Annotated in this window: 43 protein-coding genes and 1 pseudogene (2 of these 44 cut by a window edge); 34 read left to right on the top strand and 10 right to left on the bottom strand. The window is 47.6% G+C overall.

The features are described 5' to 3' along the window. Positions 1-257 carry the start of a DEAD/DEAH box helicase gene (locus tag SATMO3_RS24730; RefSeq protein WP_371372682.1) on the bottom strand. It extends 1,168 nt beyond the left edge of the window, so the window shows 257 of its 1,425 coding nt (coding positions 1-257); the start codon lies at positions 255-257; its stop codon lies beyond the left edge, outside the window. Positions 258-373: 116 nt separating this feature from the next. Here SATMO3_RS24730 and SATMO3_RS24725 point away from each other — a divergent pair, with 116 nt between their 5' ends. The 15 genes from SATMO3_RS24725 (at position 374) to SATMO3_RS24655 (ending at position 17,299) form a co-directional block, all read left to right on the top strand. Further along, a complete protein-coding gene (locus SATMO3_RS24725; RefSeq protein WP_371372680.1) occupies positions 374-1,378 on the top strand; it encodes a GNAT family N-acetyltransferase in 1,005 nt (334 codons plus the stop codon). 50 nt (positions 1,379-1,428) lie between these two features. Then, the gene (locus SATMO3_RS24720) at positions 1,429-2,844 is read left to right on the top strand and encodes a sigma-54 interaction domain-containing protein (RefSeq protein ID WP_371372678.1); all 1,416 of its coding nucleotides are present in this window, start codon (positions 1,429-1,431) and stop codon (positions 2,842-2,844) included. A gap of 278 nt (positions 2,845-3,122) precedes the next feature. Beyond that, positions 3,123-4,535: a hypothetical protein gene (locus tag SATMO3_RS24715; protein ID WP_371372676.1), complete on the top strand. Its 1,413-nt coding sequence runs from the start codon at positions 3,123-3,125 to the stop codon at positions 4,533-4,535. 59 nt (positions 4,536-4,594) lie between these two features. Then, entirely contained in the window at positions 4,595-6,049 is a 1,455-nt protein-coding gene (locus tag SATMO3_RS24710; protein ID WP_371381790.1) for a 4-hydroxyphenylacetate 3-hydroxylase family protein, read from the top strand. 24 nt (positions 6,050-6,073) lie between these two features. After that, on the top strand, positions 6,074-6,355 hold the full coding sequence (locus SATMO3_RS24705) for a NifU family protein (RefSeq protein WP_371372674.1): 282 nt from the start codon (positions 6,074-6,076) through the stop codon (positions 6,353-6,355). Positions 6,356-6,357: 2 nt separating this feature from the next. After that, positions 6,358-6,660: a hypothetical protein gene (locus tag SATMO3_RS24700; RefSeq protein ID WP_371372672.1), complete on the top strand. Its 303-nt coding sequence runs from the start codon at positions 6,358-6,360 to the stop codon at positions 6,658-6,660. Further along, the gene (locus tag SATMO3_RS24695) at positions 6,653-7,948 is read left to right on the top strand and encodes an acetyl-CoA hydrolase/transferase family protein (RefSeq protein ID WP_371372670.1); all 1,296 of its coding nucleotides are present in this window, start codon (positions 6,653-6,655) and stop codon (positions 7,946-7,948) included. The genes SATMO3_RS24700 and SATMO3_RS24695 overlap by 8 nt, the downstream gene beginning before the upstream one ends. 20 nt (positions 7,949-7,968) lie before the next feature. Further along, entirely contained in the window at positions 7,969-8,562 is a 594-nt protein-coding gene (locus tag SATMO3_RS24690) for a hypothetical protein (protein ID WP_371372668.1), read from the top strand. Positions 8,563-8,928: 366 nt separating this feature from the next. Next, positions 8,929-10,110, top strand: a complete 1,182-nt coding sequence (locus SATMO3_RS24685) for an acetyl-CoA C-acetyltransferase (protein WP_371372666.1) — start codon at positions 8,929-8,931, stop codon at positions 10,108-10,110. Between the two features lie 42 nt (positions 10,111-10,152). Then, positions 10,153-11,292: an acyl-CoA dehydrogenase gene (locus tag SATMO3_RS24680; protein ID WP_371372664.1), complete on the top strand. Its 1,140-nt coding sequence runs from the start codon at positions 10,153-10,155 to the stop codon at positions 11,290-11,292. A 41-nt stretch (positions 11,293-11,333) separates the two neighbouring features. Beyond that, positions 11,334-12,119: an electron transfer flavoprotein subunit beta gene (locus tag SATMO3_RS24675; protein ID WP_371372662.1), complete on the top strand. Its 786-nt coding sequence runs from the start codon at positions 11,334-11,336 to the stop codon at positions 12,117-12,119. 14 nt (positions 12,120-12,133) lie between these two features. After that, positions 12,134-13,330, top strand: coding sequence for an FAD-binding protein (locus SATMO3_RS24670; RefSeq protein WP_371372660.1), 1,197 nt, complete (start codon positions 12,134-12,136; stop codon positions 13,328-13,330). 80 nt (positions 13,331-13,410) lie between these two features. Beyond that, a complete protein-coding gene (locus tag SATMO3_RS24665; protein ID WP_371372658.1) occupies positions 13,411-14,268 on the top strand; it encodes a 3-hydroxybutyryl-CoA dehydrogenase in 858 nt (285 codons plus the stop codon). A 51-nt stretch (positions 14,269-14,319) separates the two neighbouring features. After that, positions 14,320-15,105, top strand: a complete 786-nt coding sequence (locus SATMO3_RS24660; RefSeq protein WP_371372656.1) for a short-chain-enoyl-CoA hydratase — start codon at positions 14,320-14,322, stop codon at positions 15,103-15,105. Between the two features lie 169 nt (positions 15,106-15,274). Further along, positions 15,275-17,299 carry a methyl-accepting chemotaxis protein gene (locus tag SATMO3_RS24655; protein ID WP_371372654.1) on the top strand — a complete coding sequence of 675 codons (2,025 nt, stop codon included), beginning with the start codon at positions 15,275-15,277 and terminating at the stop codon, positions 17,297-17,299. Positions 17,300-17,567: 268 nt separating this feature from the next. Here the strand turns inward: SATMO3_RS24655 and SATMO3_RS24650 are convergent, their stop codons facing one another. After that, positions 17,568-18,263, bottom strand: a complete 696-nt coding sequence (locus SATMO3_RS24650) for a response regulator transcription factor (protein WP_371372652.1) — start codon at positions 18,261-18,263, stop codon at positions 17,568-17,570. Between the two features lie 46 nt (positions 18,264-18,309). Continuing rightward, positions 18,310-19,974, bottom strand: a complete 1,665-nt coding sequence (locus tag SATMO3_RS24645) for an ATP-binding protein (protein ID WP_371372650.1) — start codon at positions 19,972-19,974, stop codon at positions 18,310-18,312. A 695-nt stretch (positions 19,975-20,669) separates the two neighbouring features. Between SATMO3_RS24645 and SATMO3_RS24640 the strand changes: the two genes are divergently transcribed. The 13 genes and pseudogenes from SATMO3_RS24640 to allD all read left to right on the top strand — a co-directional run bounded on the left by SATMO3_RS24640 (position 20,670) and on the right by allD (position 37,115). After that, complete coding sequence (locus SATMO3_RS24640; RefSeq protein WP_371372648.1) at positions 20,670-20,855, top strand: hypothetical protein; 186 nt, start codon at positions 20,670-20,672, stop codon at positions 20,853-20,855. 57 nt (positions 20,856-20,912) lie between these two features. Continuing rightward, positions 20,913-22,859, top strand: a complete 1,947-nt coding sequence (gene cooS / locus SATMO3_RS24635; RefSeq protein WP_371372646.1) for an anaerobic carbon-monoxide dehydrogenase catalytic subunit — start codon at positions 20,913-20,915, stop codon at positions 22,857-22,859. 183 nt (positions 22,860-23,042) lie between these two features. Beyond that, positions 23,043-23,753 (top strand): 2-phosphosulfolactate phosphatase, encoded by a 711-nt coding sequence (locus SATMO3_RS24630; RefSeq protein ID WP_371372644.1) that lies wholly within the window; start codon positions 23,043-23,045, stop codon positions 23,751-23,753. A 39-nt stretch (positions 23,754-23,792) separates the two neighbouring features. Continuing rightward, positions 23,793-24,539: a class I SAM-dependent methyltransferase gene (locus SATMO3_RS24625; RefSeq protein ID WP_371372642.1), complete on the top strand. Its 747-nt coding sequence runs from the start codon at positions 23,793-23,795 to the stop codon at positions 24,537-24,539. 129 nt (positions 24,540-24,668) lie between these two features. After that, positions 24,669-25,898, top strand: a complete 1,230-nt coding sequence (locus SATMO3_RS24620; RefSeq protein ID WP_371372640.1) for a pyridoxal phosphate-dependent aminotransferase — start codon at positions 24,669-24,671, stop codon at positions 25,896-25,898. 780 nt (positions 25,899-26,678) lie between these two features. Further along, entirely contained in the window at positions 26,679-27,914 is a 1,236-nt protein-coding gene (gene allC, locus SATMO3_RS24615; RefSeq protein WP_371372638.1) for an allantoate deiminase, read from the top strand. Between the two features lie 74 nt (positions 27,915-27,988). Continuing rightward, the gene (allB, locus tag SATMO3_RS24610) at positions 27,989-29,347 is read left to right on the top strand and encodes an allantoinase AllB (RefSeq protein ID WP_371372636.1); all 1,359 of its coding nucleotides are present in this window, start codon (positions 27,989-27,991) and stop codon (positions 29,345-29,347) included. Between the two features lie 19 nt (positions 29,348-29,366). After that, positions 29,367-30,719 (top strand): allantoinase AllB, encoded by a 1,353-nt coding sequence (gene allB, locus SATMO3_RS24605; protein ID WP_371372634.1) that lies wholly within the window; start codon positions 29,367-29,369, stop codon positions 30,717-30,719. Between the two features lie 56 nt (positions 30,720-30,775). Then, a pseudogene (locus tag SATMO3_RS24600) lies at positions 30,776-32,206 on the top strand (NCS1 family transporter). A gap of 162 nt (positions 32,207-32,368) precedes the next feature. Continuing rightward, positions 32,369-33,961, top strand: coding sequence for an L-lactate permease (locus SATMO3_RS24595; protein WP_371372632.1), 1,593 nt, complete (start codon positions 32,369-32,371; stop codon positions 33,959-33,961). Positions 33,962-33,966: 5 nt separating this feature from the next. Continuing rightward, positions 33,967-34,125: a hypothetical protein gene (locus SATMO3_RS24590; protein WP_371372630.1), complete on the top strand. Its 159-nt coding sequence runs from the start codon at positions 33,967-33,969 to the stop codon at positions 34,123-34,125. A 378-nt stretch (positions 34,126-34,503) separates the two neighbouring features. Beyond that, positions 34,504-35,736: an alanine--glyoxylate aminotransferase family protein gene (locus tag SATMO3_RS24585; RefSeq protein WP_371372628.1), complete on the top strand. Its 1,233-nt coding sequence runs from the start codon at positions 34,504-34,506 to the stop codon at positions 35,734-35,736. Positions 35,737-36,035: 299 nt separating this feature from the next. Next, positions 36,036-37,115, top strand: coding sequence for an ureidoglycolate dehydrogenase (allD, locus tag SATMO3_RS24580; RefSeq protein WP_371372626.1), 1,080 nt, complete (start codon positions 36,036-36,038; stop codon positions 37,113-37,115). A gap of 133 nt (positions 37,116-37,248) precedes the next feature. On the opposite strand, the gene SATMO3_RS24575 is transcribed toward allD, so the two are convergent. The 3 genes from SATMO3_RS24575 to SATMO3_RS24565 are packed head-to-tail and all read right to left on the bottom strand — an operon-like array spanning position 37,249 to position 41,343. Continuing rightward, a complete protein-coding gene (locus SATMO3_RS24575; protein ID WP_371372624.1) occupies positions 37,249-38,865 on the bottom strand; it encodes a PucR family transcriptional regulator in 1,617 nt (538 codons plus the stop codon). After that, positions 38,862-39,722, bottom strand: coding sequence for an alpha/beta hydrolase (locus SATMO3_RS24570; protein WP_371372622.1), 861 nt, complete (start codon positions 39,720-39,722; stop codon positions 38,862-38,864). The genes SATMO3_RS24575 and SATMO3_RS24570 overlap by 4 nt, the downstream gene beginning before the upstream one ends. Beyond that, positions 39,715-41,343, bottom strand: a complete 1,629-nt coding sequence (locus tag SATMO3_RS24565; RefSeq protein WP_371372620.1) for a PucR family transcriptional regulator — start codon at positions 41,341-41,343, stop codon at positions 39,715-39,717. The genes SATMO3_RS24570 and SATMO3_RS24565 overlap by 8 nt, the downstream gene beginning before the upstream one ends. A gap of 138 nt (positions 41,344-41,481) precedes the next feature. Here SATMO3_RS24565 and fdrA point away from each other — a divergent pair, with 138 nt between their 5' ends. From fdrA to arcC, 4 genes are all read left to right on the top strand, one after another. Next, positions 41,482-44,481: an acyl-CoA synthetase FdrA gene (fdrA, locus tag SATMO3_RS24560; RefSeq protein WP_371372618.1), complete on the top strand. Its 3,000-nt coding sequence runs from the start codon at positions 41,482-41,484 to the stop codon at positions 44,479-44,481. Beyond that, positions 44,474-45,346, top strand: coding sequence for a DUF2877 domain-containing protein (locus SATMO3_RS24555; RefSeq protein WP_371372616.1), 873 nt, complete (start codon positions 44,474-44,476; stop codon positions 45,344-45,346). Before fdrA ends, SATMO3_RS24555 begins: the two co-directional genes overlap by 8 nt. An 80-nt stretch (positions 45,347-45,426) precedes the next feature. Continuing rightward, positions 45,427-46,212, top strand: a complete 786-nt coding sequence (allE, locus tag SATMO3_RS24550; protein WP_371372614.1) for a (S)-ureidoglycine aminohydrolase — start codon at positions 45,427-45,429, stop codon at positions 46,210-46,212. Positions 46,213-46,341: 129 nt separating this feature from the next. Next, the gene (gene arcC / locus SATMO3_RS24545) at positions 46,342-47,277 is read left to right on the top strand and encodes a carbamate kinase (RefSeq protein ID WP_371372612.1); all 936 of its coding nucleotides are present in this window, start codon (positions 46,342-46,344) and stop codon (positions 47,275-47,277) included. Positions 47,278-47,494: 217 nt separating this feature from the next. Here arcC and SATMO3_RS24540 read toward each other — a convergent pair whose 3' ends face one another. Next, on the bottom strand, positions 47,495-49,153 hold the full coding sequence (locus SATMO3_RS24540) for a PucR family transcriptional regulator (RefSeq protein ID WP_371372610.1): 1,659 nt from the start codon (positions 49,151-49,153) through the stop codon (positions 47,495-47,497). 424 nt (positions 49,154-49,577) lie between these two features. On the opposite strand from SATMO3_RS24540, the gene SATMO3_RS24535 reads away from it, so the two are divergent. Further along, positions 49,578-51,734 (top strand): PAS domain S-box protein, encoded by a 2,157-nt coding sequence (locus tag SATMO3_RS24535; RefSeq protein WP_371372608.1) that lies wholly within the window; start codon positions 49,578-49,580, stop codon positions 51,732-51,734. A 161-nt stretch (positions 51,735-51,895) separates the two neighbouring features. Here SATMO3_RS24535 and SATMO3_RS24530 read toward each other — a convergent pair whose 3' ends face one another. The 3 genes from SATMO3_RS24530 to SATMO3_RS24520 form a co-directional block, all read right to left on the bottom strand. Continuing rightward, complete coding sequence (locus tag SATMO3_RS24530) at positions 51,896-52,090, bottom strand: hypothetical protein (protein ID WP_371372606.1); 195 nt, start codon at positions 52,088-52,090, stop codon at positions 51,896-51,898. Between the two features lie 179 nt (positions 52,091-52,269). Next, positions 52,270-53,724, bottom strand: coding sequence for a sigma-54-dependent transcriptional regulator (locus tag SATMO3_RS24525; RefSeq protein ID WP_371372604.1), 1,455 nt, complete (start codon positions 53,722-53,724; stop codon positions 52,270-52,272). Continuing rightward, positions 53,721-57,047 (bottom strand): PAS domain S-box protein, encoded by a 3,327-nt coding sequence (locus SATMO3_RS24520; protein WP_371372602.1) that lies wholly within the window; start codon positions 57,045-57,047, stop codon positions 53,721-53,723. The genes SATMO3_RS24525 and SATMO3_RS24520 overlap by 4 nt, the downstream gene beginning before the upstream one ends. A gap of 256 nt (positions 57,048-57,303) precedes the next feature. Between SATMO3_RS24520 and SATMO3_RS24515 the strand changes: the two genes are divergently transcribed. After that, a protein-coding gene (locus SATMO3_RS24515; protein WP_371372600.1) for a [Fe-Fe] hydrogenase large subunit C-terminal domain-containing protein crosses the window boundary here: on the top strand, positions 57,304-57,671 show its 5' end (the start). It continues 1,540 nt past the right edge of the window; the window shows 368 of its 1,908 coding nt (coding positions 1-368); the start codon lies at positions 57,304-57,306; the stop codon falls past the right edge of the window.

The following is a 57,671-nucleotide window of genomic DNA, read 5'->3' as shown; positions in this document are numbered from 1 at the left end:
ACCTGGATGGCCAGCTCGCGGGTGGGCGTCAGAACAATCCCCTGAATGACGCCGGTGTCTGTCTTGATATTTTCCAGTAAGGGAATGCCGAAGGCGGCTGTTTTGCCTGTACCGGTCTGGGCCTGGCCAACCAGATCTTTCCCTGATAAGAGTGAGGGGATGGCTTGCGCTTGTATGGGAGTCGGTTCCTCGAAGCCCATATCGCTAAGAGAGCGAATTATGCTGTCGCTAATTCCCAGCTCTTTGAATTTTTCCAATGAAAATGCCTCCTTTACCTTGCGGTATGCTTTTAATAGTATCGGCAGGTTGTAACAGGTTGTATACGTTAGGTGGCAATGCTAAAATGAAAGGCAGAAGGGAATGAGAGAATTTTATGGAAATAAAAATGATTAACGCCGCAGATACCTGGGAGTTGCGGCAAAAAATCCTGCGGCCTGATAAACCACTTCAATATATACAGTTGCCTGACGATGCTGCGGGTACACATTACGGTCTCTATGAGGGCGACCGTCTTCTCGCCGTGATTTCAACTTTTATGGACCGGGGTGAAATTCAGTTTCGCAAATTTGCCACTGTCCAGGATAAACAGGGGCAAGGCTACGGCACCAAGCTTCTCCGGCATGTTATGGCGGCGGCGCAGATGAGCGGCGCGACCGCTATCTGGTGTAACGCCAGAAAAGATAAGGTATCCTTTTACGAAAAATTTGGGTTAGAGACAACCCCGGTGGAAAATGAGCGAGATGGAATCAAGTATATCATAATGCGGAAACAATTGGTAGGAAAAACAATTAATAACCGGCTGGAACAACAGATCTGCTTCCTTGTGGAAGTGGACAAGCTGAAAACCATCTACCGCAAAAACTACGTGATTGGCACAGACCGCCGGGAAACCGATGCCGAGCATTCCTGGCATCTTGCCGTTATGGCCATGCTGCTGGCGGAATATGTTGACGATTACCCAATCGATGTGTTTAAGGTCGTAAAAATGCTGCTCATTCATGATATTGTCGAAATCGATGCCGGCGATACCTATTGTTTTGACCAGCAGGCCGGAGTGGACAAAGACGTACGGGAGCAAGCCGCCGCCGGCCGGCTGTTTGGGCTCTTGCCTGCCGATCAGTCACAGGAACTGCGGGATTTATGGGAGGAGTTTGAGCAGAAGCAAAGTCCTGAGGCCCGGCTGGCCGATGCCCTCGACCGGTTGCAGCCGCTGCTGCTGCATTATCATACCGGCGGTAAGTCCTGGCAGGAAAACGGCATTACCAGTGACAAAGTAAGGGAGCGCAACAAACGGACAAAAGATATAGCCATTGAGCTGGGGCAACTTGTTGAACAAGTCATTCAGGATTCGATTGCCAGGGGATATCTGAGAAAATAGGTCTTCGGAAAAGCGTAAGTAAATAGCTTATCGGCAAGGGGGGCCGGACGATGTCTAAGGATAGTTCAAGTACCGACAAGACAGCCGCTACATTAACTTCTGTGCGGGAATTGCTGCATGAGCTGGAGGCGATTATTAGGTCTTCCTATGACGGCATGTTTATTACTGACGGTGAAGGTGTTGTTTTGCGCCTGAATGAGGCTTATGAGCGGATTACCGGCTTAAAAGCTGGCGATTTATTAGGCAAAAATATGAAGAGCTTAGTTGCCGCAGGCTATTATGACGAGTCGGTTACTTTGCTGGTAATGGAGAAGCGCGAACGGCTGACCATTAACCAAACAGTAAAAAATGACCGTAAGATATTGGTTACCGGGAGTCCGATATTTGATGATCAAGGCAATTTGTTCCGGGTGGTGACCAATGTCCGGGATATCACTGAATTGGCTCACTTGCAAAATCAACTGATACAGACTCAGGAAAAAACCCTGAAGTATAAAACCGAGTTATCACATTTGCGGGCTATGCATATTCAACATAACGAGATGATCTTCCGCAGCTCGAAGATGACGAGGGTAATTGAGCTGGCTATGAAAGTTGCCGATGTGGACTCTACTGTTTTAATTCACGGCGATTCCGGCACCGGCAAAGAATTGATCGCCAAGCTCATTCACAAACAAGGTAAAAGCGCCGCCAAGCCTTTCATTAAAATTAACTGTGCCGCCATCCCCGAGCAGCTCTTGGAATCAGAACTATTCGGCTATGAAGGCGGGGCCTTTACCGGCGCCAAAAAAGAAGGCAAGCCCGGTTTGTTCGAACTGTCCCACAATGGTACCCTGTTTCTGGATGAGGTGGGCGATCTGCCGCTTCTACTGCAGGTCAAGCTGCTTAGGGCCATACAGGAAAAAGAAATTATGCGGGTTGGCGGTACAAAGGCGATTACCGTCAATACGCGAATTATTGCCGCTACTCACCGTGATATTGCCAGAATGGTGAGGGAAGGCGATTTCCGCGAAGATTTATACTACCGGCTGATGGTAGTCCCGATCGACCTGCCGCCTTTACGGGAACGGAAAGAAGATATTCCTTTGCTGACAATGCATTTTATTTATAAGTTTAACCATCATTTTGGTTTCTACAAGAGAATATCGCCGCAAGTAATTGAAAAGCTAGTGGACTATTCCTGGCCGGGAAACGTGCGGGAACTGGAGAATGTAATCGAACGAATGATGGTTATTGCCCCTGGTGAAGAGCTTACGGTCAAGCTTTTGCCGGAAAGCATCGGCAATAAAAAGTTTCTGCCCAAACGCGGGACAAGACTCAAAGAAGCCGTGGAACAAACAGAAGCCTATCTGCTTGCCGAAAGCTACAAAGAGCACAGATCCTGGCCCAAAGTCGCCGAATTGTTGGGTGTTGACAGGACAACGGTTTTCCGCAAAGTGGTAAAATACGGCCTGGAGGGCAAATGATGTTGCAATAATGCATTGGTTGCATTATTGCACAAGATAAGAAATAAAAAGACTAACCGCATATTTTCTTAAAGGGCGTTGCGCTAATGCAACGCCCTTGTGAATTATCGGAACAGTCCTATATATAGGAAAATAAGGACAAATCACACTTTTTTGATTTGGCACGCTTATTGCATTATATAGAAGCTGTATGCATAAACAGGAGGGGAGGCAGTGGCAGGCAGCATATTGTTGTTTCATGGCGCATTAATGCCGGTAAAAATAGGGAGGGAATTACTATGAGTTGGTTGGGTCCTACTTACAAACGTAACTTCGGTGAAGTTCAGCCGCATATTCCGCTTGGTCCGTTTCAGTTAAGACTGCCGTTCATTCATTATCGCTTTGAGTTGCCGGATTATATTCAGGGGTTATTGATGTGCGCCGTGTGCCTGGGGATTATTCCGGTGCTGCAGGAATACCTGGGGATGCCCTTTGAAGTCGCAATTACTGTTGTTATTCTGAATGGCTTTTTTTATTTATGGCATGCCCATTTGGGTGATCCGGTCATACCCGGCTGGATTACACCGGCCATACCTCTGCTGCTCTTATGGCTGAAGACTTTCCCGGAAGGTGTGGCCAGAATGCATGCGTTGATCGCCTTCGAGATGGAACTGGGGATCTTCGCACTCCTGTTAGGCGCAACCGGTTTGGCGAAAAGATTTGTTGACATTGTGCCTGATGCGCTTAAATCAGGAATTTTGATTGGGGCCGGTGTGGCGGCTGTACGGCTGGTATTTGAAGCAGGCGGCCGTTTTGACTCCTACCCCTGGACAATCACCATTGCCATTGGTTTTGCTTTCTATATTTTGTTTTCCAACCATTTTAAAACACTGAGAAACAAGCATGTCGTCTTCAAATACCTGTCTGACTTAGGCCTCATGCCTGCACTTGTTTTGGCCATCATCATTGCCCCGCTGCTGGGGGAACTGCCCTGGCCGACAATCACCTGGGGCATTACTGTTCCCCAGTTTTATACCCTGTTTACCGAGTGGACTCCTTTTTCCGCAAGAATCGGCTGGCCGCCGCTCAGCCTGTACATGGCCGCCTTTCCTTTGGTGGCAGCCACCTATGTAGTGTTGTTTGGCGAGCTCATTCAGGCGGAAGCGCTTATTGATGAAGCGCGTGAATTCCGTCATGGCGATGAAAACGTGCATTATGACGCCAACCGGAATAATATTATCTGCGGTATCCGGAATATCAGCATGTCGATGTTAGGACCGGATTTATCCATGTGCGGTCCGCTGTGGGCAGCTATGCAGGTGGTAACCTGTGAACGCTACAAGCATGGCCGGGAAGCCATGGACAGCTTGTTTGGCGGCGTGGCTTCCTTCCGTCTGGGGACATTCACCAGCTATTTCCTTATGCCGATTGTTACCCTGGTAAAGCCTATTCTGCCCATATCCCTGTCGCTGACCATGCTGGTGCAAGGTTATGTAGCCATCCGTGTCGGCGTTCTTAAAGCCCGCACCTTCAACGATTTGGGCGTAGCCGGTATCGTCGGCTCGGTCCTTATATCCCGTGGCGCCGGTTATGCGTTTGCGGTAGGCGTTGTTCTTTGTCTGTTAATCTACGGCAAAGATTTTATCCGGAATTGGTCCACTTATGATACAACAAAAGATCCGGTGTTTAACAGCCGGATTGGCGCTGAATAATTGGCTGTTGTCTTTGACGGCAGGCCAGTTTAAAAATTTAAGACAACTTTGAGGAGGTCATTACTATGAAAACGGCTCAGCAATATGAAGAAAGCTTGCGTAAACTCAATTTGAAAGTGTACCTGCAGGGGGAACTGGTCAAAAGCCCGGTGGATAACCCGATTATCCGGCCATCCATGAATTCGGTGAAAATGACCTATGAGCTGGCGCAGGATCCGCAATATGAAGAGCTGATGACAGCGACTTCGCATCTGACCGGAAAAAAAATAAACCGTTTCTGCCATTTGCATCAAAGCGCCGATGATCTTGTCAAAAAGGTAAAAATGCAGCGGCTGCTCGGCCAAAAAACTGCAGCCTGCTTCCAGCGCTGTGTAGGTATGGACGCCATCAATGCCGTTGACAGCACCACCTTTGAGATGGATCAGAAGCTGGGTACCGATTATCATGCCAGATTTACCAAATTCCTGCTTAAGATGCAGGAAGAGGACTGGACGGTAGACGGGGCCATGACAGACCCGAAAGGGGACAGGGGTTTGTCGCCCAGTAAGCAGGTGGATCCTGACCTGTTTGTACATGTTGTGGAAAAGAGAGCAGACGGTATTGTGGTCAGCGGCGCCAAGGCCCACCAGACAGGGGCTATCAACTCTCACTGGATTCTGGTTATGCCGACTATCTCCATGGCGAAGGAAGACGCCGACTATGCTGTGTCGTTCTCTGCCCCGGCTGATGCTGAAGGTATCTTCTATATCTACGGACGCCAGTCCTGTGATACCCGCAAACTTGAGGGCGGCGATATTGATGTCGGCAATAAACAGTTCGGCGGGCATGAAGCGCTGATGGTGTTTGATAATGTGTTTATCCCCTGGGAGAACGTCTTCATGTGCGGTGAATATGAATTCAGCGGCATGCTGGTAGAACGGTTTGCCGGCTACCACCGTCAGAGCTACGGCGGCTGCAAGGTTGGCGTGGGTGATGTGCTGATCGGTGCCACTGCCCTGGCTGCCGACTACAACGGTGCCGCCAAGGCCTCCCATGTCAAAGACAAACTGATTGAAATGATGCATCTTAACGAAACCCTCTACGCCTGCGGCATTGCCTGCTCGGCCGAGGGCCACAAAACTGCTTCCGGCAATTATATCATCGACCTGCTCTTAGCCAATGTCTGCAAACAAAACGTAACCCGTTTCCCTTATGAAATTGCCCGCCTGGCGGAAGATATCGCCGGCGGTCTGATGGTAACCATGCCTTCAGAGAAAGACCTGCGTCATCCCGAAATCGGTAAAGTGGTAGAAAAGTACTTTCGGGGCGTGGCCGCGGTATCTACGGAAAACCGGATGCGGATTCTGCGCTTAATAGAAAACATCACGCTGGGTACCGCCGCCGTCGGTTACCGCACAGAATCCATGCATGGCGCCGGCTCGCCGCAAGCCCAGCGGATCATGATCGCCCGTCAGGGCAATCTGGAGAACAAGAAAGCGCTGGCCAAAGCCATCGCCGGCATTGAGCAAAAATAAGTATGGCAAATTGAGGATGTTCAGATGGAAAAAATGCAGCAAGTAATTGAGCAGAAAGTCCGTCCGGCGCTCAAGGCGCATAACGGCGACATTGAGCTGGTTGAAGTAACATCCGACGGGTTGGTTAAAGTACGGTTCACCGGGGCATGCGCAGCCTGCCCCGGTGCCCAACAAACCCTGGCGGAACTAGTGGAAACAGCAATCAAAGAGGCGTGTCCGGAAGTGAAGGGTGTTGTGCTTTTGCAGCAGGTCAGTGAGCAGTTGATTGAGCAGGCGTTAAAGATCCTGCGTAAGGAAAAAACCTAACCATGAATAACCGAAAGATCAGCATTACCTTTTGCGGGGGATGCAATCCGCGGATTGACAGAGGAAAAGTGGCCGCTGAGGTACGGGCTATGTTGCAGGCCGGCGGCTGTCAGATCGGGTATAATTCGCTGGATGCTGATTTTGTTATATATATCAGCGGCTGTACGGCTAATTGCGCGTTTAAATACAACCACGTCAGCGGCCCTTTTGTCCAGGTAGCGGCAGCGACGGTGGATGCGGCCGCTGTGCGGGAAGAAGAGCTTGCCGCGGAAATTGTAACGAAGGTGAGGCATTACTTTGCATAATTGGAGAAATGTTTATCAGGATAAAATTGTTACCGCTCAAGCCGCAGTTAAAAAAATTAAAGCCGGTGACCGGGTAGTAACCGGCCATGCCTGCGGCGAGCCGACGGCGCTGGTCAATGCTTTAGTGGACCGGGCCGCAGAACTTAGCAATGTGGAAATTGTTCATATGGTCGCTATGGGACCGGCCAAGTATGCTCAGCCGGATATGAAAGACAGTTTTCGTCATAATGCCCTGTTTGTAGGCGGTTCAACCAGAAAAGCAGTGGAAGAAAAACGGGCCGACTTTACTCCCTGTTTTTTTTCGGAAATTCCCAGACTGTTTACAGAGAACCTCTTGCCGGTCGATGTCGCACTTATTCAGGTTACGCCGCCGGATGAAGCGGGATTTTGCAGTTATGGCGTATCGGCCGATTACACCAAGCCGGCGGCTGAATGCGCCAGGCTGGTGATTGCGCAAATCAATAACGCGGTTCCCCGTACCGGCGGGGCAAAGATTCACCTGGATGCCATTCACTATCTTGTGGAACAGGATGAACCGCTAATCGAATTACCGCCGCCCAAAATCGGCGATATCGAAAAAGCCATCGGTGAAAACGTTGCCAGGCTCATTCCGGACGGGGCTACCTTGCAACTGGGGATCGGCGCTATTCCTGATGCGGTATTGTTATTTTTAAAAGATAAAAAGGATCTGGGCATTCATTCGGAAATGTTTTCCGACGGCGTGGTGGTTTTAGCCGAGGCCGGTGTGATTACCAACCGGAAGAAGACTATTAACACCGGCAAGTTTATGGCAACTTTTCTGATGGGGACCAGGAAACTGTATGACTTTGTCAATAATAACCCGGCTGTGGAAATGCAGTCGGTGGACTATATCAATGATCCCTGCATCATCGGCCAGCATGAAAATATGATCTCGATTAATTCTGCCTTGCAGGTGGATCTTATGGGACAGGTCAATGCCGAAATGATTGGCAGCAAACAGTTCAGCGGCGTCGGCGGGCAGGTCGACTTTATCCGCGGCGCCAGCCGGTCGAAAAACGGCAGGTCCATTATTGCCCTGCCAGCCACTGCCGCCGGCGGCAAGATCTCAAGGATTGCCTGTGAACTGGATAAAGGGGCGGCCGTAACCACCACGCGCAACGACGTGCATTATGTAGTTACGGAATACGGTATTGCCGAACTGAGGGGCAAGAGCCTGCGTGAGCGGGCTAAAGCGCTGATTGCCGTAAGTCATCCGGATTTCCGCGCCGGCCTTACGGCCGAGGCGCAAGCCAAAGGCCTGATGTAGAAAACTAGCGGGGGTGGGCCATGCCGGTAATTACATTTTTACAAGACATATTTGCCGCGGCCAAGGGCCGCTACTTCCGCAGCGTAGGCCGGCATACCCAGAAATTCTGCTCTCAGGCTGCCAAGTTCGCCGGTAATGACGTGCAGAAAAAGATACTGTTAATTACGGCAATATCGGCGGATGAACTGGTTGCCGCCTTGATCGGGGTGGATAATAAGCGGCCGGCTGGGGCTTTCGGGGGGCGGACTGGGAAACATAGGCTGACAAGGCAGCAGATTACTGCTGCTTTGCGGGTTTATCTATCCGGGCTGCTGACCCTGACCAGCGCGCATAAAAAAGCGCTGCTGACGCAGGCCGGGCTGGAAGAACAGGAACTGCTACAGCTTTGGTGCCGGGTCTTTGATTATGCCGCAGCCGATATGCAGTTGTTTGATGAATGCCTGCTGCCGGCGTACCGGCAGGAAGGGAGCCTTGGCGTAAGCCGGTTGGTCGGCAAACGAATCCTGGACTGTTTATTTCAACCGGCCGGAGAAATGAGCCCGGCGGAAACAGAACTGCTGCATAATGCCATGCTGGAAGATGCAGCGGCGGTAATCCGGGTTATTCAAAAATGACAGCAGGGGGCGAAGAAATGCCGCTGATTTCTATTGACAGGGATGCCACTCAATATATCATTGCGCGCTCGGCAGCCATTGTGATTGAACTTAAGCTCGAACCGGCCATTGGCGGCTGAGCCTGCACAGGCAAAAACGTAACAGGTAGTTACGTACCGTCAGTAGCGGTTACCGGCCCGGCGGTTTCCCAAGCGGAGGGATACTGCGTCACGAAAATAGATTCTGTGCTGGTGTATTATCCGCAGGCTCTCAAAGTAAAAGAAGGCTTTTCTCATATAAGAATTAAGTTACGAAGGCTTTTATTCTGGCGCTGGCTGGAAGTAGAAGGCGCAATGGCGATTGCAGATTATAACTAGGGGTGTTGCTATGAAAGAAGTTGTTATTACCAGTGCCGTCAGGACGGCAATCGGTTCGTTTAACGGTTCGCTGGCTTCATTCGCCGCGGCGGATTTAGGCAGTATTGTTGTCCAGGAAGCCATTAACCGGTCAGGTATTCAACACAGTATGATCGATGAAGTTATCCTGGGTAATGTTTTGCAGGCCGGACAGGGGCAAAACCCCGCCCGGCAGGCGGCGGTTAAAGCCGGCGTGCCTGTCGAGGTGCCGTCATATACAATTAACAAAGTATGCGGTTCCGGTATCAAGGCTGTCACGCTGGCGGCGCAGTCGATCATCGCCGGTGACGCCGATATTGTTATTGCCGGCGGCATGGAGAGCATGACCAACGCCGCCTATGTGCTGGACAGCAAAGCCCGCTGGGGTTACCGGATGGGGGATGCCAAACTTACCGATAGCATGGTAAAAGACGGTTTGTGGTGCGCTTTTAACGACTATCATATGGGTATTACCGCCGAGAACGTCGCGGCCCGGTATGGCATTAGCAGAGAGGCGCAGGATCAGCTGGCCGCTGAGTCCCAGCAAAAGGCGCTGACCGCCATTTCCCGGGGTGTGTTCAAAAAAGAAATTGTGCCTGTTACCATCAAGGGAAAAAAGGGCGATACCGTATTTGCCACCGACGAGTACCCGAAAGCAGGCACAACGCTGGAAAAGCTGGCGGCGCTTAAGACCGCTTTTAAGAAAGACGGGACCGTTACCGCCGGCAACGCCTCAGGCATCAATGACGGTGCGGCGGCGTTGGTGGTGATGTCAGCCGAAAAAGCGTGTAAATTGGGGATTAAACCCTTGGCCCGTATCGTAAGCTTCGCCGCCGCCGGCGTCGATCCCGGCATGATGGGCATAGGGCCGGTGCCTGCTACCCGCAAGGCCTTGGACAAAGCCGGCCTGACAATAGCCGATATCGATCTGATCGAAGCCAATGAAGCGTTTGCCGCTCAATTTTTAGCGGTAGGACAAGAATTGAATTTTTCGCAAGACAGGGTCAACGTGCATGGCGGCGCAATCGCGCTGGGACATCCTATCGGCGCCAGCGGCGCCCGGATACTGGTAACACTGCTCCATGCCCTGGAACAAAAAGAGGCCAAACGCGGGCTGGCTACGCTGTGTATTGGCGGCGGCCAGGGGATAGCCATAATTGTTGAACGTATGTAATGGAATTTTAATAGCCACAGCAGTTGGCAGGAGGATTGAGCTATGCAATTTCAGCTTACGGAAGAGCAAAAGATGATGCAAAAGCTGGTGCGTGATTTTGCGGAAAAACAGGTAGCGCCAGGCGCGGCCGAGCGGGACGAAAAGGAAGAGTTTTCCCGCGAAATTGCCGATGCCATGGGGGAAATGGGTTTTACCGGTATCTGCTTTCCTGAAAAATACGGCGGCGCTGAGGCCGATGTCTTAAGTTACATTCTAGCGGTTGAGGAACTGTCCCGGGTGGATGCCGGTGTGGGCATCACGCTGTCGGCCACCGTGTCCTTATGTGCCTGGCCGATTTATGCCTACGGCACCGAAGAGCAAAAACAGCGGTTTCTGGTACCGCTGGCCGAAGGCACAAAACTGGGGGCCTTTGGCCTGACCGAACCGAACGCCGGCACAGATGCCGCTTCCCAGCAAACGGTTGCCGTGGCGGACGGCGATCACTATATCCTTAACGGCAGTAAAATATTCATTACCAATGCCGGTGAAGCGGAAATTTATGTGGTGTTTGCCATGACCGACCGGACCAAAGGCGTAAAAGGCATTACCGCTTTTATTGTGGAAAAAGGCATGCCCGGTTTTACCTTTGGCAAAAAGGAACACAAATTGGGCATTCATTCTTCCATCACGAATGAGCTCATTTTCCAGGATGTGAAGGTTCCCAGGGAAAATATGCTGGGCAAAGAGGGCGACGGCTTTAAAATCGCCATGAGCACTTTAGACGGCGGGCGAATCGGTGTTGCCGCTCAGGCTCTCGGCATAGCCCAGGCCGCCCTTGAACACGCGGTGAAATACGCCAAAGAACGGGTGCAATTCGGCAAACCCATTGCCAGTAACCAGGCAATTGCCTTTATGCTGGCCGATATGGCCACCAAAATCGACGCCGCCCGCCTGCTGGTGTACCGCGCCGCCTATCTGAAGGATCAGGGCCTTGCCTACGCCAAGGAAGCCGCTATGGCCAAAATGTTTGCCGCCGATATTGCCATGGAAGTGACCACCGATGCCGTCCAGATTTTTGGCGGTTATGGCTACAGCCGGGAATATCCGGTGGAACGGCTCATGCGGGATGCAAAAATCACCCAGATTTATGAAGGAACAAATCAAGTACAGCGTATCGTGGTTGCCGCAAGCTTATTGCGGTAGATCTTCCGCTGCTGTATAAAGCATATAGGGGGATGCATGTGATGGAAATAGTAGTTTGTGTCAAACAGGTGCCTGACACTACCGAGGTTAAGATCGATCCGGCGACCAATACCCTGATTCGCCAGGGAGTGCCCAGTATTGTCAACCCCTTTGATAAAAATGCCGTTGAGGCCGCCCTCAGGCTGAAGGAAGCCCAGGGCGGCAGGGTTACCGTTATCACCATGGGGCCGCCGCAAGCTAAGGAAGCGCTGAAAGAATGCCTGGCCATGGGGGCCGATGAGGCGCTGCTTATTAGTGACCGGGCCTTTGGCGGCGCCGACACGTTGGCTACCAGCTATACGCTGGCGGCGGCGGTCAGGAAGATCGGCAACGTGGATATGATTATCTGCGGCAAACAGGCCATTGACGGCGACACCGCCCAGGTTGGACCGGAAATCGCCGAGCACCTGGGCTGGGCTCAGGTTACCTGTGTATCGGAAATTGATGTGGATGATCAAACGGTAAAATTGGAGCGGGAGCAGGAAGAAGGGTATGAGCTTATTGAGACCCGGCTGCCGGTGCTGCTCACTGTTCTGAAATCCATTAACGAGCCGCGCCTGCCTACCGTTAAGGGGACCATGAAAGCCAACCGCAAGGAAATCCCGGTATGGACAGCCGCGGATCTGGCTGTCGATCCCCAACGGCTGGGACTAAAAGGCTCACCGACGCAGGTAAGGCGTATCTTTACGCCGCCGCAGCGGGTACAGGGAGAACTTATTCAGGCCGGGAGCGCCCGGGAAGCAGCTGGCTTGCTGGCCAAAAAACTGACAGAAGCCAAATTGGTGTAGGGGAGGGCAATAACATGGCAGTAAAGGTAAATAAAGCCGAATGCATAGGCTGCGGCGCGTGTGTAAGTTCGTGCCCTTTCGGCGCACTGGTTATCGAGGAGGATAAGGCCTGTATTACCGAAGCGTGTACCGCCTGTGGCGCCTGTGTGGATATATGTCCGGTCAGCGCTATCGCCAGGGAAAAAGAAGAAAAAACGGTATCGATAGATAAGAACGAGTATAAGGATGTATGGGTGTATATCGAACTGGCCGAGGGGCAAGCTAAAAATGTGGCGCATGAATTACTGGGAGAGGGGCGTAAACTGGCCGAGGCCATGGGCCAGAAACTGGCAGGCGTTCTGATTGGCGACAAAGTGGAACCGCTGGCGAAAGATATATTTGCCAGTGGCGCCGATACTGTCTATATCGTGGAAGGCCCGGAATTTAAACACTATTCCACCGACGGTTTTACCGCCGTATTCTCAGACCTGATTCATACTTATAAACCTGCGGTTATCCTCATGGGAGCCACCAATGACGGCCGCGATCTGGGGCCGAGGGTGGCCTGCCGGGTAGGCACCGGTCTGACGGCAGACTGTACCAGTCTGGGGATTGACGGAGAAACCGGCTTGGTGGCCTGGACCCGTCCCGCCTTCGGCGGCAACATTATGGCGACCATTCTGTGTCCGGACCACCGTCCGCAGATGGGAACGGTGCGCCCCAAAGTCTTTAAACGGCCTGAACAGGATTTTTCCCGCACAGGTGAAATGATTCGCGTTAAGAGTACTGTCGAGGAAAAAGATATTCGCACCAAGCTCATTGATGTTGTCAAAGTGTGTACCGCCGCCTGCAATCTGGAAGAGGCCGAGATTATTGTGTCCGGCGGCCGGGGCATGGGGAAACCGGAGAATTTTACGCTGATTGAGGAATTAGCCGGTGTGCTCGGCGGGGCGGTTGGCGCATCCCGGGCGGCGGTGGATGCAGGCTGGAAACCGCACATGCACCAGGTAGGCCAGACCGGCAAAACGGTAGGCCCGAAAGTCTACTTCGCCTGCGGTATTTCCGGGGCGATCCAGCACATGGCCGGCATGTCGTCCTCCGATATTGTGATCGCCATTAATAAGGATGCCGATGCACCCATATTCAAGGCGGCTGACTATGGTATTGTCGGTGATTGCCTGGAAGTAATACCGGCACTAATTGAAGAGTTTAAAAAAATCAAAGAGAACTAGTACCGTGGCAGCTATCCCGTCATTAGCCACAGGATTAGGGTTGATACGGTACTGGGTAAAATACCGGGAGGTTAGCAAACGTGGAGTTTAACAAGGTATTAATCATTGGTGCGGGACAGATGGGCAGCGGCATTGCGCAGGTAATGGCCCAAAGCGGGCTGACGGTAATACTGCGTGACGTCAAGCCCGAGTTTGTCGAGAAGGGAATAGCCGGCATCGCCAGAAACCTGAGCAGGGCCGTGGAAAAAGGCAAACTATCGGCAGCAGACCAAGACGCCATCCTGTCCCGGATTTCCGGCACGGTTGAACTGGATGCCGCGGCTTGCAATGTAGACTTAGTAGTAGAAGCGGCGATTGAAAATGCCGATATTAAACGGCAAATCTTTCAGGCTCTTGACCAAGAGTGCCCTAAACATACTATTTTGGCAACAAATACCTCGTCCCTGCCGATAACTGCAATCGGCGCCTTTACCAAGCGCCCCGACAAAGTCATCGGCATGCATTTCTTTAATCCTGCTCCGGTCATGAAGCTGATCGAAATTATTACCGGTTTGGCCACCAGCGAGGAGACGTTTGCCGATATAAAGGCGCTGGCTGAAAAACTGGCTAAAGCACCGGTACGGGTTGCCGATTATCCCGGCTTTGTCGGCAACCGGATTATGATGCTGATGATTAATGAAGCTGTGTGCACCCTGATGGAAGGGGTTGCCAGCGCGGAAGATATAGATCAGGTTGCCAAACTGGGCTTTAACCACCCGCTGGGGCCGCTGGCTTTGGCTGACCTTATCGGCAATGATACCGTACTGTACATTATGGAAGTCCTCTATGAGGGCTATGGGGACCCCAAATACCGCCCCTGCCCATTGCTCAGAAAAATGGTGCAGGCAGGTTATCTGGGGCGGAAAACCGGCAAGGGATTTTACGACTATAGCAAATAAGCATAACCGGCTGGCGTTGTCAGATCGTTCACTATCGTGAGGAGGAGTAACATGAAAGAGTATACTAACCTCTTGTTTAAAGACGATGCGGGGATCGGGGTCTTAACCTTGCACCGGCCGCAAGCGCTAAACGCCCTTAATTATGACCTGTTAAAAGAGCTGGACGAAGTACTGGCTCATATAGCGCAAGACGCGGCAATAAAAGTTGTTATCATAACCGGCAGCGGTGATAAAGCCTTTGCGGCAGGCGCCGACATCGCCGAAATGCAGCCCTTGTCTGCGCTGGGAGGCCGTAGCTGGGGCCGGTTTGGCCAGGCCGTATTCAATAAAATTGAGAATCTGCCTCAGCCGGTTATTGCCGCAGTTAACGGTTTTGCTTTAGGCGGCGGCTGCGAACTGGCTATGGCCTGCGATCTGCGGCTGGCCTCGGAAAAAGCCAAGTTCGGCCAGCCGGAAGTAACCTTAGGCATTGTGCCAGGCTTTGCCGGTACGCAGCGCCTGCCCCGGCTCGTCGGCAAAGGCCGGGCCAAGGAATTATTATTTACCGGCGATATCATCGATGCTCAGGAGGCGTACCGTATCGGCCTGGTTAACAAAGTGACGGCGCCGGAGGAATTAATGACTACAGCCAGGGCGCTGGCGGAAAAAATCATGTCCCGGGCGGAGGTTGCCGTCCAACTCTGCAAGACGGCAGTCAATAAGGGGCTTGATATGGATTTGGCGTCAGGGGTGGCGTATGAGGCGGAAGTATTTGGGCTATGCTTTGCTACCGCTGACCAAAAGGAAGGAATGACTGCTTTTATTGAGAAGAGAAAAGCGGATTTTTCCGGCAAGTAAACCAAGTACTTAAATAGGAACTCGGAAAAGAGGTTTTTTGACCTCTTTTTTTGGCTTGCCAGCAAGGATAACTTTCGCCTGAAGAGGCAGGGCGGCACCGGCTTGCCCTTTTGCTCCGGGCGAGGTGAAAGCCGTGTTTTTTAATTTGATGAGGGGGAGGTCTTAGCAAATGATGAATGTAGTATCATACCGGACAAAACTCATACTGTTTATTATGCCGGTAGTTGTCGCCGGTTTGGTGGCGATTAGTGCGGCTGCGTACATCGAAATAAACAATTTGATTGAAGATGAATTAAGCAAGAGTATGTTAACAACGACAGAACAAACGGCAGGCACCATTAATACCTGGCTTGAGGCGCATATTTTGGAACCGGAGACCATTGCGGCAACTCCGGCCGCAAAAGCCATCAACACTGACTTTGGCGTAACCGACGCCCAGAACATCAGCCGGTATAAATTCCTGCATGAAAAATATCCGGATGTATTCCAGGATATCTATGCAGCCAACCGTCAGGGGGATTATCATACCGTACAAAAGAACGGCAATGACTTCTCTTTTTTTATTGGCAATGTAAGTACCCGGGACTATTTTAAAACCATTATGTCCGGGGGTCCGGCCCAGATAACACCGCCCATGATTTCCAAGACTACCGGTTTGCCGACCATCTTTATGGTGGCGCCCATTAAAGATGACAGCAATGTTGTGCAGGGAATAATCGGTGCGGGGATATCCCTGCAATATGTGCAGCAGGTTGCCGGCAGCCTGACGTTTGGCCAAACAGGCTATGGCATCATGGTAGCCAAGGATGGCACTTATATTCAGCACCCTGACAAGAGCCTGGTCATGCAAAAGAAAATCACCGAATTAGAGGACCCGACCAGCCGGGAACTGGGGCGGCTGATGCTGGCAGGCAAACCAGGAGTTTTCCGTTATACCTTTGAGGGTGTTAAAAAGATAGCTTTCTACCAGCCTATTGCAGTCACCGGCTGGGCCGTGGCCACTGTCGTCAATGAAAACGAATTTTTTGCGCCTGCCGCCAAGATTGCCAAAGTTCTGGCAGCTGTAAGCATTGTTGTGCTGGCTGTAGTTATGATCGTTATCTGGTTTGCCGCCAAGCGCCTGACGCAGCCGCTGCGGGAACTGGTAACCTACTCCCAGCGGGTTGCGCAAGGTGACCTGACAAAGAGTGCGCTTAAAGCGGCGACTAACGATGAGATTGGCGCGCTGACAACGGCTTTCAACCATATGACGGAAAATCTCCGGAACTTAGTCCGGGATATCGCCCAGATGACTGAACAGGTGGCGGCTGCCTCGGAGGAACTGCTGGCCAGCGCCGATGAATCGGCCCAGGCGACAAATCAGGTTGCTGCTACCATTAGTGAGGTGGCGGACGGTTCCGAGCAACAGGTAAACGCAGTAAATCAGACGGCGGGCATTGTTCAGGAGCTATCCGCGGCTATTGAACAAATAGCGGCCAATGCCGGTTCGATGGCTAATATGGCTGATAAAACGGCCAGGGCGGCTAATACGGGTGGCCAGGCGGCTGAATCCGCCATTACGCAAATGGCCAATGTGGATAAAACAGTGGCTAACTCCGCGCAAGTAGTTGCCAAACTGGGCGAGAGTTCTAAGGAAATTGGCTTGATTGTAGATACTATCGCCGGTATCGCCGGGCAGACCAATCTGTTAGCCTTAAACGCGGCTATCGAGGCTGCAAGGGCCGGTGAACAAGGACGCGGCTTTGCTGTTGTTGCGGAAGAAGTCCGCAAACTGGCGGAGCAGTCCCAGGATGCCGCCAAACAAATTGCCGGCCTGATCAACGAAATACAGGTAGATACCAGTACCGCGGTAGTGGCGATGAATGACGGCACCCGGGAAGTCAAACACGGGACCGAGGTGGTGAATTCGGCCGGGCAAGCTTTCCGGGATATAGTAACACTCATTGACAGTGTGTCAAATCAGGTACGGGAAATCTCTGCGGCCATTCAGTCGATGGCAGGGGGGAGTAAGCAAATAGTAGCCTCGGTGGAAGGAATCGGTATTATCAGCAAAGAAACAGCCGCCCAGGCTCAGTCAGTGTCTGCGGCTACCGAGGAACAGTCTGCGTCTATGGAAGAGATTGCCGCCTCCAGCCAGGGGCTGGCCGAACTGGCGCAGAAACTGCAAAAGGCCGTGAGTAAATTCAGCGTGTAATACAATCAGTCACAACGCTGAGATGTATGGCCTGAAAACGGCGGTATACCGCCGGCAATAAAAAGAGTCCGGAACCTGTCTTAGGTTCCGGACTCTTTTTATGCAGGACCGCTATGCAAAATCAGGCTTCATCCTGTAACTAACCCGCACTAAGACTCCTGCTTCTATAAGCGGGAGATAAGTGCGGCTAAGTTCCTGGATAAGGGCGACTAAACTTCAGGTGGGGTTAAAACTCCATCTAAAGTTTAGTCGCCCTTATTGGTACCTATCACTCATACAGGCAAAATTTATAGCCCACACCCCGCAGGGTCTGAATAAACGAGCCCTGCGCAGCGTCGCTTTTTAGTTTATCGCGCAGCCGGCTGATGAGTACGGTAACGGTGTCCTCATTGCCGACATAGTCGTTCTGCCAGATTTGGTAGAGCAGCTGCTTACGGGTAAAAACTTTGTTGGGATGCTTAACCATAAACCACAGGATGTCAAACTCTTTGGCGGTAAGTTCAACCGGCTGTCCGTCCAGGCAGACCTCCCGGGCGGCGGGATTGATGCTTAAGCCGCTATAGCAGTAGGCCGGGCCGTCGCTCACGGCCGGCTTATGCTCCTTTCTGGTGCGGCGGAGGATGGCCTTGACCCGGAGGCATAGTTCCACCGGGCTGAAAGGTTTGGTCAGGTAATCGTCCACACCCAGGTTGAAGCCCAGAATCTTGTCGACTTCCTGATTTCTTACCGACAGAATGATGATGGGCACAGACGAGGTTTCCCTGATGGTCCGACAGACCTGAAAACCGTCCACACGCGGCAGCGCCAGGTCCAGGATAACCAGGTCATAGTCCTGGCGCTGAAATTGTTCAATGGCCTGCTGCCCGTCGATAGCTGTAGCCACCTCATAGCCTTCGCGCGACAGGCTGTGTTCGATAATCCGCAGAATTTTCGGCTCATCGTCGACAACTAATACCGTAGGCATTCCAATCACCCTCTCTCTCTGAAATACGAGCGGTGTTTTAACTGTATCAGCTTTTTTGCGGGATTTGCTGTACCGGCAGGGTGAAGCGGAAAGTACTTCCCTGCCCCGGGGCACTATCCACCCAAATAGCGCCGCCGTGCAATTCGATCAGCTGCCTGGTGATGGCCAGGCCCAGGCCTGTCCCGCCATATTCCTTGGCTGTGCCGGAATCGGCCTGGTAAAACGTATCAAAAATGAGCGCAAGCTCATGGGGTGCCATACCTTTGCCGGTATCCCGCACCGACACCAGCAAGGTGTCCCCGGCTGCCTGATAGCTGACAGTCAGGTGAATCCTGCCGCCGGCCGATGTAAACTTAATGGCATTGGACAATAAGTTCATTAAAATCTGTTTTACTTTATTTTTATCGGCCTGGATGACCGGCAGTTCCGCCGGCACCTCCATAGTGAGGGTCAGGCCGGCGCGAGCGGTCAGCGGCTGGAAAATCCGCTCCAGCACGGCGGTAATCTCGGCAATCTCAAACACTACCGGGTGCAACTGCAATTTGCCTTTTTCCACCTTGGACAAATCCAGGATATCCCTGATTAAATCCAGCAGGTGATGGGCGCTTTGATAGATATCATAGACATATTCGGTGACTTCGTCATTTTCCGTGCCATATTCCAGAATGATTTCGGCATAAGCCATCATGGCGGTTAGCGGTGTCTGCAGCTCGTGACTCATGGTAGCGATAAACTCGGATTTAACCTCACTGGCCGCAGCCAGCTTTTTATTTATCTTCTGCAATTGACGCTGATGATCCTGCAGGGCCTGGTAAGCCGCCGCCAGTTCTCCGGTGCGCTCTGTTACTTTGGTTTCCAGATTGTCATGCAATTCCTTAAGGTTTTGGGCCATCGCCCGGAAGCTGTCATACAGCGTCTGCATTTCAAGGTTTTCCATGGCGCGCCGGTCACTTACCGCCAGATCGCCCAGGCCGATTTTCCGGACCAGTGCCGTCATGTGTTCCAGCGGCCGCACAAAGCTCTTACGGATCATAAAATAGATAACTGATGTCAGTGTCAGCCAGAGGGTAAAGATGGCCAATAAACGACCGGTAAGCATATTACGGTAATTTTGCTCCATGGGTGCCAGCGGGGCAATGATGCTGATGGCGCCGGCAAAGTCCCCCAATTTATGCCCTTCCCTGGGAAAGCCGGCAATATCCGGTTTTCCCGCCGGCTCGCCATGGCAGGAAAGGCAGCTGTTGTCATAGTATAACGGCCGCATATAGCGAAAAACGTTCTGTTCGTTGACGGTATCCACGGCCCATTCCTCCTCAAGGCTTTTGTTAGCGGCTAACTTTTGCAGCATTTCCCGCTCAAACGGGTCGGGGGCATTCTGGGGATTGCGCACCGTCAGGTTGGTTTGTTTAAAGGTGTACCCCATAGTGCCGTTAAACCGTTCCGATATGCCGCGAATAGCGACAGAAGGGTTGAGGCTTTTGAAATGAATGGAGCCGTCCTGGTCCTTGTTGATGAGATCCTGGTTCTGGGCGATGAAGTCCCGGGTAGACATCAGGGAGGTCGTGAGCACGGCCGTGCTCTTACGCAGATCCTCCAATGCCTGCCGGCGCTGCATGTAGCTGTCCCAGCCCAGATACAGCAGCATTAATAGCGATATCGTTGTCGTCAGCAGCAACATAATCTGGGTATTAAGACGCATGCGGTTGAGCATTTTTCCGGCCACCTTTGAATTCTTCCCTGATTAAAACGAAAGCCTTTTCCGGAATTGCCCGGAAAAAGCTTTTTGCCGTCTGAATACATATGAAATCCAATAAAGATTTTTCCGGGCAGGGCGTTACTTACCAATATGTATCATAATGCCCATATCTTAGCAAAGGCCTGGTAAATAGTCAATAGTAATTTCATGGCCGGCGCTGCTTGCCGGCTGGTGTGAACGCGCTGTAATCTTTCTGTAAGCTTTCGTTTATTTTACTGTAAGTTTTGGTAAGGGTAGGTTAAGCAGACTGTTAGTAAAATTTAAGCATTGCTGCAGTGTTTGTTACAGTTGGGGAAATTTGCCTGCAAGATAGTTTGTGTATAATTTAACTAACTCCAATATACCTCCTATCCCGGGTGTGATGGTATAGGCGAGTAATATCTAAAGGGAGGAATAACTACAGCGCTTTTTCACAGCATGCCGCTTGTTCATTCCTATGTTCATTATTAAGGCTCACTTGCTGCCCGATATGTGTACGAGCCGCCACTTACAGCGTGCTGTTTGCTTTACAGGGGGCAATCAGCATAAACAGGGTCATTATGAGGATTTTAATATTCCAGACTGAAGAAACCGTCAAATATGTTTTTACAATTTTGGTAAATCAAATATGCGAAGGTGTGTGCCGATCGGAGTCGGCAGGCGGCCAGCATATGGGGTTGTACCGTATTTTACCAGTTGGTAACAGCGTCATAGCTGGCAAGGTACTGCCGATCGGAGCCGGCAGTACCTTGCTGTATAGCGCTGTATGCCAGGCAGTAATTATTGCAGCACAGTACATAGATTTGGTACGCCCAGGGTTTAAAACTGTCTTTGGATGGTGCTTGGAAGATAGATAACTAACGGCTAGCCAGGGAATATGGCTGGTCAATGATGAATATACGGGGGTATAGAAAATGTCCGACTTTGAAAAATATACAATCGACATTGCCGCTCATCCCATGCTGGAAAGAGCAAAAGAGCTGGGGTTCCTGACTACATTTGACCGGGCCAAAGCACAAGAGCCGCGTTGTAACTTCGGTAACACGGGTATTTGCTGCCGGATATGCATACAGGGACCCTGCCGCATACTGCCCAAAAAACCGGGCGCCAATAAGGGCATCTGCGGCGCCGCCGATTACACTATCGTTGCCAGGAATACCGTCCGGCTTATTGCCGGCGGGGCAGCCGCCCATTCCGATCATGGGCGCCACATTGCCGAAACCCTGCTGCATGTAGCCGAAGGCAAGCTGAAAGACTACCGGGTTACCGATGTTGACAAACTGATGACTGTGGCCCAAAAAATCGGCGTAGCTACGGAAGGACGGGACGTCAATGCGATTGCCAGGGATGTGGCCCAGGCCGCCCTGGATGAGTTCGGACGGGTATCGGAATACCCGAAGCTGACCTGGATTACCAACACGGTCACCGAAGGCCGGCTGAAAAAGTTTAATGAAACCACCATTATGCCAAGCGGCATTAATCTCAGCCTGGCCGGTTTATTGCATCAAACCCATGTCGGTAACGACGCCGATCCCATCAATCTGATCTTTACCGGCTTGAAAGCGGCCTTGTGTGATTATGACGGCATGCACCTGGCCACCGATCTGTCCGATATCCTGTTTGGTACCGGCGTACCGGTTGTTACCGAAGCCAATCTGGGGTCAATTAAAGCCGATAAAGTCAACATTGCCCTGCATGGCCATAATCCTTTGCTGAGCCAGATGGTGGTGGCGGCAGCCAAAGAAATGCAGGCGGAAGCCAAAGCCGCCGGTGCGGCGGGTATCAATCTGGTCGGCATCTGCTGCACCGGTAATGAAGTGCTAATGCGGGAAGGCGTAGCCATTGCCACTAACTTTGCCACCCAGGAGCTGGCCATCCTGACCGGCGCCATGGATGCCATGGTTGTCGATGTTCAGTGCATTATGCCGAGTCTGCGTTCGCTGGCCGAATGCTTCCACACCAAAATTGTCACCACCATGCCGATCATGAAAATCCCCGGTTCCTATCACTATGCCTTTGACGAGTATAACGCGCTGGACAGCGCGAAAAATATAATCCGCCTGGCCATTAATGCCTATAAGGAACGGGACGCCTCCCGGGTCAGCATCCCGCAAATCAAACATACCGTTGTGGCCGGGTTCAGTCTGGAGTCCCTGATGAGCATCTTTAAAAACATTAATCCCGATAACCCGATCCGGGTCATCACCGATGCCATTAAGGCCGGCGAGATTAAAGGGGTGGCTCTCTTTGCCGGGTGCAATAACCTGAAAGGCCAGCATGATAATAACCATACGGAAATTGCCAAAGGACTGGCCCGAAACGACGTGTTCCTGGTCGCTACCGGCTGCGCCGCCCAGGCGTTCGCCAAAGAAGGGTTGCTGAATGGCGAAGGCGTAGCCAAATATGCCGGCGAAGGACTGAAGAAATTTATTGGCCGCCTCAATGAAAAGTCCGGCCTGACAGCCGATCTGCCGCTGATCTTCCACATGGGCTCTTGTGTCGACAACAGCCGGTCCAATGATTTCCAAACCATGATTGCCAATGAAATGGGTGTGGATGTTTCGGATATTCCTTATGTCGCCACGGCGCCGGAAGCCATGAGCGAGAAGTCGGTGGCTATCGGCTCTTACCATGTAGCCATGGGGACACCCACTCATGTTGGCGTTATTCCGCCGCTTACCGGCAGCAGCCTGGTCCATGAGGTTGTTACTAAAATTGCGGAAGATGTGTTTGGCGGCTTCTTTATTTTTGAAGCGGATCCGCACAAAGCCGTTAACCGGCTGGTCGAAGTGCTGGAGGAACGCACCTGGAAACTGGCTATGCGCGCCAAAGCCGCCCAGGCCTTGGCTGAGCAGCAGTAACAGGCATAGCTGATATTGGCGTTGAACAGGCCCTGACTGTATCCCGTCAGTCAGGGCGTGGCTCAACGCCTTTTTCTCTTTGCCGGCAAAGGGATTGCAGACTTTATTGCCGAATGGGAATAATACACACTAATTGCAGGTTGTACATAACAACTATTGCGCAAGGATAGGAAGGTAACAAGCATGAAAATTGACGTCAGATTCCTGCCGGCTGAGGTACAGACACCGGATCTTTCAGATACAGTCTGCATCGTGCTGGACATATTCCGGGCCACAACCAGTATTGTGACGGCCATGAATAATGGCTGCCAAACCATCATCCCCGTGCTTGACATCGAGGAGGCCAGAAGGGTGGCAGCGGAGACAAAAGCGCCGCTCTTGGCCGGAGAGCGGCAGTCAATTAAGATCGAGGGCTTTGATTTTGGCAACTCGCCCCTGGAGTTTACCGCTGGCAAGGTACAGGACCGAACCATAATTATGACTACTACCAATGGCACCATTGCCGTTAAATCGACCGAAGGCGCGTACCGGACACTGATCGGCGCCTTTATCAATGCCCGCGCTGTTTGCCGGCAGGCCGGGGAATATCAGAAAGATATCCTCATTGTTTGCGCCGGCACCGACCGGCTTTTTTCGCTGGAAGATGCGCTGTGCGCCGGACTGCTGGTTGATCGCCTGCAGGGCCTGGCCGGTGTAGAACTGACTGATGCGGCGCTGGGAACCTTGGCGATGTATCAGGGTGCGCAGGCTTCACTTATTGAAGTTGCCGGCGCCGGCAGAAACGGCCGCAGGCTGTATGATCTGGATAGTGCGCATGATGTCAGGTATTGCCTGCAAGTCGACAGTGTGGCTGTTGTCCCGGAGTATTGTGAAGGCAGGATTGCATTATTGTAAATTCTATACACCAAGGGTGTGAACAGGAGGAAAATATCATTGCATATCCATAGGGAACATGATGTAAATATACATAAAGCTTCTGTTTCCTTTGACTCCTATGAACAGATGGCCGGATATTATTCGGACGAAGTGGATACCAAGCCTTTTAACGCCTATTATGAACGGCCGGCCACCTTATCCCTGCTGCCGAATGTCCGCGGCAGGAAGGTGCTGGATGCCGGCTGCGCCGCCGGGTGGTACAGCCAGTGGCTGATCGGGCATGGCGCGGATGTAGTGGCCGTCGACTTTAGTCCCAATATGATCGCCATGGCTAAAAAGCGCCTTGGCGGCAAAGCTGCCGTTATCAGGGCTGATCTGAATGAACCGCTTAGTTTTCTGGCCGGTAAGTCGTTCGACATTGTACTATCCTCGCTGACCCTCCATTATATAAGAGACTGGCAGCCGGTAATGAACGAGTTCGCCAGAATACTGAAACCGGCCGGACACTTGATCTTTTCCGTGCACCACCCGTTTATGGAGTTTACCTATTTTAACTGCGAGAATTACTTTGTAACAGAACTGCTGGACGATGAATGGGAAACCAACCGGGGCAAAGTCAAGGTTCAGTTTTATCGCCGGCCGCTGGCGCAGATCATTGCTCCAGTCATTTCGGCCGGCTTTAGGATTGAAACTTTGCTGGAGCCGACGCCGACTGAAAAATTTAGAGAACTGCATCCGCAAGTATTTGAGAAATTAACCCGCAGGCCGCATTTCCTGGTTTTACGGGCCGGCTTAAGCGAATAAAACAAAAAAATGTCTCTCTATGTCGTACAATTGCCTATTGTCACAAATATAAAATTGATGTACTATGTATACAGGAAGAAATACAGCAATGTTGCCGTTGGTTATTGTCGTCAGGGGGAATAGAGATTTATGCTGAGCTTTGCGGCTTCACATGCCAAAGAAAAAAGTGCTGCGGATAAAATATTTGATACTGTTATTGCTGCCAATAAGGCCATTGCGCAATATGGCCGGGATAAAGTGGTCAATGCTGCGCCGGGAACCTATTTGAATGATAACGGCCAGATCGGTTTTTTACCGACTGTTGAAAAAATCTACCGTAATTTGCCGGCCAGTGAGATTGTAAGCTATGCGTCGATTGCCGGTGTTCCTGAATATCTGGAGGCTGTTACGGAAAGTGTTTTCCGGCAGTTTAAACCGGAAGCCTACACAAAAACAATTGCTACTGTCGGCGGCACCGGTGCTTTACACAATATAGTCAATAACTATTCGGAAGTAGGCGATACGGTTCTAACAACCGATTGGTGCTGGGGGCCTTACCGGTCTGTATGTGAGGATCTGCAGCGCAATTTCGCCACATTTCCTATGTTTGCTGCTAATGGCTTGTTCAATCTAGCTGACCTTAGTACTAAAATTAATGAAATTCTTGCCGGGCAGGACCGGGTGGTGCTTATCTTAAATACGCCGGCCCATAATCCGACAGGTTACAGTTTAACGGAAGACGAATGGGATGCCGTCCTGGCCATGCTAAAGGATTGTACCGCCGGGGGACTGAAAAAGGTTATTTTGGTGATCGATATCGCCTATATTGATTATGCGGGCGAAGCAAGCCGGCAGTTTCTGCAAAAATTGTCGGCGTTGCCTGATCATGTACTGGCTGTCCTTGCTTTCAGCATGTCGAAGGGGTATACGCTGTATGGCCAGCGGGCCGGCGCCATGATTGGCGTCTCCCGCTTTCAGGAAGTCATGCGGGAGTTTGATAATATTAACCAGTATTCCTGCCGGGCAACCTGGTCCAATGTCAACCGGGCTGCTATGCGAGCACTGGCAACTATTTTTAAAGACGCGGCCCTGGTGGAACAAGTAGACCGGGAACGGCAACAATATGTGCAGAAAATCAGTGAACGGGCGGGCATTTTTACGGCTGAGGCCCAGGCAGTTGGACTCAGGATGTATCCTTACAAAGCCGGGTTTTTCCTGACAATACCGTGCGCCAATCCCGAACAGGCATGCCGGAGCCTTACCAATGATCTGATTTTTGCCGTAGCCCTTTCCAAAGGGGTACGCCTGTCGGTTTGCGCCATTCCCACAGTACAGATTCACGGCTTAGCCGGTAAAGTGGCTGCCGCTATTGAAAAATAAAGATTTCTGAAACCAATTGAGGGTGAACGTGAACGGAATTAGCAAATTCAAACAAGAAGTAAACAGAGCAAGACCTGAGTACTACCAGTCACATCAGGTTTTGTTCTTTTTTATATATGTTTACCGGTACGATTTACGTAAAAAGCCCGAGACCTATGAAAGTTTTCTTTTATAGGCTCCCGGGCTTCATTTTTTGGAGTGAAAATATGAGAGTGTTAATTGTATAAATTTTTGTATGAAAGGGATAAAAATACACGATATTTTTACCCGCAACTGCCAACAGATTTACATCCAACATGAGAGTATTCAATAGACAAATATTGTTTTCCGGCTTTATCATACTCCCGAATCATTACTGTAGCACTTGCGAGCAAATAAGTTTAACCCAAAAAATATAAGAGGGAAAATACGAATGATTAGTGCTAACTAAAAATATATGCAATGTGCACAGTTGCTGCATGTTTATTTAAAAATTATGCACTGGTCGAAAAATGAAAAAATTCAGTACAATTAATTTGAGCTAACAAGTTAACGGAGTTGTCTTAGAATAAAAAACACAAAGGTGTAACTAAAATTCATTGGTGGTAAAGAAACAGCCCCGGGAAAAATTCCGAAGATTTTATAAATAGTTGTTCTTATTATAATTTATTAGGAGACAACCCTGAACAATGATGTAGAAGTACAATTGAAGGGGGCGGATATTATACTTTTTCGCCGCAATAGGATACGGTGTAGGTATAGAGTTAGCATTCGCAATTACAGTTATGACGGAGGGACGCTATGAGTACATTTGACTTTGGACAGGAAACCGAGAAACTCTTAAAATGGTTAGGCGAATATGGTAAAGACCCAAACGGTGGAGTCTCTCGTTTTCTTTATAAGCCAGAGTGGGTGGAAGCGCAAAAGGCCTTAGAGAAATACATGCAGCAAGCGGGTTTGCTTGTGCAATATGATGACGTCGGAAATTTGTTTGGACGGTTAGAAGGATCAACATATAAAGATGAGACCATTCTAACAGGTTCACATGTAGATACAGTAAAAAACGGTGGTTTATATGACGGTCAATTTGGCATAATTGCGGGGATTATCGCTCTGGAATTTCTGAAAAAAGAGTTTGGCCAACCGTTGCGTAACGTTGAAGTGGTTTCGATGGCCGAGGAAGAGGGAAGCCGATTTCCGTATGTCTACTGGGGTGTAAAGAACATTCTCGGTATTGCCAAGCGGGAAGATGTAGAAGACATGATTGATTTTGACGGTATACCCTTCACTGAGGCTATGCGTAAGGCGGGCTTTCGCTTCCGGCCGGAGGGCAGTATAGTGCGAAACGATATAAAAGCCTTTCTGGAAATTCATGTTGAGCAAGGGGGCGTGTTGGAGGCTGAGAAAAAATCAGTTGGGGTTGTACAGCATATTGTCGGCCAGCGGCGTTTTACCGTGGAACTTACCGGTGAAGCCAACCATGCCGGTACAACACCAATGGGTTATCGTAAAGACGCACTCAAAGCAGCCAGCCGCATTATCTGCACTATTATGGATTTGGCTGAACACTACGGTGATCCGCTGGTGGCTACGGTTGGCAAATTGGAAACTACGCCTAATATAGTAAACGTTGTTCCGGGTAAGGTTTTATTTACACTTGATATCCGTCATACCCATAAAGATGTTCTGGTTAGCTTTAGTGATGAAGTGACTGCTAAAATGAGCGAAATTGCAACAAAGGCCGGGGTTGGGATTGATATCGATATGTGGATGGATGCTGCCCCGGTTCCTATGGATACAGGCATCGTCGATGTGCTAAAAAGACAATGCGAAAAAAATGGCTTGAGCTATAAAATGATGCATAGTGGGGCGGGACATGATTCCCAGGTTATGGCTCCGAGAATACCGACTGCCATGTTGTTTGTGCCAAGTCATAAAGGACTCAGTCATTCGCCGTTGGAATATACCAATCCCCGCGACTTGGGAGAAGGAGTAAAGGCTCTCATGGGAGCGCTGTATGAATTGGCTTATAAATAAAAGGAGCGGGCAGAGCTAACGTATACCCTCTGTCACGGGACAGATCAAGATATTAGCAAGGGGGAGGTCTTACAGTGTTTAGTCTGGTTATTAAAAACGGCAGGGTTGTAACCTCAGACAGAGTTTTGGCAGCAAGTATTTGTATTAATGAAGGCAGGATTGCAGCAATAGTTGAGCCGGGTGCTATTGTTGAGGCCGAAAAAGTTATTGATGCTAAAGGAAACTACGTTTTCCCAGGTGCAATTGACAGCCACGCCCACCTTAACGATCCCGGCTACAACTGGCGCGAGGATTATGCTCATGGTACGGCTGCGGCCGGAGTTGGGGGCTTTACCACGATTGTTGATATGCCCCTGCAGAACGAACCTGCGTTGACTGACGGAAAAATCTTTGCAAAAAAGTTAGCGCATGTTGCTCCCAATGCTTATGTGGACTATTGCTTCTGGGGAGGGCTGGTTGATTACAACTTAGGTAGTCTCGAGGAACTTGACGAAAAAGGTTGTGTTGCCTTTAAGTCATTTATCGGTCCTGTTTCTCCCGATTATGTGTCTCTTACTATCGGACAAGCCAAAGAAGCTATGGAAATCTTGAGAAGTGTGGGTGCCCGTGCCGGTTTCCACTGCGAAGATTACTCCATAATCAAATGGGAAGAGGCCAGAGCCAAGCGTAAGGAAAAGAACGACTGGCAGGATTTCCTCGATTCCAGACCGGTAATTGCCGAAATTGTGGCAACTAAAAACATTATCGACCTGGCCCGGGAACTTGATGCCAAAGTTCATATCTGTCACGTCAGCCATCCCAAAGTAGCAAAGATCATACGGGATGCCCAGCTTGACGGTGTGGATGTTACCGGTGAAACCTGCGGACATTACCTCGCATTTACCGATCAGGCTGTAATTAAGAACGGCAGTTTATTCAAATGTGCACCGCCATTAAGGGAAGCTCAGGCTGTCGAGGAACTGTGGGAGTACGTAAGCAACGGAACATTAAGCTGCGTTGGTTCAGACCACTCACCCTGCGAGCTCAGTGAAAAAAGTGAAGCAGCTCACGGTGTCTTTGGTGCCTGGGGCGGCATCAGCGGTATCCAGAATACAATGCAGGTAGTCTTCAGCGAAGGGGTCAAAAAGAGAGGCTACTGTCCGACAATCCTGGCAAGATCAATGAGCGAAGGGCCGGCAAAAGCCTTCGGGATATATGGCAAAAAGGGTGCAATTGCAGTAGGCTTTGATGCCGACCTTGTTATTCTCGATCCGGAAAAAGAATGGGAAATTACCCCGGAATCCCTATACTATGTTAATAAAATTTCCGCCTTTGTAGGTTTAAAAGGTGTGGGATTACCTGTTTGCACACTAGTCAGGGGACAGGTTGTAGCAGAAAACGGCAAGCTGGTCGGGCAGCAAGGCTTTGGTGAGTTCGTAGGCAAAATAAAATAAATAAGGAGGGAATTTTATTTTGAGCAAGCGTTATGACGTAATCATTCGCAATGGGATGCTGGTTTGTCCTGATGGCGTAAAGCAGGCAGATATCGCTGTTTGTGACGAAATAATTGTGGAAATTGCCGCTGAAATAACTGGCGAGGCGAAAGAAACAATTGATGCGACAGGCAAGCACGTATTTCCTGGGCTAACAGACGGTCACGTGCATTTTAATGATCCAGGCCGAACAGAATGGGAAACGATCACTACCGGCAGCGCTGCCTTGGCAGCCGGGGGCGGCGTGGCCTACTTTGATATGCCGCTTAACTCCAGTCCATGTACACTTGATGCCAAAAACTTTAAGGCTAAACTGGCGGTGGCGCAAAGGGACTCGTTGGTTGATTACGCTTTTTGGGGCGGCTTTACCCCGAAGAACCTGGATAAACTGGAAGAATTGGCTGAGTGCGGTGTAATCGGGTTTAAAGCGTTTTCCTGCTTCAGCGGCATTGACGAATTTGAAAGAGCGGATGATTACACGGCACTTGTGGGTATGGAAAAGCTAGCCAAGTTGGGATTACCACTGATGGTTCATTGTGAAAATGCTGAAATCACAAGAGATCTGACATCACTGGCCTTGGCAAACAATAAGACGACAGTGCGGGATTATTTTGCAGCCCGGCCGCCGATTACCGAAATCGAAAACGTTTCCCGAATGATAGCCTTCGCTGAGGAGACTGGCTGCCAATTAATCATTGCTCACATCAGTACTGCCATGGCAGTTGAGCTAGTTAGCCAAGCCAGAAGCAGAGGTGTTGATGTTTGCTGCGAAACAATTGGTCATTATTTAATTCTTACCGATGATGATGTTGAACGGCTGGGAACGGTAGCCAAATGCTCGCCGCCTATTCGTGATGCGAACAATCAAACCAGGATGTGGGCCAAACTACTGAATGGCGAAATTGCTTTTGTATCCTCCGACCATTCGCCCTGTGATCCAAAACTGAAGAACGGAGAATTTTTAAAGGTTTGGGGCGGAATATCAGCTTGCCAAACGACATTATCAGGGATGCTGACACATGCCTACCATGACCGCAAAGTTCCGCTTGCCGATATCGCTAGACTGACTGCGCAAAATGTAAACGAAATATTTAAGATTCAAGGCAAGGGTAAAATTGCGGTAGGCTATGATGCCGACTTTGCTCTGGTAGACTTGGATCAAGCCTTTTCCTTAGAAGCTGAAAATCTATTCTATCTGCACAAAGTCAGCCCGTATGTAGGTGACCGCTTCCGTGGTGCGGTAACTCAGACAATTCTCAGGGGCACAACTCTATTTAAGGATGGCAAGATTGTTTCCAAGCCTATAGGCAAGCATTTGAGACCTAGTAGCTAAATCGATTGTTCCCAGTAGCAGCGGGAATAAATGAGAGGGAAGGTGTGACTTTGCAAATGAGGGAAAATTTGGAAAACAACGACACTAAAACGGCGGAGTTTCAACACGGCGCAGGAGTGGATGAATCCCTCATCCCCAAATCTGCCACAGCCAGGACAGTAGGTCCAATTGATTACATGTTTATGTGGTTAGGTGATGGTGTTAACCTAGGCAATATGACGCTGGGATCAAGCTTGGTTGTCGCCGGTGTCGCAACCCTAAACATCTTTCAGACCTTTGTAGCAGCAATTATTGCCATTGGTATCATCTCAGCCGTCTTTTCATTAAATGACAGACTGGGCTATCGAACAGGGATACCCTATGTTGTACAGCTCAGAATGTCCTTCGGTATAAAAGGCTGTGTTGTTTCTTCCTTGTTGCGCGGGATTCCGGCTATCATCTGGTACGGTTTCCAAAGCTGGATTGGTGGCACGGCCTTAAATGAGATTGGCAAAATTGTCACGGGCGGCAGCTTCGATAATATTTTTGCCTGCTTTGTGGTGCTGCAGGTGGTACAGATAATTCTTTCTCTCTATGGTTTTCATGCCATTAAATGGGTTGAATCAGTTATATCCACTGTTATACTGCTGGCCCTTCTGTATGTGTTTGTCGTTCTGCTCAATTCCCACAGTGCAGTTATTGCTGAAAAATGGGTGCATGCCAAAGGTACCTGGGGTCTGCCGTTTTTTGCCTTCATCATGATGTTTATGGGTAACTAAGCAGCAATCTTTTTGAGCGCGGCAGACTATTCAAGAGAATTAAAAACCGGAATTAGTGACGGCAAACGCGGAATGTTATACTTTTTCCCAATAGTATTAGCCTATGGATCCGTACTGTGTATCGGGGCAATGCTTGCTTCAACAACCGGCATATCTAACCCGGTAAAAGCGTTTGCGATAGTCGTTAATAACGATTATATTACCTTATTCGTATCGGCGTTTATTGTTATGGGTGCTGTTGCCGTAAATATGGTTGCTAATATTATTCCGCCAACCTACGTAATAACCTTAATTACAAAATTGAAATATAAAGTAGCTGTTACCATATCGGGCTTACTTGCTTTAGGTGCATGTCCCTGGGTGCTTGTGCAAGATTCCTCGGCCGAGGGGCTCGGCTTGTTCATCCTGATTTACTCAGCCTTTTTAGGACCGATTGTTTCCATCTTGTTACTTGAATATTATGTTTTAAGAAGACAGCAGGTAGATACTGACGATTTGTACAAGGAAGACGGTCAGTTTGCCGGCTATAATCCTTGCGCGATTATCGCCATGTTGATCGGTGCCGGTGCCGCTTTTATGAAAGTAGAGCTGGCCTGGATTATCGGTTTTGTGGTAGCGGGCATCTCCTACTATCTGCTAATGAAGTATACGTATCAGGATTCCAAATTCAAAAAAGGTACAATATTTGAGGCAAAGAATGTAGACCGAGTGACACACGCTAACCTGTAAAACATCATTCGCAATAACGCTTTCCTCAAATAGTAACCAGAATACGAGGCAACATCCCGTTGCCGCAGAATGATCGAGAGTCAGTTGTAAAGGCACCGCAGGTTGCTTGGAAAAAGCATTGGTGGCATTTGCTAAAACGTTAAAAGATTAGGAGGGGGCACTATGTCGATAAATATAGGACAGTGGTTTGCTACCCTGGTGCCGATACTTGTGTTACTAGTACTGTTGCTTCGCTGTAAATGGGGTGGCGATGAGGCGGCATTGGCCGGACTGTTGTTCTCCATACTCATCGCCTATTTCGTTTTTGGCGGCGGGATAGATATGATTGCTTTGGCTGTTGCTAAGGGAATGTGGTACTCGCTATCTATTATTTTGGTGGTATTTCCCGCGTTGATTATCTATGAAGTTTCGCGGGAATCCGGGGCTTTTGCCGTAATTCGTGCGGGGATGCAGCGTTTTACGCCTGACAAGGTCCTGCAAGTTCTGGCTGTTGGCTGGATTTTTGTCGGCTTTCTCCAGGGAATTACTGGTTTCGGCGTTCCGGTAGTTGTAGGCGCACCGCTGTTAATCGGCATGGGTGTGAAGCCGTTAACAGCGGTACTCATTACTTTGCTGGGCCAGGCCTGGGGTAATACATTCGGGACGTTAGGGTTAGCTTGGGATGGGTTAATTAGTCAGGTGGACATTAGTGACTCGTTGACTATGAACAGAGCAATTATCTGGACTACCGCGATGTTAGGTATTGTCAATCTCATAGCCGGACTGCTGATAGCCGGCTTGGCCGGCGGTTCCCGTGGTGTTAGACGTAACGCAGTTACTGTAATCCTGTTAGGAGTATTGCAGGGTGCAGGACAAATGGGGATGGCATTACTAAATCCTATGCTGTGCAACTTCGTTGTTGTCTCATTATCGCTGGGACTGATTTTTGTCATCGGCAGACTGGATTACTATCGCCAGCCGGTGGAACTATTTGATCCGGCTGAAGAAAAGGCGGAAAATACGGCAGTCGGCAGTAAAATGAATATTCAGCAGGCGTTCATGCCGTATTTGTTTTTGATTGTAATTGCCGTTGTTGTGTTACTGAACAACAGTATCAAGGACTATCTCGGACAATGGAAGCTTTCATTAGCCTTTGCCGGCAAAACGACAGCGTTAGGCTTTGAAACCCATAGCTATTCAGCCTATGCACCGCTTGCGCCGCTTATTCATTCCGGAGCATTTCTGTTATTGGCTGCTATCATCGGCTATATATGTTATACGCGGTGGGGCTATATACAAGCAGGCGGTATAACGCGCATTCTGAAAAACTCGCTCAACAAGACAATACCTTCTGCCATTGCTGTAATTGGGTTGACTGCTATGTCTAAGGTTATGGATGAAACAGGACAGACAACGGTGCTGGCTCAGGGAGTCGCCGCAGTGACAGGCGGCATCTATCCGCTGCTTTCTCCGTTTATCGGGCTGTTAGGTACCTTTATGACCAGCAGCAATCTATCGTCTAATATATTATTCGGCGGCTTTCAGCAAAAAGTGGCCCTGATGCTGCAGATCGATAAGGTTCCTTTGTTAGCGGCTCAGACTGTCGGCGGTGCTATTGGCAGTATTATTGCGCCCAGCAAGATATTGTTAGGGACAGCAACTGCCGGGATTTTGGGACAGGAAGGCGTTGTTATCAGTAAGGTCTTAGTGGGAGCACTGCTGCTTTGCGCGATATTTGGCGCAGTCATTTTTGTCTCATATCAATTCGGGTGGTGAGAAAAATGCAACAGCTAGTGGCATTATCGCCGGTATTTATCCTTTTGTCTTTTCCCTTATTATACTTTGGCGGTCATTCAAGCAGTGGTGCCGGATCCGCAATGGGGATACTGGTTTTGCTCCTGGGAATGTCGGGGCCGCTTATTAAACGCATAAGCAAATAAGGAATGCAGGGTAGCAGGCGATAACTCGGTTAAAGAGACCTAATAGTGTAAAAGGTATCAATAGGTATGTAGTATACAAGAAAACAGGATGTGACGCAAAGTTATGTCCTGTTTCTTCGCATTAACTGTCTGTTTATCCTGTAACTAACCCGCACTAAGACTCCGGCTTCTATAAGCGGGAGATAAGTGCGGCTAAGTTCCTGGATAAGGGCGATTAAACTTCAGGTGGGGTTAAAACCCCATCTGAAGCTAAGTCTACTTTATTGACGGACTTGGTGGCATATGGTAAATTGATAATATTTATTAATAGAAGTTATATTTGATAACAGGTTGGCCATAGTGCTGCTAATACCTGAGTAGTAAAAGGAGGCACAGAACATGTATAAAGACTTGAATACCTCACTGCGCACCCTAATGACACCGGGTCCGGTTGAAGCCGAGCCGCGAGTGTTAAGAGCGATGTGCACTCCCATTTTGGGACAGTTTGATCCGGAGTTTACCGCAATTATGAATGAAACTATGGCGATGATCAGGGCTGTGTTTCAGACTGAAAATCACTGGGCTTTTCCGATAGACGGTACTTCCCGGGCCGGAATAGAAGCAGTTCTCGGCAGTATTATCGAGCCTGGGGACAAAGTGCTTGTTCCGATTTATGGCCGCTTTGGCCAACTGCTTACCGAAATAGCCGAACGCTATGGTGCAAATGTAAGCAATATTGAGACCGTTTGGGGACAGGTGTTTAGTCCGCAAACAGTTATCGAAGAAATCAAAAAGGCAAAACCTAAGATTGTAGCAATGGTGCATGGTGAAACATCAACCGGCTGTATGCAGCCACTCCGGGAGATTGGAGAGGCCTGCCGGGAATTGAATATCCTGTTTGTTGTTGATGCAGTTGCCACAATTGGCGGCACGGCGGTCAAGGTGGACGAATGGAAAATTGATGCAGCTATCGGGGGAACGCAAAAGTGTTTGTCTGTGCCTGCCGGCATGGCGCCAATTACCTTTAACTCACGGGTAGAGGCTTTGCTCCTGGAACGTAAAAAAATTGAGCGGGGTCTGGCGGAACCCAATCAGTGCCAGGACAATCAGCCGCGGATAATTCGCAGTAATTATTTCGATCTTAGTCAACTGATGGATTATTGGAGTCCGGCCCGCTTAAATCATCATACGGAAGCTACCTCTATGCTGTACGCCTTGCGGGAGGGACTGCGGATTGTATTGGAAGAAGGTCTGGAGCAGAGGTTCAACCGGCACGCGCTGCACGAACAGGCGCTTATGCAAGGTTTACTGGCAATGGGTCTGAAGATTTACGGTAATCAGGAGTATAAGTTGCCGGTAGTAACCTCTGTTTTGATACCTGAAGGAATTGATGGTGAAGCCGTCCGCACCATGCTGCTGGGTGATTTTGGTATTGAGATTGCCAGTTCTTTCGGTCCTTTAAAGGGAAAAATCTGGCGGATTGGTACCATGGGATACAGCTGCAGGAAAAAGAATATCCTCCATGTGTTGGGGGCTTTGGAGTCGGTTCTTATCCGCCATGGCGCCCAGATTAACATTGGCCGGGCCGTGCAGGCCGCCCTGGATATTTACGACCATCATAAAAGAAACTAAAAAATAAGTCGTATGAATGATAAGAACCACAGGCCTTAGCTTGGCTTGTGGTTCTTATTGTGCATTATGCACATGAAGCGTTGGTTTTATTCGGCGCTATGCACTGGCAGGTAACGAAATATTCAGAGTAAAATGAAAGTGCAGTAGCAGTACTATTTTGTTTAAACCAGACAAATCATACGGAACGAATTAGCCTGTGTGGCTGATGATACAAAGGGATAAGCAAGGTACAATTAAGCTGAAGGCAAGTGAGCGTCCGAATACAGACGCCAGTAGAATAAAAAGGGGTGTACTTTACTATGAGTCAACAGGAAATGGTCTTAGTAAACAAAGAAGAATTGCATCAGTTAATCAAGAATAAGGTCGTGAAGGCCGGTTTGCCTGAGGATCATGCGCAGGAAGTTGCCAACCACTTAACTTATGCAGATAGCAGAGGCGTACATTCCCATGGAGCTGTACGGGTGGAATATTACTCTGAACGGATATCCAAGGGCGGCAGTAATGTTAAGCCTAATTTCTCTTTCAGAAAAACCGGACCATGCACAGGCATTTACGAAGGAGACAACGCAGTAGGTATGGTTGTTGCCAAAAACGGTATGACTGAAGCCATAAAAATGGCTAAAGAAAACGGCATCGGTTTTGTCGGCATGCGCGAACTTGGTCATTGCGGCACTCTTTCCTATTTCTTAAGAATGGCTACCGATGAAAATATGATCGCAATGTCTATGTGTCAATCCGACCCAATGGTTGTGCCGTATGGTTCCGCTGATCCCTACTTCGGAACAAATCCTATCGGCTTTGCTGCCCCGTGTGCAGGCCGCTCGCCAATCATATTTGATATGGCTACTACAGTAGGCGCCTGGGGAAAAATTCTGGATGCCAGAGCTAAAAACAAGCCAATTCCTGAAACCTGGGCGGTAGACAAGACCGGACATCCCACTACAGATCCCTTTGCTGTTAACGGCCTTGTGGCTATAGCCGGTCCCAAGGGCTATGGCTTGATGATGATGGTCGATATTTTGTGTGGGTCATTGTTGGGAGTCCCGTTTGGCAAGCATGTAACTTCTATGTATGCTGATCTTTCTGCCGGACGTGAACTGGGACAGGTTCATCTGGTAATAAATCCGGAATACTTTGCATCGCTTGAAACATTCAAGACCAATGTGCGTAGCATGGTGGATGAGCTGCATGAGCTGCGCCCGGCTGCTGGTTTTGGCAGTGTGCTGGTTCCGGGTGAATCTTCAGAAAAGAAGGCTCAGGAATATGAACGCAGTGGTATTCCGATTGTAAAAGAAATCTATGATTATCTTGTTAGCGATGACATCCATTACAACCGTTATGAGGGGAAAAGCGCTTTTGCTTCCGACACATTAGATTAGAGAGAATGTTACGTAAAAAGCCCGGGGCCTAAAAAGGTTTTTCCTTATAGGCTCCAGGGCTTTATTTCTATATCAGAGAGTATAAGTTTTGAGAGGCAGCAAGCGGGTTTTTTCTAAGCCAAAATACTGTCCCCTATGCTTCGGAAAGCAGCAGAGCAAGCCGAAGCTGCAAAGAACAATCCGGATTGGCGAGTGGCGTGTCTAATATTTCATTTAATCTGGCGATCCGGTATTTTACCGTGTTGCGGTGGATATAGAGGGCCCGGGCCGTTTCCGCGATATCGCCCTGACAATCTAAATAGGTTTGCAACGTTTGCCGGAGGATTACTTGAGTTTCCTGCTCAGGATAAGCCAGAGATTTTAACACGCAGGTACAGAAGTGGCGGGCATGTTCCTGCGGGACAAAGCGCAAAAGCTCGGAAACCCCTTGTGAATAATAGGTGCGAAAAAATGCTTTCTTGCCCTCCGTCCTGCTTTGATGATAAATTTCTTCGGCTTCAATTCGCGAGAATGCCACAGCTTGGAGAGTATTAACCGGATTTCCTGCAGCACAGGAAATTGAAACAGAGAGATATGTGGTCATTTGATCTCTAATGAAAGCAATAGCGTTTTCTAAGTTCTCTACAGGCCTTTGTAGGAGTACCATTATTGTTTCGCTTTTTTGGCAAGAGAACAGAATAGTATCTTTACCTAAAATTTCAATATGGCGTTCCAGCCAATCATACACAAGCGAATACAGATCAGACCGGGTAGGATTTTTGTCCGCCATTAACTCATCGATTGCTACAATTAAGAATCGGTAATAATCGGAAGAAATTAAACCAAGGTTTATACCCTGCTCCAGAAAAACTGCGGTGTCAACATTACTGGTGCTGTGAGTTAGACGCCGCAAAAAATCCTCCCGCATTCTCCGCTGCAGTTCTCTCAGTTTCTGATTTTTATAAAGGGAAAAAGCGGTAGCGGCGGCAGTCTGCTCAATTACAAGATAGGAAAAGGGATAAGGAATTTTTTCCTTTTCCAGCACAATAAGCAAGTGGGGATAGACAGAGGCGGCCCAAACGGGAAAGATCCACGCGGTAAACGGACGGGGGGCCTGAATATAGAGCGAAGAGGGTATGGCTGCCGAAGGCGAGTTTTTAAATTTATCGCTGTCTTTTATAGCGGCCAACGCCTGCTTCATTTCCATTGTTTTCTTACCCAGCGGCAGAGAGGTGTCGATTATCTCAAAAAAGGGGTCTGTTAAAAATACGGTCTGCCGGATTGTTCGGCTAAGATGGGCAAGGATGATAGCAAGCGGGGTATCCTTGACTAGCATATGCGAATATACACGCTGGACTTTCAAAGCGCTTAACAACTGTTCGTTTTCTACGTTCCAAAGGTAGGAGAGGAGCTGGTGGCAAGTTATGCCCAGTGTCCAGGAACCCGGAACCTGAATCAGGGGGAACCGGAGCTTATCGGCAGTTGCGAGAATCGAAGGATCGAGCTCGTCGATAAAACGGCCCAGTTTCACGCAGACTCCGGCAATAGGGACACGGTTTAAAGCCTCGATCATCAGGCAGAAGCCGGCCGGATCATCTTTAAAGGCCATGCCGGTTGTTATTAGCAGAGAATGGGGTTTGATAAAGTTGGTAATGTCCGGAGTCTCTGAGATGTCGGCGCTGTCCACTTTGCGGGACAAATCGGCAGAGTGGTTTAAAACAGTCATTTGTGAAAAGGGTGCGTTTTTTAAAAGTTCCGCAATAGAAGTCATATTGTAGCTTCCAGCCATTCTATTATTTCTTCATACGTTAATCTTCCTGACTCATCGTTTAGATCCCTGTCAAAGTCGTGGACTTCTCTGTAGATGGTTATCAAATGTGAATTTGGAATTAGCTTAAGCAGACACTTGCTCATTCGATATGGCACATCAGGATCTAATGTCGCCGCTGCCAAAATTGCCGGCGGGAAGGACTTAAGTGTTTCGTCCGTTAATGAGTATTTCGACGGATCCTCCGGTCCACAGAGGTATTTTGTCCATGTTCCTTCCTGTCTGGCCTGTATATAGAGGGAAAATCTTGAATCCATCGGGCCATAGGTTACCGGGCTGTCAGAGATAATTTTATCAATGCTTTCATTCGGTATGCTCGCTAACTTTTTATAATGCTTGCTTGGTGTGTTAAATTGAGCTTCGTTGAGCTTGGTATAGCCGTAAAGGCTTATGATTGCTGCTGGCGCCAGGGCTTGGCTTTTAATTAACCGGTCACAAAGCATAAAACAGAGATAGGCTCCAGCCGATCTGCCAAATAGCACATATTTATGATTTTTTAACTTAAACATACTATCAGTATTTTGTAAATAGAAGCAAAGTATGTCGGAGCCTGATTTTAAAATCTGATCCATCTTTGATTCCGGCGCTAAAGGATAATCTAACGCTAAAAAATCATAGCCTGAGTTCAAAAATGTATTTATATAAAGTTCCGGCAGGTCGTCTCTTACACCATACAGCAGCCCGCCGCCGTGAAAATAAATAATCGTTACATTTTTTCTATTAATTTTTGCTCTATGCAAGTTTGCATAGAGTTTTATATTTTCTTCTGTAATTAAGCTGAAAACTTCCGGTTCATTCACTATTTTTTCTCCCGTCAATCAATTTAAACAGTCTGGCGGCTATTTGAATCTGAAGCAGTTCCTCCGGGTCCGCAAAATCTACGTTTAGCACATTTTTTATCTTGTCAATTCGATATCTTACTGTCTTAGGATGAAGAAACAATTTTTCAGAGGTGAGGATATAGTTTTGATTTGTGTCGAGAAAAGTTTGCAGAGTCTCAAATAGCAGCGGATACTGGTGCCTGAAGTTAGCTAGCCGGGGAGATATGAACTTCTTAAGATCGCCCAGGTTGTTTGAATCCAGGAATAGTTTGTAAATTCCCAGCTCTTCGTATGGCAAGATATTATTTGAATTGTGGAACAGCCGCAGTACCTTCTCTGTGTCCAAAACTTCCCTGTTTGCCTGGGGGATGTTAAGCTTTTCCACTATCGAGCTGATGCTCACATTGTAATAAAAATCTTTCAGCACATTGTTTTGAACCAATGCATTCATTATTTTTTCGATAGAGGACGGAGTAAGCTCAGATTTATCATCGCTAAAATTAAGTATGAACACTACTACATCCAATTTCTCCAGGAAAACGATATCTTTAAAGCTGGTTTTAAATGTAAGCCTAATCTGTCTTAGTGTCTGAGACATAAGGTCTTTGTCTATATTTTTCTTTTCGTCCCGCGGATAAAGCTTTATAAGCAACACTTGATAGTACTTATGTTTGCTTATAGTAAGAGACTCCAGCACCTCGTCTGTATCTTTTTCCTCGTAAAGCCGATCATTGAGTAAGTCGCTGATAATGTTATTTTTTTGTTGAAATAGATTTTGCGAGATTACATACTTTTTCAATACTTCCATTTGTAAAAACTTAACGCCGTTTTCTATTACCATGAAATCTTCAGAACTAACCTGTTCCGGCAGTTCATGGATAACCAGTTCATAGTCATCATAGCCGAGATGCGGTATATGGACTCTAATCTGCTGGCCGGTTATTTTTGGATTAGTGCCATTATAGATCACATCTTTGCGCTCATATTTGAAATGAACGTACTTCTCCGTTAAAACTTCACTTGTACTCAGAACTGTCACATCGGTAAGTTCCGGGTTTGTACCGATTTCAGTTCCCTTTGCAGAGTTAATGAGGCTTACATCACGCAGCATCATTTTTTTAAATTCAAACAGAATCTCGTCCATTGACGGCATTTTCAGCGCCAGCTTGGTCAACTCGCTATGAACCTCGTGGTACTTATTCAGCAGGTTCATATTTTTATTGATTATTGGCCCTAATATTTCGAGAATTATGGATTCATATTTTACATCCTTGTTAATTTGAATTAAGGGGATGGCATGCTGATCACAAAGCTCAATTATTTTATTTGGTATATGAGTAACCAATCTGTCGATTTTAATTATGATCGCACTAATGCCGATGTTGTAGAGTTTTTCGAAAAATGCTTCCAGCTCACTCTCGCTCAAATTGTGCAGGGCAAAGAAACTGGTAAGGATAACTTCGCCATGACGCCCCCAGTTTGCGATATCAGTTGCCTCAAGTACATTGACCCCCGTTATTTCGTTTAAAATTCCGTTTTCACCGGCTATTAATCTTGCTCCATCAAGTGTATGCATTTTTAATATGTCTTTGATATTCACTTTAATACTCCTTTATCCTCAGGGTATAAAAAAAACGCTTTTTTTATAATTTTTATACCAATGATAATGCAAAAAAAAAATGATATAATGACGATGAGTTATTTAACAAAATATTAGCACAACGAAGGGGATTTGGAAATGCTATATACGGTAATTAAGAAAAATAGTTATCAAGATTCTATTAATCTTATGTTACTTACAAATTCAATTAATACTATTGCCGGTATAACAAAATGTTCAATCATGATGGGGACTGCCGCCAATAAAGACATCCTTAAAAATGGCGGACTTCTTACCGCTGAGGCGGAAAGTGCAGCCCCAAGCGATATGGTAATCGTAGTCGAGACTGCAGATAAACAGATTATTGAAACGGTTCTTAGTGAAGCGGATAAGTTCTTAAATGATTTGGCTGTTAAAACCAAGAGCACAGGCATTGAAAATGTAACCAGCCTAGACGCGGCATTAGAAGAAATGCCTGATGCAAACTTGGCGCTGTTTTCCATTCCCGGGGAATATGCTGCCGACGAGATTGAAAAAGCGCTGGATAAAGGCTTGAATGTGTTTTCCTTCACTGATAACATCTCGCTGGAAGATGAAGTAAGGCTTAAGAAGAAAGCGCATGAAAAGGGACTGTTGCTGATGGGACCTGACTGCGGCACCGGAATTATTTCCAGCATCCCCATTGCGTTTACAAATGTTGTAAAACCCGGCAATATCGGCATAGTCGGAGCCTCCGGAACAGGCATACAGGAAGTTACTACTATTATCGACAGGCTTGGCGGCGGCGTTGTACACGCAATCGGGACAGGCGGTCGCGATCTAAACGAAGCGGTCAATGCGATTACCGTTCGGGATGCCATACTGGGACTTGAACTGCACGAACCTACCGATGTAATTGTAGTAATATCAAAACCGCCGGCCCCAAAAGTCCGGGATGAAATCGTAGAACTGCTGCATAGTCTCTCGAAACCGGTGGTTGCCATATTCCTCGGCGAAAAGCCGGATCACCACGAGGGCAATGTATATTTGGCGCATACGCTCGAAGAAACTGCGAAGATTGCGGTAGACCTTGCCAAGAACAGAACGGTTAAGCCTAACTATATAGAAGAAATAAACTACGAGATAAAGACGCCGCTGGCGCCGGAAAAAACAGTAAAGGGACTGTATTCCGGCGGTACGCTTGGCGCCGAAGCGGCCATGCTTATTACCGAGGCTTTGGGACTCGGTAAATTGATCAAACAAGAGGGGTATCTCCTTAATGCCAAGGGATACGAAATAATGGATCTGGGAGATGACATCTACACGCAGGGTAAACCGCATCCCATGATCGATCCCGAAGTTAGAATTAATAAGATAAGAGAATATGCCAAGGACGAAAACACCGGAGTTATCCTGCTTGACTGCGTATTGGGCTACGGTTCGCATCCTGATATGGCCGGGGCCTTAGCCGGTGCGATCAAGAAAGCAATACAAACGGCCAAAGAAAATGGACGGGAACTGTATTTTGTAGCTACTGTTTGCGGAACGGAACATGACCCGCAAAACTACCAGGCAGCGATAAAAACCCTCAAAGAATGCGGTGTATTGGTCGAAGAAAGTAACGCAAAGACAGTAAGGCTTGCCCTGAAACTAAAGGGTATAGATTTCAAAGAAGCAGATAAATACGTAGTAGAAAAACAGGTGGCAAAGAAAGCGCTGCCTGAGGTCAGTGACAGTGTAATTGACCTCTTAAACTCCAAACCCCGTATTGTAAATATTGGTCTTGCCAGCTTCACAGAATCTATTCTGACATATGGCGGCAGTGCGGTGCAATATGACTGGAAACCGGCGGCTGGCGGCGATAAAAGACTGATCAAGATACTAAACGCTCTGGCCAAAATTGCAGAAATTGAAACAGCCAACAATGAAGTTATTGATAGGATGAAGAGCTCACAGCCTTTCCTGATCGACGTAGTGCCTGCGAAATCAGTAATCGAAATCTTGAATAATAAAGTGCTGCTGCACGCCGGACCGCCTATCGAATACAAAAATATGACAGGCCCAATGCAAGGGTCTTGTATCGGTGCGGTATTATTCGAAGGCTGGGCACAGGATGAAAACAGCGCCAGAGAACTGCTGGAAAAGGGCGGAGTAAAATTCTCACCCTGTCATCATGTGAACGCAGTAGGTCCTATGGGCGGGATTACCTCAGGCAACATGCCGGTTATGGTAGTGGAAAATAAACTGGATGGTTCCATTGCCTATTGTATAATGAATGAAGGTATCGGCAAAGTGCTTAGATTCGGCGCTTATTCTGAAGAAGTTTTAACCAGATTACGCTGGATGCGGGATTCTTTAGGACCGGTGCTATCGCAAGCGTTGAAGCGCAAAGAAGGCGGCTTAAACCTGAACGTGCTCATTGCCAAAGCCATTACCATGGGTGATGAATTCCATCAAAGAAATATAGCTGCTTCCCTTATCTTCCTGAAAGAAATTACCCCGTTAATTACGGAACTCGATATTGACCAAAAAGAAAAATACAGTGTAATAAAGTTCCTGGCAGATACCGATCAATTTTTTTTAAACGTCATGATGGCGGCGGGGAAATCTATCGTGGATTGTGCGCGTAAGGTTACAAGCGGTACGGTAGTTACAACAATGGCCAGAAATGGACAGAATTTTGGCGTAAGAATAAGCGGAATGGGTGACGAATGGTTCACAGCGCCGGTTAACACGCCAAACGGACTGTACTTCACAGGCTATTCGGAAGAGGATGCCAATCCGGATATTGGCGACAGCGCCATCACAGAAACAGTGGGAGTTGGCGCCATGGCAATGGTCGCAGCTCCCGGTGTTACTAGATTTGTAGGTGCGGGCGGTTTCCATGATGCCCTGAAAGTCTCCAATGAAATGGATAAAATCTGTATTGCCAATAACTCGAACTGGAGCATTCCAACCTGGGATTTCAAGGGAGCCTGCCTTGGTATCGACGCTAGAAAAGTAGTTGAAACCGGTATTACACCGCTCATCAATACGGGAATAGCGCATAAAAACGCGGGCGTAGGCCAGATCGGAGCCGGGACGGTGCGCGCGCCGCTGGCTTGCTTTGAAAAAGCAGTCATTGCCTACGCGAAAAAACTGGGGATAGAAGTTGAGTAGGACTGAACTAATAGATAGAGAGGCAATGAGCAATCTATTGCCTCTCTATCTAAAAAATTATAGCGTAGGCAACATTCACAGTAAGTTTAACAACGGGCTCAATATTCAAATTAATGATTCTTTGATTTATGTTGGCCGCCGCGGAACTCCATTAGCTGCATTTGGACTGAATATCGAGGCAGAGAAACTGAAGCATGTGCTTAATTCTGTAAGAATCGGGGATTTGGTTGTAAACAAAGGGAATAAGTTAATTCTTTATAGCGGTTATGGAGCAATAAATATTTGCTATAAAGATCTGGAAGAAGTAGATTTAAAACTCCCCGCAACTAAATGCAGCGTGAACGAGCTGCCTTATAGCCGGCTATATAACTATTTAGAAACAATTGACTTTAAGAAGTATATAGGACTCGATCTGGACGAAAAAACCGGCAAGTATGTAGAGCTATTATTGTACTCCGACAGAGCAGATATGAATACGAATACGCTGATTATCGGTTTTTTTGCCGGCAGAGGTAAAGGACTGACACCTAGCGGAGATGACATTCTCATAGGATTCACCCTGGCGCTTATGCTGTTTGGCCAATTCAATATTTGGCGGAAAGCGCTGGCAATGGAAATCACCGTTGATAAAACCACCTTGATCAGTGTGGCCTATATCGATGCATTGTTAGCAGGGTATGCAAGTGAGCATTTTATACGGCTGGTAAAGCTGTTAGACGATCCGGAAAAGAATGCAATAGAAAAAACTATAAACGAAGTACGGTCATTCGGTCATACTTCAGGCAATGATACCCTGTTTGGTTTTTTCTTAGGCTTAAAATTTCTAATAAATCAAGGGAAGGAGCAGTGTGAGGAACCCAACTAAGGCTAGTATAAATAGGATGCAATTGTCTTCTATGTGTCAAAATGCAAGGGCCAAAAAAATGCAGTTAAGGGGGTTAAGATATGAGTTATCTTAATAATGTTGTCGGCTATAGAAAAGATCTGTTAATTAATCGGTCAGTGGTTAAGAAAGAGAACTATGTATTGCTCGACCCGGATGGTTTGGTCAAAAATGTCATTCCGGGTTTTGAGAACTGTGATCTCACAATTCTTGGTTCACCCAAGCTGGGGGCAAGCTTTGTCGATTATCTCGTTACCATTCACGCCGATGGCAAGAATGAGCTTGGCTTCGGTGAGGAAGGCGTCGAAACACTGTTTTATTTACTTGAAGGCGACCTGGAGGTTAAAGCCGGGGAGCAGTCTTATTCTATAAAAAAGGGTGGCTTTGTGTATTGTCCTCCCGGCACCAAGCTTTATTTTCAGAATAAAAGCGGTGAAGCAGCTAAAGCCTTCATGTATAAACGTATTTACAAACGACTGGAAGGCTATGAGCCATATGTTGTTACCGGCAATACGGAAGCCATGGAATGGACAAAGTACGAAGGTATGGAAGATGTTTTAGTCAAAGATTTTTTACCCAAAGACCTGGCTTTTGACTGCAATTTTCATATCTTGAGCTTTAAACCCGGTGCCTCTCATGGCTATATTGAGACCCATATTCAGGAACACGGCGCCTACTGCCTGAATGGACAAGGTATGTACAATCTGGATAATGACTGGATTCCTGTGCAAAAAGGCGACTACATTTTTATGAGCGCCTATTGCCTGCAAGCCTGTTACGCCGTGGGGCGCGAAGAAGACTTCGCCTATGTCTATTCCAAGGACTGTAACCGTGATGTGACACTTTAATTTGGCATGGGCAAGTATGCATTGTAGTACTTTGTAAACGATAAAATTCTGATTTTAACTGTACGGACAACGGTCTGTTACTATACTGGATTGCCCATCATAGTAAGCAACATAAAGAGGTGAGTATAAATGAAGAAACAGCTGGTTATCGCTTTAGGAGGCAATGCGCTGGGCAATACTCCTGATGAACAGAAACAGGCCGTCCTGGCCGCAGCCAATCACATTGCAAGTCTTGTCAAAGATGGCTATAAAATCGTTATTGTTCATGGTAACGGACCGCAAGTAGGCATGATTAATCTAGCCTTTGAACTTGCCTACCAGCAAAATTCAAATGTATCTTCCATGCCATTTGCCGAGTGCTGTGGCATGAGTCAGGGATATATCGGGTTCCATTTGCAAAATGCCTTGCAGAATACATTCCTGGAGCAGGGAATGACCACACATGTTTCAACAGCCATTACGCAGGTCATTGTTGACCAAAACGACCCGGCTTTCCGGCACCCGACTAAGCCGGTTGGCTTATTCTACTCGGAAGAAGCAGCCAAAGAGATTGAGCAGGCGAAAGGGTACACCTTTGTCGAGGATTCCGGGAGAGGCTTTAGACGGGTTGTCCCATCACCTGAGCCGGTTGATATCAAGGAAAAAGGGACGATACGCTGCCTTATGGAAAACGGAGATGTTGTTATTGCCTGTGGCGGCGGGGGAATTCCTGTATATCGCGAAAACGGAATGCTTCACAGTGTTGACGCAGTAATTGATAAGGATAAAGCGGCTGCCAAATTAGCTGATGTTATCAGTGCAGATACCTTCATTATTTTGACTGCGGTTCCCCGCGTTGCCATCAACTTTGGCAAACCGGAGCAAAAATGGCTGGAACGTATTACTGTTGCTGAAGCCAAAAGATATATTGCAGAAGGGCACTTTGCCCCGGGATCTATGCTGCCGAAAGTCGAGGCAGCGATCAAGTTCGTTGAATCCAGGCCAGGCCGGGAAGCCATTATTACATCCTTGGAAAATGCGTACAAAGCAGTCAATGAAGATAATGGTACGATAATCTGCTCTTAATGAGCAGAACAGCTGGCGGTCAGTGTAACTGGCCGCCAAATCTTTACTATATGTATCCGGCCTAATTTTCTGTAGCTTTTCTAAATATAAATAATAGATACTGTCTTAGACGATGCCGGTTTAAATCCTGCGAAATATTGCATAAAAAAGTGGCTGAAAATCTTTATGATTTTAGCCACTTTTTATCTTTATGGAGATTAAAGGAACATGATTGCTATCAGGTGTGGACCATAGGTAATATTTTGCGTTGTCTGAGAGCTAAGCGCAAACAGAAAAGCAGTTCTCTATTTTCTAAATCTAATCCGGTTAAGTCAACGATGCGATCAAGCCTGTTAGACAGGGTGTTGCGGTGAATGTATAATTCTTTGGCTGTTTCAGTGAGGTTTTTGTCAGATTCCAAATATCTTTCAAGTGTTTTTAGAAATTCCGATTCCGTGTTCTTATCCAGCTGTTCCAGTTTAGCGATAATCGGCTGGCATATTTTGGACAAGACTACTGTCGCTTCAGGGTCAGATAAGATGTGATAACAAGCAATTTCATAAGGCTGAACAATGTGTCCGGCTCCCTTTGTCGCACGACCAATATTTAAGGAAGTTAAAGCAACATGAAAACTTCGCCGCGCAGACATAATATCAGATTCCTGAGTACCAATACCAATAGATACGGTAAGGTTCTCGAAACTTTTGTCGAGGGCTTGATGCAGTTTATTATATAAGTCTTGTTCGGTGTTGAAGTTGCACATGGCTGCTATCAAAGCGATAATTTTGCCGGCACGTTCGGATATGAGTGATAGTGGAAATGTTTCGGCAATGATTTGTTGGGAGATTTTGCACAGTTGGGCTGAAAGTATAGGCCAATTGACTTCGGTTGCTGTTGTTTCCGTTTCAATAACCAGACATTTGTATCTTTTCGCTTGCGCGAGTTTGGAGTTAGTGATAATATCAGCAGTGTTTTGCTCCTTGGGATTACCAAATAATATATATTCAAGCATATCGCGGGAGTGCAGCTTTCGGTTTTCCGCAATAGCCTTCTGCTTTAAAAAATCTAAAGCAGCTACTGTGCAGGCATGTTCCAACGCTACTAGCTTAATGTCTGTGAAATTGTTGTCAGGCTGGATTATCGTGATGTGGCCGAAAAATTCGTTGCTGGACATAATGGCACAAGATATACTCTGGTAGCTTGCCCCTTCAATTGTTATTGTGTGCGTATAAGGATTTTTGGTTCGGGATAACTTCTTTTGTAAGATATTGTTGGGGATTTCTGGGGTAAGCAGCAAATGTTCCAGTGCATGTATCGTATTTGAATCATATCCCGGCAAGTTATCAGGCAGCCAGTGATTAATTAGCTGTCCGTTTATGTCGAAACATCCAGCCGGACACTGTGTGAGTTTACCTAAATTAGTCACAATGGCATTTAATCCGCCGCCGTTAATGGCGACATCGGTTAATGTTTTATGGATTTCATTCGAACGCTGGAGCAAATAGGACTGACGGCTGGCAATACTGCAAATGATTGGATTTATAATTTCTGCAAATGAAAGGCTCAGAGGAAGTTCTAGGAGCGGGAATCCCAGTTCATTTGCCAGTGTCTGTATTGTTGAGGGGATTTCCTGCAGGAACCGCTTGGTTTTAATGCCTAGACCAGCGCATCCGCGGGCATGAAGAGCTCGGATTAACTGTTCCTGCAAATTAATGTCATCTTTAATTGTATAGGCTGTTGTTAAAATTAGATCTCCGGCTTTAGCCCAATCACCGATATCTGGTGCATCCATGATGTTCACAGATTTAACAGGATTATTCATCCCGGCAGAACCGGCTGACAATAACATGGCTTGTTCTTTAAATAATTGTAAAACGTCTTTTATTGTAAGATCCATACTACACCAACCTTTATGTCCCAATATAAATAGTATTCGGCTTTATATTAGGCAGTTCCTGTCTGGATTGTGTATTTATCCTGCAACTAACCCGCACTAAGACTCCTGCTTCTATAAGCGGGAGATAAGTGCGGCTAAGTTCCTGGATAAGGGCGACTAAATTTCAGGTGGGGCTAAAACCCCCTCTGAAGCTAAGTCTATTTTATAATAAACGAGTGTAAGTGTGTATCTCACGAATATTACATAATACGTTTATTGAGTTAAATTAAATAACTTATTGATATAGGCAGGATATTAAAAACGTAAAACGAAGTAAAATTGTAAATATTGGATATGAAATAATATATCTTAGCAGTAGCGAAATTACTTTAGCGACTGGTTGAATTTTACTAGTAACGGATTTAGTATGTTAAGGAGTATTTGTATGCACGTTTCCCGACTAGCCTTACCTATGAAGCTTTATATTGCAATTATGGGAATTATTACGCTAACTTTTTTATATTTTGGCTATTACGATGCAATCAAGACCAAACAATCCGTTTATGCAGAGCAAGAGCGCACTCTTATCCAAATCGCAGTAATGCTGGAGCAAAAGTTGCCTAAACCCTATTCCCAGTTAATTGAGGAAGAAACTGACGAACCACTGAAGCCGGATGAAAAACGCGCCATTTTAAGAAAAAAACTGCAGCCAATCATCGATGATGCGGCAAAACAGTTTCCCGGCTATCTCATGGGCTTTGGCGATTATGAGCAGATCATCGCTGCTCCCGCCGACTTTCAGTTAGTACCTACAAAAGCCGGGAAAGCGGTTTACACTCAAATGAAAATGGTTACGGCCATTAATGATTATTCGCCGATCTGGGGAGCAAGCAGTCTATCAGTAAGCTATCCATTAACATATAACGGCGCAGTGTACGGCCATATAGGGGTTAGCACCAGGCTGGCCGATATTGAAAATGCTTACTGGCAATCCTGGTTACGAAACTTGCTTATTTATTTACTGCTTTGGCTTGCTATTACCGCCATTTTACGTAAGCTATTTCTATCGCTATCTGCTACACTTTCGCAACTATCCATACAGATAAGGAACGGTGCCGACATCGAAACAGGAGTTCGGATATTTCCCGAATTAAAACCCGTGTTGGAAACCGTGATAGAATTACGAACAGATTTAAAAAGCAAAGCGGAGCAAATAGAAGAGCAAAAAAAATATCTTGAAGATATTTTGAACAGTATACAGGACGCATTTTATTGTCTCGATAAAAATATGATATTCACTTATTGTAATAAAGAAACAAAAAAATTCTTTGGATATGATCCCACAGGTATGGATATATGGACATGTCTGCCGGATGCCAACCTGCCTCAGCAGATGTACAAGCAGGTTATCCTTGAGCAACAACCCCTGTATTTCGAAATGCAAAGTATTATTAATAAAAAATGGATTGGCTTAAATATTTACCCCAATCAGGATGGCGGGTTGTCTGTTTTCTTTCGTGACATTGATGAGGAGAAAAAGATCAACGAGGAATTACTGCAGGCTAAAGAAAGATTCTTAAAAGCATTTAACCTTAATCCCAACCTTATGATGCTGACATCCCTTGAGGAAGAAGCACGTTATATTGACGTAAATGATGCATTTGCCAAGGCTAGCGGTTTAAAACGTGAAGAAATAATCGGCCGTTCAATTAATGAATTCAATTTGTTTGCCGATATGACGCAACGGGCAGAGGTTAGAAAACTAATCTTCGCAAAAGGTTCTATAGCAAACTACGAGCTAAAATACCGTTATGGCGGTGCTGTAAAAGTTGGGCTTTTATCGGCCGAAAAAATTGAGATCGGCGGTAAGCCTTGCATTATAAATGTAATAACAGATATTACTGCGAAAAAACAACTTGATGAAGAATTAGCCCGGTATGCCTCCTTGAACTTGGTAGGGGAAATTGCCGCAAGTATCGGTCATGAAGTGCGAAACCCCATGAGTACTGTTCGGGGATACTTGCAATTATTCCAACGAAAAAAACAGTTTGCCGACTACCATGAGGATTTGGGCATTATGATCGAGGAGTTGGACCGGGCCAACACAATTATTACCGAGTTTTTGAGTCTTGCGAAAAATAAAAGTTTTGATCTAATAGCTACCGACCTGCAAGCCGTAATTAACACCATCTTTCCGCTTATCCAGGCCGATGCTTTTCGATTAGGCCATAATATTCAGGTTAAACTGGAACCCATTCCTTTAGTAATGCTGGACGAAAGAGAAATACGTCAGCTTATTCTTAATCTTGTACGTAATGCTTTTGAAGCAATGGAGCAGAACGGAATGGTATGTATTAAGACATATATGTGTAAGAATGAAACGATACTGGAAGTTTCAGATACAGGTAAAGGCATACCCCCGGAAATTCAAAATAAACTGGGCACTCCTTTCTTTACAACTAAGGAGAACGGAACCGGACTGGGATTAGCGGTGTGTTACCGCATAGCACAGCGACATAACGCAGCTATAAGTGCTATGTCCGGCAAGACAGGAACCTCGTTCTTAATAAAGTTTCCTAATAATATGAAAATAGATGAATAATTGCTGTTCAGGGGTAAAAAGATTCCAATCACTGGAATCTTTTTGCTTTGAAGTATTAGATTCTGGTAAACAATCAATTCGCTGAGGAATAGGAAAGTAAGTTTCCGCCTTTTCCCACTGGGCGTGTAGCGCGAGAAGGTGGAAAACTATTTACTTATTACTTATTTAGTTTTTTTTACGGGTTCTATAAAGAATAGAGCATTATTTAAAACATGCTCCGCACTTTTTTGTAGACTTCCTTTAACTTTTGGAAGATCTTCCGGTTTTATCATCCCGCTTAGCAGTAAGTCGTCGGCTGTGAGTTTGCTAACTTCAAAAAGTATTTGCCTGACAGCTTCAATTAATCGTCTTTCCATTTACCTACTCCTTATCTTTCCACCTCCTCGCCTTATTTTAATTAAGCACATTATCGCTAAAACCTGTTCCATGGTCTTCGATTGTCAGGTTTGCCTTTAATTTAAGTATGTTCAGGCAGAAAAAGAGTGCCTTTTTACAAAGACACTCTAATACACTTCGTTACTAGACGGCATAATTGCTATTCGTGCGTTAATTTTTCCGCCCGGTAGGAGAGCGAACGGCGGGATAATCCTAAATAAGCGGCTGCAGCCGATTTATTGCCTTTATGTATTTCCAGCGCGGCGCAGATAATCCGGTCGACGTATTCATCAAGGTTAAAGCCTTCGGCAGGCAGAGCGATCGGAGCCTCCGGCAGGAGTAAGCCTGTTTGTACAGTTGGCGGCACCGTACCGGTATTGGCATTGATATTAAGGTGCTCTGCCTTGAGTTCAATGTCGTCAAACATAAAAATAGACCATTCAATGATATTCTGCAATTCCCGGACATTGCCGGGCCAGGAGTGACTAACCAATACTTTGGCGGCGACTGGACTGATACGCTTGAATTTTTTACTTTTTTGTGCTGCGAAACGATGAAGAAAGATTTCGGCAAGCGGCACAATGGAGTCGCCACGCTCACGCAGGGGCGGCAGAAATATCTGCCCCACATTGAGACGGTAATATAAGTCCCGGCGAAAGCTGCCTTCTTCTACGGCCTTAACCAAATTGATATTGGTAGCGCAGATAATCCGGACATCAGACTTGATCTTTTTCAGACCGCCCACCCGGTAGTACTCCTTTTCCTGCAGTACCCGGAGAAGTTTGGCCTGCATTTCCAGGGGCATCTCACCAATTTCATCCAGAAATAAAGTGCCCCCTTTAGCGAGATCCAGTTTGCCTTTTTGCCCCTTGGCCAGGCTGCCGGTGAAAGAACCTGCCTCATAGCCAAATAGCTCGCTTTCAAATAAGGAAGGCGTCAGCGCCGCGCAGTTAATATCTACAAACGGAGTGGCTTCTTCAAAATCGGCGTAATGAATGAGTTTGGCGATCATTTCCTTGCCGGTGCCTGTTTCTCCCAGGATCAGCACCGGAATCGACCTGTCGTGGTGATACATTATCGCCTGTTTATATACATTTTCCATCACGGAGCCGAATAGCCCGATTTCACCAAGTCCCTCGGCCTTAGCTGCCAGCAGCCGCAGGCGGGAGTTTTCCTTGGTCGTTTCCTGGGTAGCGGCTTGCACTTCCTGATCAAAATGGTCGGTTAAGCGCCGGTTTTCCCGCAGTAAGCCCTGATGCTCGGCCACCTTCTCGATGATGATAGATAACTCCTGGATATTTATTGGTTTTAATATGTAATCGAAAGCGCCCATGCGCAAGGCTTCAATGGCTGATTCCATGGACCCATGGCCGGTAAAAAGCACAATATCGGTATAGGCGCCGCAGGGCAGGTCTTTAATATGTTTGAGTAATTCAATTCCTGTCATGGCCGGCATTTTGATGTCGGTCAAAATCATGGGAAAACTGCCTTCCAGGAATACTGTAAGCGCCTCCTTGCCATTGCGGCACTCGGTAACCTGGTGCCCTTGCCTGCGTAAAAATTTGCTTACCGGTGTCCGGCTGCCCAGGTCATCATCTACTAATAAGATATTCAACTGGCATGATCCTCCTTAACGCCGTCCTCAATTAGCGGAAACTCAAGACGGAAGGTTGCTCCCCCGCGATCATTGTTGTCTACCGTGATCTGACCGTTGTGGGATGTTATTACCGACTTAACAATTGCCAGGCCAAGCCCCATGCCTGTGCTTTTGGTGGTAAAAAACGGGGTAAACATCCGTTGCTTAACAGCTTCTGAGATTCCCGGACCATTATCGGAAATTTTTACGATAATCCGGTCCTCCAATAGAGTTTCAATTTCTATTTCCCGTTGCAGTTGTTGTAAACTTACCAGGGCGTCTAACGCATTAGTAATCAGGTTGAGCAAAACATGTTCCATATGGGCAAGCGAACCGCAAATTTCCAGCGGGTCATCCAAGAGCTTGAGCGACAGAGTGACACCGGCGGCATCCAACTGTGACTGCAGCATGTGGGTGGCATTGGCTATGGCCTTGGTAAGGCTGAAGACTTGGCTGTTGGCTTGCTGATTGCTGCGGATCAAGTCGCGGATATATTTGATTATATTGGCGATTCTGGCCGACTGATCGGAAATTGTTTGTATGTCGTCGAGAAATTCTTCCCAATTATAAGTCTGACCTTCTTTGGCCCACATTAATATACTGTCAGCCGTCACCTTGATGGAATTTAGCGGCTGATTAATCTCATGGGCAATACCGGCTGCCATATTACCCAGGAAAGCGAGTTTTTCCGTTTTACTAATGCGGATGCGGGCGGCCAGGAGTTCACTCTCGGCCTGTTTCCGGTCTGATATGTCCCGTGCAATACATAGACCGACAAGTTCCCCGTTGAGGGCGAACAGATGGGCATTGACTTCAGAGGGGGTTGTGTTACCGTGCTTGTCAAGTTGTTCAAGTTCAAAAATGGTCTGCCGTGACGCTACCAGTTTTTCCATACGGATGGCAGTTGTTATCCGGCTTTGCTGGGACATGGTCTCCAGCATGGAAAGCGACAGCAGATCTTCACGGGTATAGCCAAGCCGCCGGCAGGCCACATCATTTACTTCAATAATTTTGCCGGGCAACCCCTGAGAGGTAATTTTCCAAACAAAGATGGCATCCTGGACACTGTCGAATAACTGCCGGTAGCGCTTTTCCACAGCTCTTCTGACGAATATTTCCTGCGCTAATGTGGCGTTGGCATTAGCCAGTTGCCGGGATTGTTCCTCAACACTTTTTTCCAGGCGCTTATACGAATGTTTTAAAACCCGGTCAGTAAGTTTTTTATCATGTACATCCAGGCAGCAGCCAATGAAGCCGGCAAAGGATTCATCCGGGTTATACCAGGGGATGCCAATGGCCTGAACCCAGCGGTATTCACCATCAGTACTAAGCAAACGGTATTCATAACTGAACTTTTCCCGCCAGCCGCGGGCTTTTTCCAGGGCATATTTGACCAATTGCCGGTCTTTGGGGTGGATAAACGCTGTACAGTCGATGCTTGTGCCGCTCCGCCAAAGTTTACCGGTATACTCCTGCCATTGCTTATTGACAAAAATGCAGTTTCCATCCTGGTCATCCATCCATAACAGGATGGGAATATGGTTGGCCAGATAACGGAAGCGTTCCTCGCTTTCGCGCAATGCTGTTTCTACCTGTCGCCGCTCGGATATATCTCTGGCAACAGCGATGATCCGGGGGGTACCCCATAACTTAAATAAATGAGAATTAATTTCTACAGGAATGCGCGTTCCATCCTTGGCGATATGGGTGACTTCAATGAGGTCATGTCCTGACTGAGTGATCTGCTGCCAGCTTCGCTTAGCCATTTCTTGGTCCGGCCATTCGGTTATATCAAATATAAACATCTGCAGCAGTTCGTCCCGGCTATAACCCAGCCGTTTACAGGCGTTGTCATTTACCTCTAAGAAAGTGGCTTGTCTATCCTGCGTAACAGGCAATACAAAAATAGCATCGTTACTGCTGTTAAAGAGGGACTGATATCTCTCCATTGTCAGACGGTAGTTTTCTTCGGTTTGTTTGCGGGCCGTGATATCTCTGACGATGGCGACAACTTCACTGGCATTGATAGGAGACAGACGAATTTCGAGAACACTCTGACCGGCATTCCGGTGCTCGAAAGTGCGAACTGTTTGTAATTTGAGGACATCCCGGATTTGCTGCAGCAATTCTTCGGATGAGCACTGTTCGAAGAGTTCGTTGATATTGTTGGTGGTACGGTGAGCGGCAGACAGGGGGGACATTTCGTTTGTGGACAACACTTCGCAGAGGATACCGTTTTTGTCAATAACAGTGACCATGTCAGGGACGGCAGCAATAATAGCGCGCAGCCGGGCTTCGCTTCGGGCCAGCTCCAGTTCGGCCTGCTTGCGGTCAGTGATGTCAATCATTGTGCCGATTACAGACGATTCTTCCTCTAAGTCAATATAACTGCCATGCACCTCAACATGGCGGATGGCGCCGGCAACACATAGACGCATTTCATATTTTATTTGTTCCTGTTCTCGGGTTACCCGTTTGCGGATATTTTCCCGGACCAGTTCCCGGTCATCAGGATGAACGTGGTCGTAAATGTTTTCAATAGTGCTGAGCTGGTCCCCGGAGCGGTTGGTAATGACGGAAAAACCCCGGTTAACATAGGTTAGCTTATTGCCCTGAATGGTATAAATGCCAACTAGTGAGCTGTCTACAATCCGGCGGTATCTGGCCTCGGCCTGCAGGAGCTTTTTTTGGGCGTCCAGCCCTTGCTGAAAATAAACAATTAGCCAGTTTAGCAATGTAGCGCCTGCCACGCTGGCAACGGTTAAAGGTATAAAAAAATTAAATAAAGCGTTTGGTTTGCTAAAAAGGCTGAAAGTTGCACCTGCATAAAAAGAATTGGCTAATATGTATATGTTCAGGGAGAATAGGCAGTTGACAAGTGTCGCCATTCCCAGTCGCCAGCTAGGACGGTAATCGTAAAATATGTTGCGCATAAAGGCGGCAATCAGGCCCCAGCAGGGTGTTGCCGCTGCCCAGGGAATCCAGTCATATCCACCGACAACCAGCAGAGCGGTACTCGTAAGCAAACCGACTAGGGCAGCCTCCGGCAAACCAACATACACCGAAGTCAGAATAACGGGAACCATGCTTAGGTTAGGCGTAAAACTTGGTATTTCCAGTACAGGGATGAGCGAAATCAGTCCAAGCAGGGCGAAAAGCAAAAAACCCCGTGCATTAGCCTCATATTTATGGTGGCTTACCGCTGCCGGACAGTGGTGTAGAAACAACAGCAGCACTAGGGCCATGGCCCCGAGGTTTTCTAATAGCTGCACTACTGAGGTAATTAGATCGGTCAGATTCACAAAAAAACACCTCAATATGTTTATTCGCTAAAATTATGCATAATCCTTGATATAATTGGTTGATTTACGGATTTGATCTAAACTAGGGATGGCAAGTTGTGTAGAAAATTCATACATGTTTATCAGAAATATTGTAAAATTAGGTTAATTTGTTATTGAATGTAAAATTATGGTTTGACTTGCCAGTGTGCATACTTTAATATAATAAATAATATAGTAAGCAGTGAAAAAAATAACAAGCTCGCAGGTGATTATTATGAGTAAGGATGTGCTCTTAACACAGGAAGAGTTGTGTGCAGGTTGCAACAAGTGTATTGCCAAGTGCCCGACAAAAGCCAACATTGCGTATGAGCTCAACGGAGAAAACAAGGTCAAAGTTGACCAAACACGCTGTATTCACTGCGGCGAATGTCTGGAAGTCTGCGATCACAAAGCCCGCGATTTTGCCGACGATACCGAACGGTTCTTTGCCGATCTTAAGCAAGGCGTTAAGATTTCGGTGCTTGCCGCGCCGGCCATCCGTTTTAACTTTGACAATTATAAACGGTTGTTTGGTTACTTAAAGTCTCTGGGTGTTAAGCTGGTTTATGACGTCTCGTTTGGTGCGGACATTACGACCTGGGC

Source organism: Sporomusa aerivorans (assembly GCF_041428895.1).
In the GTDB taxonomy this organism is placed as follows: domain Bacteria; phylum Bacillota; class Negativicutes; order Sporomusales; family Sporomusaceae; genus Sporomusa; species Sporomusa aerivorans.
The sequence above is the reverse complement of the archived record's forward strand: the minus strand, read 5'-3'. Positions and strand labels throughout refer to the sequence as shown.

Excerpts from the sequence above, each read along its gene's own strand:
- SATMO3_RS24715 (WP_371372676.1), top strand. The coding sequence starts at position 3,123 with ATGAGTTGGTTGGGTCCTACTTACAAACGTAACTTCGGTGAAGTTCAG.
- SATMO3_RS24655 (WP_371372654.1), top strand. The coding sequence starts at position 15,275 with ATGATGAATGTAGTATCATACCGGACAAAACTCATACTGTTTATTATG.
- allD (WP_371372626.1), top strand. The coding sequence starts at position 36,036 with ATGAGTCAACAGGAAATGGTCTTAGTAAACAAAGAAGAATTGCATCAG.
- SATMO3_RS24680 (WP_371372664.1), top strand. The coding sequence starts at position 10,153 with ATGCAATTTCAGCTTACGGAAGAGCAAAAGATGATGCAAAAGCTGGTG.
- SATMO3_RS24675 (WP_371372662.1), top strand. The coding sequence starts at position 11,334 with ATGGAAATAGTAGTTTGTGTCAAACAGGTGCCTGACACTACCGAGGTT.
- SATMO3_RS24645 (WP_371372650.1), bottom strand. The coding sequence starts at position 19,974 with ATGCTCAACCGCATGCGTCTTAATACCCAGATTATGTTGCTGCTGACG.
- SATMO3_RS24540 (WP_371372610.1), bottom strand. The coding sequence starts at position 49,153 with ATGGATCTTACAATAAAAGACGTTTTACAATTATTTAAAGAACAAGCC.
- SATMO3_RS24705 (WP_371372674.1), top strand. The coding sequence starts at position 6,074 with ATGGAAAAAATGCAGCAAGTAATTGAGCAGAAAGTCCGTCCGGCGCTC.
- SATMO3_RS24530 (WP_371372606.1), bottom strand. The coding sequence starts at position 52,090 with ATGGAAAGACGATTAATTGAAGCTGTCAGGCAAATACTTTTTGAAGTT.
- SATMO3_RS24725 (WP_371372680.1), top strand. The coding sequence starts at position 374 with ATGGAAATAAAAATGATTAACGCCGCAGATACCTGGGAGTTGCGGCAA.
- arcC (WP_371372612.1), top strand. The coding sequence starts at position 46,342 with ATGAAGAAACAGCTGGTTATCGCTTTAGGAGGCAATGCGCTGGGCAAT.
- fdrA (WP_371372618.1), top strand. The coding sequence starts at position 41,482 with ATGCTATATACGGTAATTAAGAAAAATAGTTATCAAGATTCTATTAAT.
- allC (WP_371372638.1), top strand. The coding sequence starts at position 26,679 with ATGAGTACATTTGACTTTGGACAGGAAACCGAGAAACTCTTAAAATGG.
- SATMO3_RS24630 (WP_371372644.1), top strand. The coding sequence starts at position 23,043 with ATGAAAATTGACGTCAGATTCCTGCCGGCTGAGGTACAGACACCGGAT.
- cooS (WP_371372646.1), top strand. The coding sequence starts at position 20,913 with ATGTCCGACTTTGAAAAATATACAATCGACATTGCCGCTCATCCCATG.
- SATMO3_RS24700 (WP_371372672.1), top strand. The coding sequence starts at position 6,358 with ATGAATAACCGAAAGATCAGCATTACCTTTTGCGGGGGATGCAATCCG.
- SATMO3_RS24620 (WP_371372640.1), top strand. The coding sequence starts at position 24,669 with ATGCTGAGCTTTGCGGCTTCACATGCCAAAGAAAAAAGTGCTGCGGAT.
- allE (WP_371372614.1), top strand. The coding sequence starts at position 45,427 with ATGAGTTATCTTAATAATGTTGTCGGCTATAGAAAAGATCTGTTAATT.
- SATMO3_RS24685 (WP_371372666.1), top strand. The coding sequence starts at position 8,929 with ATGAAAGAAGTTGTTATTACCAGTGCCGTCAGGACGGCAATCGGTTCG.
- SATMO3_RS24535 (WP_371372608.1), top strand. The coding sequence starts at position 49,578 with ATGCACGTTTCCCGACTAGCCTTACCTATGAAGCTTTATATTGCAATT.
- SATMO3_RS24595 (WP_371372632.1), top strand. The coding sequence starts at position 32,369 with ATGTCGATAAATATAGGACAGTGGTTTGCTACCCTGGTGCCGATACTT.
- SATMO3_RS24585 (WP_371372628.1), top strand. The coding sequence starts at position 34,504 with ATGTATAAAGACTTGAATACCTCACTGCGCACCCTAATGACACCGGGT.
- SATMO3_RS24590 (WP_371372630.1), top strand. The coding sequence starts at position 33,967 with ATGCAACAGCTAGTGGCATTATCGCCGGTATTTATCCTTTTGTCTTTT.
- SATMO3_RS24720 (WP_371372678.1), top strand. The coding sequence starts at position 1,429 with ATGTCTAAGGATAGTTCAAGTACCGACAAGACAGCCGCTACATTAACT.
- SATMO3_RS24670 (WP_371372660.1), top strand. The coding sequence starts at position 12,134 with ATGGCAGTAAAGGTAAATAAAGCCGAATGCATAGGCTGCGGCGCGTGT.
- SATMO3_RS24640 (WP_371372648.1), top strand. The coding sequence starts at position 20,670 with ATGGGGTTGTACCGTATTTTACCAGTTGGTAACAGCGTCATAGCTGGC.
- SATMO3_RS24575 (WP_371372624.1), bottom strand. The coding sequence starts at position 38,865 with ATGACTTCTATTGCGGAACTTTTAAAAAACGCACCCTTTTCACAAATG.
- SATMO3_RS24660 (WP_371372656.1), top strand. The coding sequence starts at position 14,320 with ATGAAAGAGTATACTAACCTCTTGTTTAAAGACGATGCGGGGATCGGG.
- SATMO3_RS24650 (WP_371372652.1), bottom strand. The coding sequence starts at position 18,263 with ATGCCTACGGTATTAGTTGTCGACGATGAGCCGAAAATTCTGCGGATT.
- SATMO3_RS24690 (WP_371372668.1), top strand. The coding sequence starts at position 7,969 with ATGCCGGTAATTACATTTTTACAAGACATATTTGCCGCGGCCAAGGGC.